This window comes from Streptomyces sp. Alt3 (assembly GCF_030719215.1).
Taxonomy (GTDB): Bacteria; Actinomycetota; Actinomycetes; order Streptomycetales; family Streptomycetaceae; genus Streptomyces; species Streptomyces glycanivorans.
In genome coordinates this window covers 5,661,706-5,717,538 of the sequence record NZ_CP120983.1, presented here as the reverse complement: position 1 = coordinate 5,717,538, position 55,833 = coordinate 5,661,706, and the positions used below count along the sequence as shown (strand labels likewise).

61 protein-coding genes (1 of these 61 only partly in view) are annotated in these 55,833 nt (G+C 67.7%); 40 read left to right on the top strand and 21 right to left on the bottom strand.

Annotated elements, in window-relative coordinates; genetic code table 11:
- Nucleotides 1–50: 50 nt before the first annotated feature.
- Nucleotides 51–308: a SpoIIE family protein phosphatase gene (locus tag P8A20_RS25150; protein WP_371934442.1), complete on the bottom strand. Its 258-nt coding sequence runs from the start codon at nucleotides 306–308 to the stop codon at nucleotides 51–53.
- A 307-nt stretch (nucleotides 309–615) separates the two neighbouring features.
- Nucleotides 616–1,053, bottom strand: coding sequence for a TIGR03618 family F420-dependent PPOX class oxidoreductase (locus tag P8A20_RS25145; RefSeq protein WP_109879061.1), 438 nt, complete (start codon nucleotides 1,051–1,053; stop codon nucleotides 616–618).
- Between the two features lie 678 nt (nucleotides 1,054–1,731).
- On the opposite strand from P8A20_RS25145, the gene P8A20_RS25140 reads away from it, so the two are divergent.
- The 4 genes from P8A20_RS25140 to P8A20_RS25125 all read left to right on the top strand — a co-directional run bounded on the left by P8A20_RS25140 (nucleotide 1,732) and on the right by P8A20_RS25125 (nucleotide 5,315).
- Nucleotides 1,732–2,310 carry a hypothetical protein gene (locus tag P8A20_RS25140; protein ID WP_109879060.1) on the top strand — a complete coding sequence of 193 codons (579 nt, stop codon included), beginning with the start codon at nucleotides 1,732–1,734 and terminating at the stop codon, nucleotides 2,308–2,310.
- Between the two features lie 3 nt (nucleotides 2,311–2,313).
- On the top strand, nucleotides 2,314–3,429 hold the full coding sequence (locus P8A20_RS25135; protein WP_109879059.1) for an MAB_1171c family putative transporter: 1,116 nt from the start codon (nucleotides 2,314–2,316) through the stop codon (nucleotides 3,427–3,429).
- A 23-nt stretch (nucleotides 3,430–3,452) separates the two neighbouring features.
- Nucleotides 3,453–4,640, top strand: coding sequence for an amidohydrolase family protein (locus P8A20_RS25130; RefSeq protein WP_109879058.1), 1,188 nt, complete (start codon nucleotides 3,453–3,455; stop codon nucleotides 4,638–4,640).
- A 120-nt stretch (nucleotides 4,641–4,760) separates the two neighbouring features.
- Nucleotides 4,761–5,315, top strand: coding sequence for a hypothetical protein (locus tag P8A20_RS25125; protein ID WP_109879057.1), 555 nt, complete (start codon nucleotides 4,761–4,763; stop codon nucleotides 5,313–5,315).
- Nucleotides 5,316–5,355: 40 nt separating this feature from the next.
- On the opposite strand, the gene P8A20_RS25120 is transcribed toward P8A20_RS25125, so the two are convergent.
- The gene (locus P8A20_RS25120; protein WP_258310502.1) at nucleotides 5,356–6,192 is read right to left on the bottom strand and encodes a helix-turn-helix transcriptional regulator; all 837 of its coding nucleotides are present in this window, start codon (nucleotides 6,190–6,192) and stop codon (nucleotides 5,356–5,358) included.
- Nucleotides 6,193–6,566: 374 nt separating this feature from the next.
- Here P8A20_RS25120 and P8A20_RS25115 point away from each other — a divergent pair, with 374 nt between their 5' ends.
- The 22 genes from P8A20_RS25115 (at nucleotide 6,567) to P8A20_RS25010 (ending at nucleotide 23,810) form a co-directional block, all read left to right on the top strand.
- Nucleotides 6,567–6,881, top strand: a complete 315-nt coding sequence (locus P8A20_RS25115; protein WP_236054990.1) for a transcriptional regulator — start codon at nucleotides 6,567–6,569, stop codon at nucleotides 6,879–6,881.
- Complete coding sequence (locus P8A20_RS25110) at nucleotides 6,881–7,255, top strand: helix-turn-helix domain-containing protein (RefSeq protein ID WP_236054992.1); 375 nt, start codon at nucleotides 6,881–6,883, stop codon at nucleotides 7,253–7,255. Before P8A20_RS25115 ends, P8A20_RS25110 begins: the two co-directional genes overlap by 1 nt.
- Nucleotides 7,256–7,311: 56 nt before the next feature.
- The gene (locus P8A20_RS25105; RefSeq protein WP_109879055.1) at nucleotides 7,312–7,893 is read left to right on the top strand and encodes a WhiB family transcriptional regulator; all 582 of its coding nucleotides are present in this window, start codon (nucleotides 7,312–7,314) and stop codon (nucleotides 7,891–7,893) included.
- A 61-nt stretch (nucleotides 7,894–7,954) separates the two neighbouring features.
- Nucleotides 7,955–8,314 (top strand): hypothetical protein, encoded by a 360-nt coding sequence (locus P8A20_RS25100; RefSeq protein ID WP_146224080.1) that lies wholly within the window; start codon nucleotides 7,955–7,957, stop codon nucleotides 8,312–8,314.
- A 65-nt stretch (nucleotides 8,315–8,379) separates the two neighbouring features.
- Complete coding sequence (locus P8A20_RS25095; RefSeq protein WP_146224079.1) at nucleotides 8,380–9,174, top strand: hypothetical protein; 795 nt, start codon at nucleotides 8,380–8,382, stop codon at nucleotides 9,172–9,174.
- Nucleotides 9,175–9,176: 2 nt separating this feature from the next.
- The gene (locus P8A20_RS25090) at nucleotides 9,177–9,905 is read left to right on the top strand and encodes an ATP-binding protein (protein WP_306104288.1); all 729 of its coding nucleotides are present in this window, start codon (nucleotides 9,177–9,179) and stop codon (nucleotides 9,903–9,905) included.
- Nucleotides 9,905–10,252, top strand: coding sequence for a DUF4326 domain-containing protein (locus P8A20_RS25085; RefSeq protein WP_109879053.1), 348 nt, complete (start codon nucleotides 9,905–9,907; stop codon nucleotides 10,250–10,252). The genes P8A20_RS25090 and P8A20_RS25085 overlap by 1 nt, the downstream gene beginning before the upstream one ends.
- The gene (locus tag P8A20_RS25080; protein ID WP_109879052.1) at nucleotides 10,252–10,671 is read left to right on the top strand and encodes a DUF6195 family protein; all 420 of its coding nucleotides are present in this window, start codon (nucleotides 10,252–10,254) and stop codon (nucleotides 10,669–10,671) included. Before P8A20_RS25085 ends, P8A20_RS25080 begins: the two co-directional genes overlap by 1 nt.
- Nucleotides 10,671–11,789: a DUF2637 domain-containing protein gene (locus P8A20_RS25075; protein ID WP_236054993.1), complete on the top strand. Its 1,119-nt coding sequence runs from the start codon at nucleotides 10,671–10,673 to the stop codon at nucleotides 11,787–11,789. The genes P8A20_RS25080 and P8A20_RS25075 overlap by 1 nt, the downstream gene beginning before the upstream one ends.
- A gap of 29 nt (nucleotides 11,790–11,818) precedes the next feature.
- Complete coding sequence (locus P8A20_RS25070) at nucleotides 11,819–12,424, top strand: hypothetical protein (protein WP_109879067.1); 606 nt, start codon at nucleotides 11,819–11,821, stop codon at nucleotides 12,422–12,424.
- Between the two features lie 484 nt (nucleotides 12,425–12,908).
- Entirely contained in the window at nucleotides 12,909–13,472 is a 564-nt protein-coding gene (locus tag P8A20_RS25065) for a hypothetical protein (RefSeq protein ID WP_109879051.1), read from the top strand.
- Nucleotides 13,473–13,482: 10 nt separating this feature from the next.
- Nucleotides 13,483–14,460: a C40 family peptidase gene (locus tag P8A20_RS25060; RefSeq protein WP_109879050.1), complete on the top strand. Its 978-nt coding sequence runs from the start codon at nucleotides 13,483–13,485 to the stop codon at nucleotides 14,458–14,460.
- Between the two features lie 50 nt (nucleotides 14,461–14,510).
- A complete protein-coding gene (locus P8A20_RS25055) occupies nucleotides 14,511–14,849 on the top strand; it encodes a DUF8827 family protein (protein ID WP_007447287.1) in 339 nt (112 codons plus the stop codon).
- A 3-nt stretch (nucleotides 14,850–14,852) separates the two neighbouring features.
- Nucleotides 14,853–16,163 carry a hypothetical protein gene (locus P8A20_RS25050; protein ID WP_236054995.1) on the top strand — a complete coding sequence of 437 codons (1,311 nt, stop codon included), beginning with the start codon at nucleotides 14,853–14,855 and terminating at the stop codon, nucleotides 16,161–16,163.
- Nucleotides 16,144–17,775, top strand: coding sequence for a brain acid soluble protein 1 (locus tag P8A20_RS25045; protein WP_236054996.1), 1,632 nt, complete (start codon nucleotides 16,144–16,146; stop codon nucleotides 17,773–17,775). Before P8A20_RS25050 ends, P8A20_RS25045 begins: the two co-directional genes overlap by 20 nt.
- A 6-nt stretch (nucleotides 17,776–17,781) precedes the next feature.
- Nucleotides 17,782–19,308, top strand: coding sequence for an SCO6880 family protein (locus tag P8A20_RS25040; RefSeq protein WP_109879049.1), 1,527 nt, complete (start codon nucleotides 17,782–17,784; stop codon nucleotides 19,306–19,308).
- Nucleotides 19,305–20,741 (top strand): putative type IV secretion/conjugal transfer ATPase, encoded by a 1,437-nt coding sequence (locus P8A20_RS25035; protein WP_109879048.1) that lies wholly within the window; start codon nucleotides 19,305–19,307, stop codon nucleotides 20,739–20,741. Before P8A20_RS25040 ends, P8A20_RS25035 begins: the two co-directional genes overlap by 4 nt.
- 62 nt (nucleotides 20,742–20,803) lie before the next feature.
- Nucleotides 20,804–21,124 carry a DUF6238 family protein gene (locus P8A20_RS25030; RefSeq protein WP_236054997.1) on the top strand — a complete coding sequence of 107 codons (321 nt, stop codon included), beginning with the start codon at nucleotides 20,804–20,806 and terminating at the stop codon, nucleotides 21,122–21,124.
- Nucleotides 21,124–21,387 (top strand): hypothetical protein, encoded by a 264-nt coding sequence (locus P8A20_RS25025; protein ID WP_109879046.1) that lies wholly within the window; start codon nucleotides 21,124–21,126, stop codon nucleotides 21,385–21,387. The genes P8A20_RS25030 and P8A20_RS25025 overlap by 1 nt, the downstream gene beginning before the upstream one ends.
- A 43-nt stretch (nucleotides 21,388–21,430) precedes the next feature.
- A complete protein-coding gene (locus P8A20_RS25020; RefSeq protein WP_109879045.1) occupies nucleotides 21,431–22,879 on the top strand; it encodes a type IV secretory system conjugative DNA transfer family protein in 1,449 nt (482 codons plus the stop codon).
- A complete protein-coding gene (locus P8A20_RS25015; RefSeq protein WP_109879044.1) occupies nucleotides 22,876–23,379 on the top strand; it encodes a hypothetical protein in 504 nt (167 codons plus the stop codon). The genes P8A20_RS25020 and P8A20_RS25015 overlap by 4 nt, the downstream gene beginning before the upstream one ends.
- Complete coding sequence (locus P8A20_RS25010; RefSeq protein ID WP_181396646.1) at nucleotides 23,376–23,810, top strand: hypothetical protein; 435 nt, start codon at nucleotides 23,376–23,378, stop codon at nucleotides 23,808–23,810. Before P8A20_RS25015 ends, P8A20_RS25010 begins: the two co-directional genes overlap by 4 nt.
- 55 nt (nucleotides 23,811–23,865) lie before the next feature.
- Here the strand turns inward: P8A20_RS25010 and P8A20_RS25005 are convergent, their stop codons facing one another.
- The 4 genes from P8A20_RS25005 to P8A20_RS24990 all read right to left on the bottom strand — a co-directional run bounded on the left by P8A20_RS25005 (nucleotide 23,866) and on the right by P8A20_RS24990 (nucleotide 27,707).
- Entirely contained in the window at nucleotides 23,866–24,339 is a 474-nt protein-coding gene (locus P8A20_RS25005) for a TrmO family methyltransferase domain-containing protein (RefSeq protein WP_109879043.1), read from the bottom strand.
- Between the two features lie 40 nt (nucleotides 24,340–24,379).
- Nucleotides 24,380–25,771, bottom strand: coding sequence for an NsdA family TPR-like regulatory protein (locus tag P8A20_RS25000; RefSeq protein WP_109879042.1), 1,392 nt, complete (start codon nucleotides 25,769–25,771; stop codon nucleotides 24,380–24,382).
- A 158-nt stretch (nucleotides 25,772–25,929) separates the two neighbouring features.
- Nucleotides 25,930–26,457 (bottom strand): GNAT family N-acetyltransferase, encoded by a 528-nt coding sequence (locus P8A20_RS24995; protein WP_109879041.1) that lies wholly within the window; start codon nucleotides 26,455–26,457, stop codon nucleotides 25,930–25,932.
- A complete protein-coding gene (locus tag P8A20_RS24990; protein ID WP_109879040.1) occupies nucleotides 26,454–27,707 on the bottom strand; it encodes a helix-turn-helix domain-containing protein in 1,254 nt (417 codons plus the stop codon). The genes P8A20_RS24995 and P8A20_RS24990 overlap by 4 nt, the downstream gene beginning before the upstream one ends.
- A gap of 410 nt (nucleotides 27,708–28,117) precedes the next feature.
- Here P8A20_RS24990 and P8A20_RS24985 point away from each other — a divergent pair, with 410 nt between their 5' ends.
- The 14 genes from P8A20_RS24985 (at nucleotide 28,118) to P8A20_RS24920 (ending at nucleotide 42,430) form a co-directional block, all read left to right on the top strand.
- Nucleotides 28,118–28,849, top strand: coding sequence for a hypothetical protein (locus P8A20_RS24985; protein WP_109879039.1), 732 nt, complete (start codon nucleotides 28,118–28,120; stop codon nucleotides 28,847–28,849).
- A gap of 41 nt (nucleotides 28,850–28,890) precedes the next feature.
- Nucleotides 28,891–29,286, top strand: coding sequence for an ATP-binding protein (locus P8A20_RS24980; RefSeq protein WP_109879038.1), 396 nt, complete (start codon nucleotides 28,891–28,893; stop codon nucleotides 29,284–29,286).
- The gene (locus P8A20_RS24975; RefSeq protein ID WP_109879037.1) at nucleotides 29,286–29,705 is read left to right on the top strand and encodes a DUF6415 family natural product biosynthesis protein; all 420 of its coding nucleotides are present in this window, start codon (nucleotides 29,286–29,288) and stop codon (nucleotides 29,703–29,705) included. Before P8A20_RS24980 ends, P8A20_RS24975 begins: the two co-directional genes overlap by 1 nt.
- 298 nt (nucleotides 29,706–30,003) lie before the next feature.
- Complete coding sequence (locus P8A20_RS24970) at nucleotides 30,004–30,465, top strand: helix-turn-helix domain-containing protein (RefSeq protein WP_109879036.1); 462 nt, start codon at nucleotides 30,004–30,006, stop codon at nucleotides 30,463–30,465.
- A gap of 209 nt (nucleotides 30,466–30,674) precedes the next feature.
- Entirely contained in the window at nucleotides 30,675–31,022 is a 348-nt protein-coding gene (locus P8A20_RS24965; protein WP_181396644.1) for a hypothetical protein, read from the top strand.
- A 446-nt stretch (nucleotides 31,023–31,468) separates the two neighbouring features.
- Nucleotides 31,469–32,674 carry a methyltransferase, FxLD system gene (gene fxlM, locus P8A20_RS24960; RefSeq protein ID WP_109879035.1) on the top strand — a complete coding sequence of 402 codons (1,206 nt, stop codon included), beginning with the start codon at nucleotides 31,469–31,471 and terminating at the stop codon, nucleotides 32,672–32,674.
- Nucleotides 32,675–32,737: 63 nt separating this feature from the next.
- Entirely contained in the window at nucleotides 32,738–32,929 is a 192-nt protein-coding gene (locus P8A20_RS24955; protein WP_109879034.1) for an FxLD family lanthipeptide, read from the top strand.
- A gap of 80 nt (nucleotides 32,930–33,009) precedes the next feature.
- On the top strand, nucleotides 33,010–35,910 hold the full coding sequence (locus P8A20_RS24950) for a lantibiotic dehydratase (RefSeq protein WP_109879033.1): 2,901 nt from the start codon (nucleotides 33,010–33,012) through the stop codon (nucleotides 35,908–35,910).
- The gene (locus P8A20_RS24945) at nucleotides 35,907–37,151 is read left to right on the top strand and encodes a lanthionine synthetase C family protein (RefSeq protein WP_109879032.1); all 1,245 of its coding nucleotides are present in this window, start codon (nucleotides 35,907–35,909) and stop codon (nucleotides 37,149–37,151) included. Before P8A20_RS24950 ends, P8A20_RS24945 begins: the two co-directional genes overlap by 4 nt.
- A 19-nt stretch (nucleotides 37,152–37,170) precedes the next feature.
- Nucleotides 37,171–38,001 (top strand): thiopeptide-type bacteriocin biosynthesis protein, encoded by an 831-nt coding sequence (locus P8A20_RS24940; RefSeq protein WP_109879031.1) that lies wholly within the window; start codon nucleotides 37,171–37,173, stop codon nucleotides 37,999–38,001.
- A gap of 151 nt (nucleotides 38,002–38,152) precedes the next feature.
- On the top strand, nucleotides 38,153–39,106 hold the full coding sequence (locus P8A20_RS24935; protein ID WP_236054999.1) for a hypothetical protein: 954 nt from the start codon (nucleotides 38,153–38,155) through the stop codon (nucleotides 39,104–39,106).
- A gap of 358 nt (nucleotides 39,107–39,464) precedes the next feature.
- The gene (locus P8A20_RS24930; RefSeq protein WP_109879064.1) at nucleotides 39,465–41,348 is read left to right on the top strand and encodes an ABC transporter ATP-binding protein; all 1,884 of its coding nucleotides are present in this window, start codon (nucleotides 39,465–39,467) and stop codon (nucleotides 41,346–41,348) included.
- A 65-nt stretch (nucleotides 41,349–41,413) separates the two neighbouring features.
- On the top strand, nucleotides 41,414–41,773 hold the full coding sequence (locus tag P8A20_RS24925) for a MazG-like family protein (RefSeq protein ID WP_109879029.1): 360 nt from the start codon (nucleotides 41,414–41,416) through the stop codon (nucleotides 41,771–41,773).
- Nucleotides 41,774–41,821: 48 nt separating this feature from the next.
- The gene (locus P8A20_RS24920; protein WP_146224078.1) at nucleotides 41,822–42,430 is read left to right on the top strand and encodes a DUF5753 domain-containing protein; all 609 of its coding nucleotides are present in this window, start codon (nucleotides 41,822–41,824) and stop codon (nucleotides 42,428–42,430) included.
- Nucleotides 42,431–42,471: 41 nt separating this feature from the next.
- Here P8A20_RS24920 and mobF read toward each other — a convergent pair whose 3' ends face one another.
- The 14 genes from mobF to P8A20_RS24850 form a co-directional block, all read right to left on the bottom strand.
- Nucleotides 42,472–46,902 carry a MobF family relaxase gene (gene mobF / locus P8A20_RS24915; protein ID WP_258310500.1) on the bottom strand — a complete coding sequence of 1,477 codons (4,431 nt, stop codon included), beginning with the start codon at nucleotides 46,900–46,902 and terminating at the stop codon, nucleotides 42,472–42,474.
- Between the two features lie 645 nt (nucleotides 46,903–47,547).
- Nucleotides 47,548–47,724, bottom strand: coding sequence for a hypothetical protein (locus P8A20_RS24910; protein ID WP_181396643.1), 177 nt, complete (start codon nucleotides 47,722–47,724; stop codon nucleotides 47,548–47,550).
- Nucleotides 47,725–47,727: 3 nt separating this feature from the next.
- On the bottom strand, nucleotides 47,728–48,381 hold the full coding sequence (locus tag P8A20_RS24905; protein ID WP_230883019.1) for a hypothetical protein: 654 nt from the start codon (nucleotides 48,379–48,381) through the stop codon (nucleotides 47,728–47,730).
- Between the two features lie 44 nt (nucleotides 48,382–48,425).
- Nucleotides 48,426–48,704 carry a DUF6211 family protein gene (locus P8A20_RS24900; RefSeq protein ID WP_109879027.1) on the bottom strand — a complete coding sequence of 93 codons (279 nt, stop codon included), beginning with the start codon at nucleotides 48,702–48,704 and terminating at the stop codon, nucleotides 48,426–48,428.
- 198 nt (nucleotides 48,705–48,902) lie between these two features.
- Nucleotides 48,903–49,511, bottom strand: a complete 609-nt coding sequence (locus P8A20_RS24895; protein WP_109879026.1) for a DUF6349 family protein — start codon at nucleotides 49,509–49,511, stop codon at nucleotides 48,903–48,905.
- Complete coding sequence (locus P8A20_RS24890) at nucleotides 49,508–49,906, bottom strand: DUF6181 family protein (protein ID WP_109879025.1); 399 nt, start codon at nucleotides 49,904–49,906, stop codon at nucleotides 49,508–49,510. The genes P8A20_RS24895 and P8A20_RS24890 overlap by 4 nt, the downstream gene beginning before the upstream one ends.
- A 44-nt stretch (nucleotides 49,907–49,950) precedes the next feature.
- Entirely contained in the window at nucleotides 49,951–50,379 is a 429-nt protein-coding gene (locus P8A20_RS24885; RefSeq protein ID WP_109879024.1) for a DUF6197 family protein, read from the bottom strand.
- A 62-nt stretch (nucleotides 50,380–50,441) separates the two neighbouring features.
- A complete protein-coding gene (locus P8A20_RS24880; RefSeq protein ID WP_055643613.1) occupies nucleotides 50,442–51,092 on the bottom strand; it encodes a hypothetical protein in 651 nt (216 codons plus the stop codon).
- 72 nt (nucleotides 51,093–51,164) lie between these two features.
- Complete coding sequence (locus P8A20_RS24875; protein WP_109878234.1) at nucleotides 51,165–52,565, bottom strand: DUF3560 domain-containing protein; 1,401 nt, start codon at nucleotides 52,563–52,565, stop codon at nucleotides 51,165–51,167.
- A 330-nt stretch (nucleotides 52,566–52,895) separates the two neighbouring features.
- Entirely contained in the window at nucleotides 52,896–53,318 is a 423-nt protein-coding gene (locus P8A20_RS24870; RefSeq protein WP_181396810.1) for a DUF6409 family protein, read from the bottom strand.
- A gap of 119 nt (nucleotides 53,319–53,437) precedes the next feature.
- The gene (locus tag P8A20_RS24865) at nucleotides 53,438–54,328 is read right to left on the bottom strand and encodes a hypothetical protein (RefSeq protein ID WP_109881131.1); all 891 of its coding nucleotides are present in this window, start codon (nucleotides 54,326–54,328) and stop codon (nucleotides 53,438–53,440) included.
- A gap of 121 nt (nucleotides 54,329–54,449) precedes the next feature.
- Nucleotides 54,450–54,809 (bottom strand): hypothetical protein, encoded by a 360-nt coding sequence (locus P8A20_RS24860; protein ID WP_055643609.1) that lies wholly within the window; start codon nucleotides 54,807–54,809, stop codon nucleotides 54,450–54,452.
- A 71-nt stretch (nucleotides 54,810–54,880) separates the two neighbouring features.
- On the bottom strand, nucleotides 54,881–55,513 hold the full coding sequence (locus P8A20_RS24855) for a hypothetical protein (RefSeq protein ID WP_109881132.1): 633 nt from the start codon (nucleotides 55,511–55,513) through the stop codon (nucleotides 54,881–54,883).
- 239 nt (nucleotides 55,514–55,752) lie between these two features.
- A protein-coding gene (locus P8A20_RS24850; protein WP_306103739.1) for a class I SAM-dependent methyltransferase crosses the window boundary here: on the bottom strand, nucleotides 55,753–55,833 show its end. Its footprint extends 645 nt past the window's final position; the window shows 81 of its 726 coding nt (coding positions 646–726); its start codon lies off the right edge, out of view; it ends in the stop codon at nucleotides 55,753–55,755.

Here is a 55,833-nt window from a genome sequence, read left to right as displayed (position 1 = left end):
GAGATCCATCGAGCAGGTCTTGGCTCACCCCGAGTGGGTGGTGGGGATTTTCAAGGAGCCCCATCAAAGGCGCGCGGGCCGTGCCATTCGCAGACATGGACGGTGGCGTCGTCCTCCAGTCGTCCCTGGTGGTAGTCCATGACGGCGTCCTTGAGACAGCGCAGCGTCTCGTCCACGGGGAGGTTGTCGGTGTGGTGTCGGATGATGAAGTCGATGAAGGGCTCCACGCTGAACGCGCGGGCTTCGGTGATGCCGTCGGTGAACAGCAGCCGGTCGCCGAGCTCCAACTGCTCGGTACTTTGTTGGATCGGCAGATTGAATGCACTGCCGTAGCGGTCGCCGTAGCATCATCGGTCCCAGAGCCGACCTCGGGCGAACGAGGAAGCGATCCCGATGGGCGCCCGGTCAGGACACCGGCCAGCGATTCAGGCAACATGCCCAGCACGGTGTCCGTGGCGAAAAAGAGATTCGTCTCCTTGACCAAGTGCCGTGGGTTACCCATGCAAGTCGCTGAGCGCGCACAGGAGATGGTGCCAGCCCAAGCCGCTGAGCCCGGTGCCCTGAAGACTCGGCGGCACAGGGTGTGCATATGCCTATGTCGTGGATCGCTCGACGCTACGCAGCGGCCTGGGCTGGCTGGGGTCGGGCGCCCAAGGTCTGGCCCAACACCCGTTCGACCGAGACCAGGATGACGACCCGCTCCGGGTCCGGAGCCGGCGTACGGCCATATCGCTTTCCGTAACGGGCAACCGCGTCTTCGACCACATCGTCGTCGGTACACACCTCCGCCACCCCTTCGAGGGTGGCCCACCGGCCTCCGTCGACCTGACACAGGGCCACGCGGGCTTCGCCCCCACCCGCGAGAATGTTGGCCACTTTACGACTCGATTTGCGGGTGATAACCCGGGCCATTCCAGCGTCGACATCCACCGTCACACCGACGGGCACGACATGCGGTCGCCCATTGGGCCGCAGCGTGGTCAATGTGCACAGATGGTACTCATTCCAGAACTCCAGGTAACTATCCGGCTGGGTGGATATCGCGTTCGACATGGCTGAAAGCGTAAACGCCTCAGTTGCCCGAACTGCCCCAGAGTGACCGCCGCCACACCCCTTCCCGTCAGCCATTTTGTCCACTTCGCCGCCGTTTGCGCGCCCCCTCGCCTGACCTAAAGTCTCAGCTTGATAACGGAGTCGCCCATCGACTCGCAAAAGTTGATCCGTTCACGCCAGACATTAAAAACGCAGTTCAGAGGCTCGTACGGGATTGAACAAGGTTGTTTTACGTCACTTTGACCGGTCGAAATTACCTGCCGTCTACACGAATCGATCATGTTCTTCAGGCCATGTCTTGCCTGAAGCGTCACGTACTGTCCAAAGAGGTTCCCGGGAGCTCCACGGGGCAGCCCCGCTCGGGATGTCAGCGCGTATTCGCATACGTGACATCCGAGAGCGGCGGGAAGCCCTGGATGCCCTGGCATCCCTTCCCCTGCGAGGGGGTCTGGTGGGGCGCAGGAGCACCGACCGCGGTCGGTTCCGGCGCCGGGAGCCGGTCGTCATCGACATGGGCGCGGTGTCGCCCGGCTCGGGGGAGCCATCAGAGCCGGTTGGAGGTATTACTCAGTGTGGTTGGATAAGAGTGGTCGAGACACGTCGGAGCCCAAGGTTCCCGCTCAGGACGGAGTCAACCGCCGTCGCCTTGGGCGCTGGCGTACAGCCACAGCCCGGACGGTGGAGAAGGATCTGCACCGTCTGATTCGGCGGGAGCTGCAAGACCTCGGGGTGACTCCCCCGCTCGACGTTCACGACCTTTGCGAGAAGCTGAGCCGACGGCGCGGGCGCCCGCTGTTTCTGCGTGCAGCTCCGCTGCCCAAGCCCGGCCCCTCGGGCATGTGGGCGGAGTACGACACCTACGACGTGATCCTCTACCAGCAGGAGACGACCGAGCTGCACCAGGATGGGATCATCCTGCACGAGGTCGGACACATCCTCGTGGCGGAGAACGAGAGGGCAGCCGAGGACTCCGCCCGCGAGGTGGAGACGGATACGCCAGATACCGCCCCTGACGAAGACGCGGCGGCCGTCGACGTGGAGGGGTGGGCCACCCTGCTGCCGGTCTTCGGGACCGAGGCGATCAAGCGTGTCGCCCAGCGTTGCTCGTACGACGACGGCGAGGAGTGCTCCGTCGAACTCGTGGCGACGATCATCCTGGAGTGGTCGGCCCTGCTCGCAAACGCCACTCCTCCGGCTGACGACCCCGCCCTGCGTCGGGTCGAGGCGGCTTTTGGCGACCGGCGAGGATGGCTGTAACTCGTGGAACTCCTGCTCCTGGGGCTCCTGACCGCACTGGTCTGGAAGCTCTACCAGTGGAAGCGAAGCCCGCATGACGCACCTCTTCGCGCGGTCACCCTCTGCCTGCTCTGCGCTGCGCTCTCGTATCCCGTAGCGATGCCCGGCGGTGCGTCCGGAGTCGACACCGTCGCCGGCCACGGCACGGCGAAGCTGATCCAGAACGTGCTGCTGCTCCTGACGGTCTACTTCCTCATGTGCTTCTACCTCTACTCCGCCGCTGACGAAGAAGCGGGACGTCGGCGGGCACGCAAGGAAGCCGTACTCGTCGGAATCGTCGCAGTCGCGATCACCGTGGCTGCGGTATCGGTGCCACACGAGGTCTTCGCCGGCAGCTTCAGCACAGCCGACATGACGATTCCCCAGATCGCCTTCTTCTACGGCGGCGCTGGCCTCTACCTCATGTACGCCCTCGGCATGGCGTTCCGGTGGACTCGCCAATACGCCCGCATGTCCCGACGCCCGCACTCCACCGGGCTCTGGATGACCGCCGTCGGCCTGGGAGCGATGGCCGTAGCGTGCGCGATTCGAGCCGTCATCGTCGCCGTCCGCTCAGCAGATGTGGACGTGCCACACCCCCTTATGGTGGCCGTGGCCTTCCTCTTGGTCGCATCAATCCTGCTGTTCGCCGCAGGTGTCACCTACTCCGGAGCCCGAGCGCGAATCTCCTCCCTACGACTCTGGCTTCGACACCGGCGTGATCATCGTCGCCTCTCGCCTCTGTGGGAGCTGCTGGCGGAGGCATATCCGGACAACGTGCTGAGGCCGGCATCCCCTGCTCCACTGGACCGATGGCGGGCCCGTGGCGTGCACCGGCGCTACCACCGCCGCATCATGGAGTGCCGCGACGGCCTGGTGGACATCAGCCCGTACCTGCTGGACGAGGGTGACGACAGCACAGTCCTCAACCTCGACTCCGCCGAGCTTGCCGCCCGTCTCCGCCGGGCCTCCGCTCGGATCGAGAAGGGAGTCCCCGCGCCCCGCCGCGCGGTCCCACTCGCGATGGCGCTGGGGAGCGACCGCGAGTCGGATGTGAAACAACTGATTGCGGTATCCGACGAACTGCGCGCAGCCGCATGACCTCGCAAGATCAAGGAGTCACGATGCTGATTACCGGTGGACGAGTGCTCGTCGACTCGGGGACCTATCTGGAAGACGGTGCCGTTCTCATCGAGGGCGACTCGATCTCTGCCGTCGGGCCGCGCAAGGAGATCGAGGAGCGGGCCGGGGCCGACGTGCCTCGATTCGAGTTCGGCGGAACCGTGCTGCCGGGGCTCATCGACGCTCACGTTCACCTGGCCTTCGATGGCGGGCCGGACCCTGTGTCCACCCTCCAGGGCTCGACGGATGAAGCCCTGTTCGAGGACATGCGGCGGCGCAGCGAACAGCTCCTGCGCAGTGGCGTTACCACCGTCCGCGATCTCGGCGACCGCGGCGGACTGGCGCTTCGTCTGGCTGCGGAGATCAGCGATCGGCGCACACCAGGACCGAGGATCGTCTCCGCGGGCACCCCGGCCACCACCGTGGGCGGACACTGCCACTTCCTCGGCGGCGAAGTCTCCGGCGAAACCGAGATCCGCGAGCTCGTACGGCGCAACCTCGCGGCCGGGGCAGGCGTCATCAAGGCAATGGTCACCGGCGGCGGTCTCACGAAGGACGGCCCCAGGAGCCATCAGTCACAGTTCACGGCGGAGGAACTGGCCGCCCTTGTGGAGGAAGCCCACAAAGCGGGCGTCCCTGTCGCGGCCCACGCGCACGGTGCCGACGGCATCGCCTCAGCCGTAGAGGCCGGCGTCGACACCATCGAGCACTGCACTTGGATGTCGAGCGATGGCCTGGACTTCCGGCCCGACGTGGTTCAGCAGATCATCGCGAAGGACATCACCGTCTGCCCTGCCGTAAGCCCGCACTGGCAGATGCTCCCGCGCTTCTTCGGCGAGGAGCGCGCCAACGCGATGTTCGACCTGGTGCGGCAGATGGCCGACGCCGGAGTCCGCCTGATCGCGGGGACAGATGCAGGCGTACAGCGTGCCGGCTTCGACGGGCTTGCTCAGGCCCTGTCGTTCTACTCGCACCTGGGGCTGTCGAACGCCTCGATCATCGACATGGCGACGTCGCAAGCGGCTGCTGCCCTGGGCCTGGGCGAGATCACGGGGAAGGTCGCTCCCGGCTTCCGAGCGGATCTCCTCCTGGTGGACGGTGACCCGCTCGCGGATCTCTCCGCACTGAGCGGAGTCCAAACCGTGTTCGCCTCCGGTGTGCGCCACGAACCGAACAGCACGGGACAGTAAGAACCTCACCCTGGTGCCCTGTTTCCTGACCCTCGCGGGTCCGGGGAACAGGGCACCAGTGCCACTCCAGGAACAATTGGCGATTAGATGCGTATTAGGTCGGCTTGTACGGTAGACGGCATGTCTGTGGATATCCGTACTGTATTGCGTAAGCAGGAGGATGAGCTGCGGCGCTTTCGCCGGAACCTGTTCTCTACGGAGCCGGCTGATAGCGGCCTGGCCTCTGTACTGCCCAAAGACGTGCTGGAGCAGTTGCGGGCGGAGGGAAAGACGGTGCCGCACCGCTTCGGACCGGTGCGCTCGGTGATCGACCGGCATGCCGTCCTCACCATCGTCGGGGACATCATCGACCAGGCCGTACTCCTGGACCGTCCTGGCCGGGAAGGGGCTGTGCTGACACTGTCGGTCGCCGCGCGGCACAAGCAGCTCGGCACTCGCCAGGAAGTCGACCCGGGGGAGGCGCGGGCCTGGGTGGAAGCGATCGTGGGCCCCAAGTGGCTGCCGCACTTCTACTCTGCTGGGGCCCTGAGCGGCTCCGCTGCGGGCGAGACTTCGCGGTCGAGGCCGTTGACGACGCAGTACTTCTATCTGTTCCTCGGCGCGGACGGTGTCCCGCACGGTGAGCCAGAACATCAGCTCGGCGTGCAGTTGACCCTGCTCACCTATACGCCCTGACGATCACCAGATCCCAGGGCGAACGTCGCCTGGTGCGGCACTAGTTGTTGGTGCTTGGGCCGGCCTTCTTGTCCAGCTCGCTGGCGAGGTCGTTCAGGATCGAGAGGACATCGGCCGGCAGGCCCTCGGCGCTCAGTCCGCGGGCCCGGACTCGGCCCACCTTGCCCTGCTTGGCCGCCGACATGAGGCGGAGTCCTTCATAGACCTGCCGGGCGACGGACTCGTTCGGCTCGAAGTACAGCTTGGAGACATCGAAGAAGTTGGCCAGACCTTCGAGGACCACGGGCACCGGTGCGTCATCTCCACCCGTCCGCAGGGCCTCGATGTCCTCGGCCGATGTGACCTGGGAGCCCGCGTAGGCGTTCACCGAGTCCGCGATCTCCTGATCCCCCGGAGCGCTTCTGCCCGGATAGGAGCGCTCCAGCAGGAGAGTGATCTTCTCTGCCAGCGTCTCCGGCACCTTCTCGGCCTCGGCGGCGTCCTCGTCAGCCTCTCCGAAAGACCGGTCCTGGGCGCGCTTCAGCTCGTCCTCGGTCACCCCATATGCAGCCGCCAGGAGAGGGACGTACCGGTCCTTGAGCCGTCGTACGCCCTGCTCAGCTCCAGCCACCGGCCCATCGCTCTTGGTTCCGATGACCGCCCGCGTCTCGTACCGGTAGAGGCCAGCGTCGCACCGTAGGTCGGTCAGATCGGGCAAGCCCTCGCGCGGGAACAGGTCGTCCAGACCCCGGTTCAGCACCCTGGCGAGAGCAGGCAACTTCTCCTGATCGGGTGTCGTCGCTCCCGACTCCCACCCCGCCACGGTCGAGTCCGCAGCACCGAGGGCGGACGCCACGTCGGCCTGCGAGACGTCGGCGGCTCGACGTACCGCACGCACACGTTCTCTGTCGAAACGGCGAGCTGGCATCGGACCTCGTTTTTTGGGTGACCCGAGGAATCCTCGGACTGTTGACTTTTGATGCGAACCAAGATAGTTTCATCTTAGCGAAAAACGAGGGGGTTCGCACCCCTCTCAGCCTTCGCACACCTGCGGTTCGCATCGTGGACCGACTTGGTGGAGAGGGGCTACCGCGCATCACTCGGGCGCGGTTCCTCCCTCAAAACGCCATCGGCGTCCGAGAGTTCGCACCTCTCGGACGCCAGACAGCTCGTGATCCGCGGCCCCCGACAAGGGCGCTGGTCACTCGCACGGCCACTCCGTGTCCTTTCGCACGGCACGACGGAGCGGCGTACCACATAAAGGAGTGTCGCATGTCCCCTACTACGGGCTGCAACCCGAAGGTGGAGATCCCTTCGGGCCCGGCCGAACGGCTGGCGGCGCAACTGTCGTCCATGCTGCCGGAAGCCGCTGTCGTACAAGTTCGACTTCAGGGGCCTCGAACCCTGTGGCCCCACCTCGGGCTGACCGCCGTGAACGCCCGTGGACGAACCCTTCGTGTCCCTCGGGCGAAGGCGCTGACCATCGCCCGGTGGATCATTCGCTCGTTCCCCCAGGCCGGATGGGCGGCCTCCGGCGGGCATGCCTTCGACCTGCGGACCGCCGAACTGCGCGGGCTGGAGGCGTGATGGCGGCCGTGGCACCGGCGAACGCGGGCCCGGCCGTGGACTTGCAGGGACTCGCGGCCATGGTCGGTCTCTTGGCTCAGGCCGGCGGCCTGGACGCCTTGTTGGGCAGTCAGGCTACGGAGTCCCGCGACAAGCGTCTGCACATCGGGTACAGCGAAGCCGCTGAACGGTTGAACATTCCCGAGAAGTGGCTTCGTGAGCGTATATCGACGCTCCCGCACCGGAAGTTCGGGAAATTCGTGCAGTTCACGGAGGACGACCTCCACGCGATTTCCGATATGCACTTCGTCAGCCCTGGCGCAAGGACCCAGAGGGATGACGAGTCGGTACTGATGGCGCTTCAGCCGTCCAAGCGCTCTCGTAAGCGTTCCTGATCTCCTCTCGCGCCCGATGGAACAATTCGCGGCGCTGCGAACATCGCGAGACACAAATGAGCACTGACATATCCAGCCTTATCAAGGCTGTGCACCAGGGAAACTGGCTGCCCCTCCTGGAGGAGTCGAAGAGAGCTCCGGGTAAGCACTGGGCCGAATCTGCCCGATGCGCCAACCAGGACATCAACATGTTCGTCCCTCTCGCAGACGGCCCGCGGGAAGACCCCGACGTGGTGAAAGCCAAGTTGGGAATCTCCCTCAATCGTCCTCGCAATTTCTGCGCGTCATGCCCTGTGGCCGTCGCTGCCCGGTGCCTGGTGGAATCCCTCAAGGATGACGACGAGTACGGCATTCGGGGCGGCCTTCTGGCTTCGGAGCGCTCAGAGTTGCGGCGTGCTTGGCAAGACCGGGACACCGAGAAAGCCGTAGAAGGCGCCCTTAGAGGGTGCACCTCACCTCTGACAAAGCCCGCCCGGGACGCGGTGATTGCGCGGTTCGCCACTGATCCCTCACTGGACGCTGCCGCCGTCGCCCGCGGGCTTGGCGTGACGCACGAGTATCTGCTGAAACTCGCCCGTCGCTACCGAAAGTCTCAGGCCGGGCAGGGCACGCCCCTGCTCCACGTCGTAGCTGCCTGACTCCGCTCCCGAAGATACGATTTTTCCGCACGGCGGACCCTGCGCTTACGGGAGTTCTCCCATGCTTCAGAACAGCCCCTACGGATTTCGCCGTACGAACATCGGTGCTGAGATCCGAGGAATTGCACCTACGGCCGTCCTCGTGCGGGTCTTTCCCGTACGTCGGTCTGTTACCCACCTCTTCGAATCGGATTTTTACCGCATGCTCATCGACCGCAGGACCGAAGAGGAAGTGGCGCGAATGGTCAGGCGCGGTTTCGGCAGAGCAGCCGACTGGCGTCGCGCCCACGATTTCTACCTCCCCACCGAAACGCTGTATCTCACCCCGGAGCCGCATCAAAACGGCTACGTCCCGGAAGACGACCAGTCTTTTGGTCTTTCCCTCAGCCGTCGCATATTCATAGGCTGCGGTGAACGCTGATGAGCGACATAGCGACCGAACTAGTCTGGTCACAGTCAAAGTCGTGCCGGGGTTCGCGCCTCGTCATGCTGGCGCTGGCCCGTGAGGCGAGCGACGACGGCAAGGCGACGCTGACCCTGGAAGAGATATCGACGCTTACCCGTCTTACTCCCCGTTCGATAACAAAGTGCCTCGGAGAGCTGGCGAAGCTCGGAGAACTGAGCCACGAGCGGGGAGGGGGTGCTTCCAACCCGAATGCCTACTCGATACTGCTGTGCAGCAATGGCGTTGGCCATGTCGGTTCAGAGAAAGAACTTCCTACTCCCAACCCTGAAGATTCAGAAGAGGGAACTAGGTTCCAGGAACTTCCCTCCCAATACTCCGCTCCGGAAGCCGGAAGTGGGAAGTTTCACCACGCAGATTTGGAAGTTTCTTCCTCGCGCGTGCGTGGTGGTAATACTCCCTACGGGAGTATTACCACCACCAAAGAGCAAGCTAGCTTGCTGGGGTCGTACCGAGAGAACAGCACCGTCAAGCAGGACTCGGTGAAGGTTCCGGACGGAGCCAAGGACCTGGTAACAGCCATAACAAGCGCTGGAATGCTCGTCGGCTGGCGACTGACCGAATCGGAATGGGATCGGGTAACAGCTCTCGCAGCACGTTGGGGAAATGAACGGCTGGTCGAGATGGTGGCGCGGCGATGGAACGCCGACCGCCCGCCACAGTCCGCCCGCTATCTGCTGCGTATCTGGGCTGATCTGCCCTCGCACGCTCCCGCAGCAGCCTCCCCGGGGAATGTCGTGCCGTTGCGTCGGCAGTCCGGAGGCTGGATTCCCTTTCAGAACACCGCTGCCCCCAGCGCTTACCAGAACGGATTTTGATCATGGCAGAGCCGGAACGCGCGGGCAGCGCCAGGTCGATGCGCGCAATGGAACGAATACTCGCTGCGAAAGGACTTCAGGCCGTGCCGGACGTCAACCCCGCCGACGAGGCACCGGAAGAGAACCCGGGAGACCGCGAGTGGCACTGCCGGGCTCGGGCCGACTACGCCGTGAGCCGCTGGCAGCGGGCAACCCCTCCCCGCTTCCGTGATGCTGAGGCCACGCTGCCGGAGGTCGTCAGCTGGGCGGACCGGGCACTCACGGACAACGCTGCCGCTGGCGCTCTGCTCCTCACCGGTCTCACGGGGACGGGCAAGACGCACCAGGCGTACGGGGCCTTGCGGAGGATCGCGGCCGGCGGACCGGACCGGTTCGAGCTGATCGCCGTGAACTCAGCGGACATGTACGGCAACCTGCGCCCGTCACAGGTCATGGGGGCAGCAGAACACGAGCTGCAACGGCTCAGCCGGGTTCAGTACCTGCTCCTCGATGACCTCGGCACGGCGAAGACCTCGGAATGGACCGAAGAGGTCACGTACCGGCTGATCAACTTCAGGTACAACCACTGCTTGCCAACGATCATCACGTCCAACCTTCCGGCCCGTGATGAGAACGGCCCGGACCTGAGCGACTTCGTCGGGGCCCGCGTAGCGAGCCGTCTGGCCGAGATGGTCACGACCCTCGTGCCGATGATCGGCGCCGATCGGCGCCGTGGTGGGAGGGCGGCGTAATGCCCGTCCGCCTCCGCGGAGCCTCCCGCGACGCCGCAGCGCTGTCCACAGCCTGTGCATACGTCGGTCCTCGCAGCCGGTACGCGAACCCGTTCACAGCCGGGGTGCGGTCCCCGCTCGGTCCTCCGATGGACGCTGCGGAGTCGGTGGACCTCTTCGCCGCCACGCTCCGGGGCCCGGTCGGACGTCACTACGCCGCCCGCTTCGCCCGAGTCCTGCGCGGGCTCGACTTGATGTGCACATGCCCCCTTGACGCTCCGTGCCACGCGGACGTTCTCCTCCGCCTCGCCAATGAGCCCGGCGGCAGCACCGCACCCTGCACTACCGATCTTCTGGAAGGCCCCTGATGAGTCACCCGATCATGCTTGCTGCGGCCAAGCACCTCACCACCGCAAAGGAGCGGCGCAAGACCGCTCGGGAGGCCGCGTTCCGCACCTGGGGTCCGAGGTCGATCACCGCAGCGTCCAAGTACGCACGCACCCTCCTGGGGGACGCCGCAGTCACGCTCGACTGGGAGGTACTGGGGCTTCTCAGCTTCGAGGAACACCTGCAAGCCTTCGCGTCGCTCGACACGACCGGGGGCCAGCACCTGGAGCTGTACTACACCGATCAGGGCGGCGCGGAACGAATCTCGCTGCGGGTGTCGTGCGTGAGCTGCCCGAGTCAGCACGTGCACGAGGTCACGTCTTTGGAACAGCTCGGACAGCTCCTCTCGCAGACCCCTGCCTGGCAGGACATCAGCCCGCGCGACGGGGGCAACCTCTGATGTCACACGCGCACATAGACACGGCGGCGGGAACCGAACAGCAGGAGGGCTACAGCCTGCGCGGAATGACGGCCTGGGACCGCAGTGCGATCATCCTGCTCGGCGCGGCCGGCTTCGCCTTCTCGTACGACGCACTGCGTCAGATCGCCCTCGCGATCCACGCCAGGGAGACCTTGTCCTACCTCTTCCCGGTGTTCATCGACGGGTTCATTGCCTACGGCGTGCGGGCGATCGTGCTCCTTCGGCACCAGCGGTTCGCCGCACGGCTCTACGCCTGGTTCTTGTTTCTCGCGGCGACCGGGGCGAGCCTCGGCGCGAACGCTCTGCACGCCATCACGTTGAACGATTCTCCGCAGGCCGGACGGTCCGCGCTGCACCTTACGGACAGCGTCGTCGGTGTGCTGTCGATGCTCGCGCCCCTCGCACTGGCCGGATCGGTCCACCTCTACATCCTGATGGCGCGGACGGCTGAGCGGGCGGTCCCGGACCGGGCTGACACTGGTCCCGGACCGGTCCGCGAGGAGTCTCCGACGCTCGAACGCGTCACGGTCCAGCAGGGTCCTCGTCCGCTGGAAGCACCGGCACCGATGCCTCTGCGGCGGTTGACGAGCGGTCCGTCCGCGCCGCAGGATGCCGCCGCAGTAACCGTTGACCTGCGGAAAGCCGAGCCCCTGCCCGACGTGGAACCACGTACGGAGGACGCTGCGGCTCACCCGTCTGCGGGAGCGGACGGAGAGGAGACGGAGGGTAGGAGCGCGGACGGACCGGGCGGCGGACCTGCGGACCACGCGCCGGCCACAGCAGTGCCGGAGAGCACGAAATCCTCCGGCCCCACGGCGGTCCGGACCCCTACGGACGGCGAAAAGCCGTCCGTCCCGGACGACTCGGAGTGCCCCCAGGACCGGGAGGCGGACGACGACTGGTTGGCAGAGTTGCTGCCGATCGCGCGGGCCGCTACCGAGCGGGCCGGACGGACCAGTCGCGAGGTTGTCGGGGACGCCGTCCGCAAGCACCAGGCGATCAGCAACGACCGTCTTGGTGTGCTGCTGGCCCGGCTGAAGGAAGAGGACGACGAGGCTACGAGGACACCCGCCGCTGCCTCCACCGCCCTCTGGTGATCTCATCTCATGACGGGCCCGGGGCCTGCGTGGCTCGCGCCGTGCATGCCCCGGCCGGTCAGCTTGATCAGGAAGGAACGACGATGTGGTCTCGCCGACGCGACCGGGCGGAGGACGCCGTCCGCGCCGATGCCGTACAGGCAGCGTCCGCCCTCACGGTTCACCTCCAGGGCGGCGGCAATCTTGTGCCGGTCCAAGCGGACGGCGTTGCACTTGCGGCCGGTGAAGTCGCCTTCGCGGACGTGGCGTGCTCCGCCGCCCGCTTCTACGGGACAGAGGTCGACTACCCGACCTCGGCCAGCGGGTATTTCGAGGATCACCCGACCTTCGGCCGGCGGTGGGTGAGCAACGGTCGTCTCGATGCCCGTCGGCACCAGGAAGCGGAGGATGCCGCCCTTCCGCAGTGGCGCGATCACACCGCCGCCCGAGTGGTGCTCACCTCAACCGGGGTCCGGCTCCTGCCGCTGAGGGCTCGTGAGTGGATGCCGTTCGAGCACACCCTTCTGACCGGAGTCGCTGCTGAGCCGTCCGCTGTCGTCCTCTCGTACAGCACGTGCGCACCCCTGCTTCTTTCCGGCCCGGCCGCGCCATGGCTCGGCGTGGCGATTGAGCACCTGCGCCACGGGGCCGCATAGGGCCCGCAAAGCCTCCCCCTGAGCGAAAGCCGGAACTTAATTCCTGGAATTAAGTTCCGGCTTTTTTCGTGATTCGAGTTGTCCGCGGACCCCTGCAAGGATTCAGGCACGGCCAACGCCACAAGGCGTTTTCCGGCCGTAGAGATCTGCTCACGATCTCGCCCGAATCACGGAAGGGGCTGATGACCTTGATATGAGTAACGCGCCCGTCAGCTCAACCGTCTCGCAGATGCGAAACAAGATCGAACTCTCTCGCAGATGAGACAGGCAGATAGAGCTATACGCTCCGGCCTGCTTTGCGATTTCCCCGGCATTCGCCGGTAAAGCCCGCAGGAGGAATCCCCCTCCTTCCTGCGAAGGGGCGGCGCGGCCCCCAGCCCCCGCGGGACCGCGCCGCTCGCACTTCCGAAATCTCTTGCACCAAGGTTGTGGTTCCCGCATGCCTCGATCCACCCGTTTCATACCCATATCAGCCGCAATAGGTGTGGCTGGTTCCCTGGCCCTTCTGTCGACCGGCTGCTCCAGCTCGACCAACGACGCCTCCGCGGCCTCGACCGTGTCCGCGCAGCCGCACTCCGTCTCGGCGGGCATCCCCGACACGGCCACGCCGCACAGCAGCGCTACCTCCTCCTCGTCAGCTACCGGACTCCCCAAGGACGTTGAGCGGACGGCGCGGGCCTTCACTACGGCCTACGCGGAGCACGATGCCCGCGACGGTGCCGACAGCTCGTACGCGGATGCCGGCGCTCGGGCAGCCCGGCTCGCCTCGGGGGAACTCGCTGGCGTGCTCGCCCAGAAGCGGCCGAGTCAAGACGCCGCCTGGGCCGCCCTGCGGGCCGAGAAGGCACATCAGACGGCCAAGATCACGTCAGCAGTCGTCCCCGACGGCGCACCTGCGGCAACGGCCTCCTCCGCTCTCGTCCGCGTGAGCTACACCCTCACGACCGCCCCGAAGTCCGGTCACACGCGCAGCAGTAGCGAACAGCTCGCGCTCCGCCTGGAGCACACCTCCATGGGCTGGCGCGTCACCGCCTTGCCCTGGGCGTGACGGGGCCGCGATGAACAAGGGCACGCAAGCTGGCCTGGGACTCGTCACGGCCGGGCTCATCACCGGTGTCGCCATGCTGACCACGTTCGGAGGGGCCGACAGCGCCTCCGCGCAGGAAGCCGGACCGGGTGGCGGCATCACGACGGACGCTCCCGTGCCGGGCTGGGTCCGTGAGCTGATCAACAAGCACGCGGGCGAGTGCCCGCAGGTCACAGCCTCGCTCCTGGCGGCTCAGCTCTACACGGAAAGCCACTTCAACTCCGGCGCGACGTCACCCGTCGGCGCTCTCGGGATCGCCCAGTTCATGCCGGGGACCTGGGCCCAGCACGGCAAGGACGGCGACGGCGACGGGGTCAAGGACGTCCGCAACCCCGCCGACGCCATCGCCGCGCAGGCCGCGTACGACTGCACCTTGGCAAACGAGGTCAAGAAGGTGCCGGGCGACTCGACGGACAACATGCTGGCCGCGTACAACGCGGGCGGCGGAGCGGTGATCAAGTACGGCGGCATCCCCCCGTACCCCGAGACCCGCAACTACGTGCGCAGCATCCGCGCTCTGGCCTCGAAATGGGCCGACGCCGTCAGCCCGGACGCACCGGCCGGCAAGGGCGCCGCCCGCGCGATCTCGGCCGCGAAGACGGCCCTGGGCACTTGGTACCGGTGGGGCGGCAGTTGCGTCATGCCGTACGAGGGTGTGGGCGGCTGCGACTGCTCCTCGCTCACCAAGATGGCCTGGTCAGCGGCGGGAGTGAACCTGCCGCGAACCACGTACGACCAGGTCCACGCAGGGACCGCCGTCAAGGCCGTCTCCCAACTCGTCCCGGGCGACCTGCTGTTCAGCGTCCCGGGCAGCGCCGGCCCTGAGCACGTCGGCATGTACATCGGCGGCGGCCAGGTCATCGACGCACCGCACACCGGGGCTCAGGTGCGGATCAAGCCGCTCAGCTACTGGAAACCGCAGATCATCGCGATGCGGCACGTCGGCTAATCACGCCAAAGCATCCCAAACCATTCCTCACAGCACCAAGGGGCTAAACCATGCACAACCTCCTTTCTGCCGCTGCCGATCCCTCCCTGCACACGACCCTCGCCGCCGGAGCCGATGTTGTGTCCGGCGTGAAGCCGGACTGGGGCCCCTTCGGGAAGCTCGGCGGCACGGCGAAGGTCATCCTGGGTGTCATCGCCGCCGTCGTCCTCGTCGTCGGCGCCGGTGCCTTCCTCGCCGGTGTCGGCAAGTCGAAGGGGTGGTTCGGTGAGGGCCACTCCACGATGGACAGCTCGCGCGGCAAGGGCATGATGGTCGGCGGCCTGACCTGCGTCTTCCTCGTGGCCAGCTTCGGCACCATCTTCGCCATCACGTACGGCATGGGTGTGTAACCCATGCCTATCCGATCCCGGAGGAACGTTTCCTCCTCGAAAGCCAGCGGAGCGCGCCGCTCGTCGGCCAAGCTCTGGGGCATCGCGGCTGGCGGCGCAGCCGTGGTCACCGCGGCCGGGGTGGTCGTCAGCATGACGACGGGCACCCCTCCGGCCACGGCACCCTCCGAGTCGGCACCCGCCCACTCGGCTCCGCAGGCGAGCGGGGAAGGCGTGCGGGAGCTGCACGGCGTCCCCGTCGGCTACCCGCACACTCGATCCGGCGCCAAGGCGGCAGCGGCCAACTACACGACGGTCAGCGGGAGCTCGCAGTTTCTCGCGGACAAGGACGCGCGGCACCGTGCGGTGGCAGTTATGGCGGCCAAGGGCTCGGCTGATGCGGCGGTGAAGAAGGCCGACCACGCTGCCGAGGACGCGGTCGCCTCCCTGCGGGGCGACACCTCCAAGGTCTCCGTGAAGAAGACCGTCGCGCGTACCGGTGTCCTCTCGGCGCATGTCCTGGGCTTCGACGCCCACGGGGCGATGGTGCGGCTGTGGACGACGACGGTTCGCGGCAGCACGGCCGGGCACGCGACACCGAAGACGGGTTTCCAGTCGGTGACGGTCACCCTCACCTGGGAGTCCGACGACTGGAAGCTGAAGGACAGTTCGGCCTCGACGGGACTGGTCGCTCCGATCGACGTGCGGCAGGCATCCAACGTACCGGGCGACTTCTCGGACTACGTTCCGGCCGCTGCAGAAGACCCCGTGCTGAGCGGCGCCGAAGACCGCAGTGGATTCCCGGCACCGTACGGACACAACGAGCGCGGCGCGCGTGCCGCTGCCGTCAGCGCCACCATGCTCTACGGCGACCCTCGGTTCTTCACCGATGAGGACTGGCGGCACCGGATGCTGTCGGCCACGGCCGCGTCGAGCGTGCTGCACTCGGTCACCTCGGACACCGACTCGACGGCTCGTCTGGTCATGGAGAACCGCGGTGTCGGCGCGGACGGGACGACCGTCGACGGCAGCGAGCTGATCACGCGGACGGCGGCGCTCGCCACCCGCTCGATCTCCTACTCCGACCAGGCCGCGAGCGTGGAGCTGTGGACGGCGTCGGTGGGGGGCGTCGCCGGGAAGGACGAGACGCAGCGCCCGCAGGTCGCCTTCCTGCGGATGACCGTGGATCTGGTCTGGGAGGACGGCACCTGGAAGACGACGGCCGTCACGCCGTCCGAACCGCTCGTGCCGTCTCCGCCGGCCATGCAGGAGGCGGCCCCGGCCGACAGCTTCGCGGACGTGGGGGGTGCCAGCAATGCGCCTGCGACTGCGTGACGACGCCCCCGGCCTGCTGACCATCGAGCGGGGAGCGCCGGGTCGCTGGCGCCGCCGCCTCCAGGCGGTGGCGATGGTCAACGTGGTCATCGGGTTCGTGTTCGTGCCCTCGGCGGTGGCCAATCCCTTCTGCTACATCCCGATGGTGTGTGAGGCGAAGGCGGCCATCGACTTCGTCAAGGACCCGCTGGGGTTCCTGCTCCAGAAGCTCACCGAGGCGAACATCTGGTTCCTGCGCAAGATGCTGGAGCTGATCCAGAACACCACGAAGATCGACCTGACGAGCCCCGGCTTCCTGAAGCAGTACGCGATCATCTTCGCGGCCTCCAGCCTGCTCACCGTGGCCCTCTGGTTGATCGCCGTGGCCAAGCGAGCGGTCCGCGGAGTCGCCCTGACCACCGCCGTGTCCGAGGCGATTGGCTTCCTGCTCCTCCAGTTCGTGGTCAACGCCCTGACGCCGGGCGCGATCGCGCTGCTGATGAAGGCCATCGACGAAGTCACGGCCGTCTTCGAGCCGTACGCGACGAGCAACTTCAAACCGTTCCTGGAGAACATCCTCAAGGTCATGGCGGCCAACCCCACGGAGGGTGTGGGACAGCTGCTGGTCGTCAACCTCATCATGATGTGCGGCGCCCTGCTGATGTGGATCGAGCTGCTGATCCGCAGCGCGGCCATCTACGTGGCCGTCGCGCTCGGGCCGATCGTTAACGCCGGGCTGGTCGATCGCGACCTGTGGGGCAAGTCGAAGAAGTGGTTCGGCGCCATCTTCGCCATCGGCCTGAGTAAGCCGATCTTGTTCGCTCTGCTGGGCCTGGGCGGCGCGATCCTCAGCGACACCTCGGGGAGCATGTCCGACGCGGTCTCCAAGACCCTGGTCGGCGCGTTGATCCTCCTGCTCGCCGTCTTCGCGTCCGCCACGCTCTACAAGTGGGTGCCCGCATTCGGCGACGAGATGGCCAGCCTCCACCATGACCGGAAGAGTGCACAGTCCTCCGGCCCGGCCGCCGCGATCGACGGCCCCGCCCAGCACGCCAACAGGGCGATGGGTGCTCGTGTCCAGGACTCCTTGGTGGGCGGCTCCAAGACCGCTGGCGCGAAGACCGCTGGCGCGAAGATGGGCGGCGGAACTGCTGTGGCCGGACCGGTCGCGGCCGGGGCCGCCATTGCCAAGGCCGGCGTCGACATGGCGAAGAACAAGGCCACCAGCTCCCCGGGTGCGCAGGGCACCGACGCCGCAGGCGGCGGCAAGCCCGAACAGCCCGAAAGCCAGCAGGGCGGCGAGGACACCGCCGGAACGTCCGGCGCACCGGCCGCCGCTCGTCCCCAGGGAGCGACCTCCGACCCGGTCGTCAGCTCTTCTCCGGACTGGTCCTCGGCCGGTGGCCACGCCTCGGCCGGACGCGCACCGGAAGCCAGCGGGGCACCGAGCACAGCACAGCTGTCCTTCCCGCCGTCAACCGGCGCGGGAACCTCGGGCCCGCCAGCGCCCGCCTCCCTGTCCCCCGCATCAGGAACCACCTCGGGCTCCGGGCCCTCCGTCACGCCCCCGCCGCCGTCGCGGCCCTCGGGCGGCCAGGCACCCGGACGACCGAACCCCAGCAAGGATCAGTGACCTTCCATGTCGACTCGTACGTATCAGTTCGGAAAGCACCGCCCCACAGGGCTGGTCGGCCGCCGAGACCTCGGCGAACAGGTCGTCCTCGGCGGCGGCGCCGTCACCGGCATCCTCTTCGGCTACCTCTTCAACGGCGTGACGGCCATCGCCGCAACGTGCCTGGTCCTGCCGATCCTGCTCGCCCTGGTCATCGTGTACGCCCCGTACCGGCCCAAGGGCACGTCCCAGCGGCGCACCTTCTACCGCTGGTGGCGGATCAACCGCTACCACCGCAAGGCGCTCCGCCGTACCGGCGGCGTGTGGGTGTCCCCGGCCGTCGAAGCCGGCGTGCGCCGCAACGGCACGCCCCCGGACGCCGCTCTTGTGGAACCGGAAGGCGTCACGGGCATGACGTGGGTTCCTGTCACGGTCCGCGGTCAGCAGGCCGTCGTAGTCCTCCAGCCGGAGGCCGGGTGCGTCACAGCCACTCTGGAGATCGCTTCGCCCGGCCTCGGCGGCAAGGAAGTCGGTGAGCAGATCGTGGCCCTGGAGCGCTGGGGCGAACTCCTCGACGCGTTCGGGAACGTCGAAGAACACCCGGTGAAGCGCATCCAGGTCCTGGCCCGGCAGATGAAGTCGGACCCCTACGCCCACCAGCGTTACATCGCGCAGCGCGACGAGTCGGCCGCGACGACGGACGCCCCGCAGTGGCTGAAGGACTCGTACGACGTACTGGCCAACGCCGTCTCCACCAGCGCCGAGGAACACCGCTACTACATCACCATCCACGCCCGGTTCACCCGCGACCTGGCGGCCGAGGGCGCCGCCCGCGGCACTGGTGACGAAGGGATCGCCGCGGCCATGGCCGCGTACCTGGATGAGCTGTGGTCCCGCGCGGAGGACGCCGACCTCTCCGTGATCGCACCCCTGGACGAAGGCCGGATGACCGCGTTCATCCGCAACTCCTACGACCCTGACCACGCCATCTGGGACACCGACCTCCGACAGGCGCACGCCTTCCCCCGCAACGTCGACGTCCGCGACGGTGCCCACGTTGCCACCCGCGCGGCAGGCTCCACGGACAGCTGGTACCACGCCACGGCCGCCGTCGTCGGATGGCCCACGAGCCCTGTCGGCCCCGACTTCCTCTCGCCTCTGCTGATCGGGATGCCCGACGTCATCCGCACCATCTCCATCACGCAGCAGCTCGAACCTAACGACAAGGCCGTGGAGCGGATGCTCGCGGAGGACACGAACAACCAGGCCGAGATCGACCGCGACCGGAAGCGCGGCAAGAACATCGACCCGCGGGACCAGATCGCCGCCAGCGCTACCGGGTCACGCGGCATGACCCTGGCCTCCTCCGGCGCGGCCGGCTCCGCCGTCGTCGGCTACATCACCATCTCCTCGCGCAGCGCCGAAGAGCTGGAGCGCACCAAGCGCACCACCGCCTCCCGCGCCCGCAACGCGCACCTGCGGATCGAATGGCTTGACCTCGAACACGCCCGTGCCTTCGCCACGACCCTTCCCCTCGCTGGAGGCATCAAGTGACCGACCTCCTCGGCCTCGCCCCGCTGTCGCCGATGTACGAGACGGTGCGCCGTCCCCTCTACACCGAGACGACCACCAGCCAGGCCCTGTACCTGCCGATCGCCCCGCCGACCCTCGGCACGGCGGGCGCGATCATCGGCCGGGAGCTGTACTCGGGCAAGGCGTTCATCTACTGCCCGTTCTCGGCGTTCGGTGACGGTCTGCCCGGCGGCAACATGATCGTCATGGGGGACACGGGCCGGGGCAAGTCGGCCCTGACCAAGACGTACGCGGCCCGGCAGATCCGCCTCGGGCGTCAGGTCGTCGTCCTCGACACCAAGGAGCAGAAGGAGCGCGAGGAAGGCGAGTGGGCCGCGCTCGGCCGCTCGCTGACCGGCAAGGCCCCGGTGAAGTTCGCGCCCGGTGGCGGCCGTGGTGCCTCGTGTATCAACCCGATGGACCCGGCCATCGCGGGCAAGCGGCAAGTCGAGCTGGTGCGGACGATCGTTGAACTCGGTCTCGGCAAGGCCCTGGACGAGTTCGCCGGCTCTGCCCTGCGGATCGCGATCCGCAGGGCCCACCAGCGGGCGGGAGAACTCGGCCGCACCCCGGTCCTGGCCGACGTCTCCGCCGCGCTGCGATCCCCGGAGGAGTCCGACGCGACGGCCAAGAAGCGTACGCGGGACGAACTGCTCGGTGACGGCCTGGAGGCGTCCTACGTCCTGGACCGGCTCTGCGGCAGCGAACAGGACGACACCGGCGACCTGACGGGCATGCTCGACGGCCCGACCAGCCTGGGCGTGGATCTCGACGCCGACATGATCGTTTTTGACCTGACCAAGGTTCCGTCGGGCGGCGTCGCCATGACCATCCTCGTCGCCGTGATCTCGGTCTTCCTCGAAGAGGTCTGGCTGCGCCCGCTGTGCGAATGCGGGACGGAGCCGGGGCAGCACGACCGCGTCGTGGTCGACGCGAACTCCGGGGCCTGGGAGCTGGGGCCGAACCCCGGCTCCGGCTGCCGCCGCTACACGCAGCGCAAGCGCATCCTCGTCTGCGAGGAAGCCTGGCACATCCTCGGGACCCCTCAACTCGCTTCGCTGCTTGAGAAGTTCCTGAAATTCGCGCGGGGATACGGGCTGAGCTGCATCTTCATCGTCCATCACCTGTCCGACATCGACGACAGCCCAGAGACCCAAGCGGCGTTGAAGATGGCCGACACCATCGTGATCTACAGCCAGAAGAAGGCTGAGGCGGAAGCGACGGTGGCCCGGCTGGGTCTGCCGTCCTGGACGGCCGAGCACATCATGCGCCTGCGCCGTGGGATCGCGCTGTGGAAGGTCGGCGAGGTGATCTACCCCGGCGTCCAGCACCTCTTGGTGGAGGCAGAACAGCACCTGTGCTTCTCCTCCGGCTCGATGACCGACCTGACCAGCACCTCCCCGGACGCCGAATGAGCGGATACCACCGCCCCTCGACCGCCGACCCCTTCCACACAGACTCGGAACGAGCCCCCGCCATGACCGCCACCACCGACCACACCACGCTTCCCGCCGACGAGCGCGCGGTGCGACAGGACATCGACCAGCTGCACGCCGAAGCGCTCGACCTCGCACGGCGCATGAAGGAACTGGCCCTCGTCCTGGACCACGGCGACTACTCCGCCGCTGGAGGACGCGTACGTACGGCCGTCGCCCACATCTGGCGAGCCGCCGAGGACCTACACAGCGCCTTCCACACCGCGCCCCCGCGCTGTGCCGGGCCCGACGCGTCGATGTCGCGGCTGTGCGGCCGGCGGATGCGCTACCTGGCGGCCCGCGTCGCCCGGAGGGCCGAGTAATGGACATCATGCCCGGCGGCATCTCCCTTGTCCTGTACGCCGTGACGGCCGTGTGCGCGGTAGCCCTGGTGACGCTCTGGTTCCTGCTGAACCGCGGACGGCGCAACGCCGGATTCGCGAGCAAGGGACAGCTCAAGCGCCAGATGTCGGCCAAAGCAGTCCTGAAGGCCACCGAGATCCGCCCCTCCCTCACCAGCGACGACCGCCACCCCAGCCGCGCAACCGGGGTGAGCTTCGCGAAGGACCGCCCCGCCGGTCGCTGACCCTCTTTCCTTGTCACCCGCCCACCTCCCTCCGGAGTACGTCATGCACCACCCCCTCGATCCTCACGATTTCGGCTACTCGCTGGGCACGTCGCAGCGCCCGAAGGGCGTCGAGCTGTGGTCCCGCGCCGACAAGGCATGCCGGGTCATCGGCCCGATGGGCAGTGGAAAGACTCTGCGGTTCTTCGCCCCGCTCGTCCGCCGCTGGGCCGGGCCGGTCCTGGCCACCTCGACCAAGCCCGATCTGGTCGAACTGACCCTCGACGCGCGGCAGCGGGACGGTCGCCCCGTCGCCGTCTTCGACCCGCAGAACATCGCGCCGAGCCTCCCGCGCTTCCGGTGGACGCCGATCAACGGCGCAGCCGACACGGAGGTGGCGATGATGCGCGGGAAGGCGTTCGTCGCGGGGTCGCGCACCCCCAACGGTGCGGCACAGTCCAGCGAGGGCAGCGCCTTCTACAAGGGGCAGGCGTCCAAGATCCTCGCCGCCTTCTTCCACGCCGCCGCCCTCGACGGCGCCTCACTCGACTGGGTTCTGCGTTGGGCCCGCAAGCTGACCGACCCGGCACCCCTCGGCATCCTCAACGCTCACCCGGGCGCCGGCCCCGGCTGGGCGGACATGCTTCGCACGGCCACCACTGGCGACAGCCGCACCGTCGGCAACACCGCCTCGACCCTCGACGCGGCTCTCGAACCCTTCATGCACCAGTCGGTGATCAATGCCCTTCAGGGAGACGGAGGGGACCCCACGGACTTCGGCGCGTTCCTCGACGCCGGGGGCACCCTCTATCTCCTCGGCAAGGACAGCGAGGTGAACAGCGTCGCGCCGCTGACCACCGCGATAGCCGAAGACCTTCTGGATTTCGCGGAGGCACACGCCCTCGCGTCCCCGGCCGGGCGGCTCGACCCCGCACTGCTCGCGGCCTTGGACGAGGCGCCGAACATCGCGCCTATCCCCTCCCTCCGCCAACGCGTCGCCGACGGTCGGGGCCGAGGCATCACAGTGGTCTACGGCCTCCAGGCGTGGGCGTCGGCTCGTGCCCGTTTCGGCGAGGACACCGCCAAGGAGCTGGCGGCCTTCACCAACAACGTCATCGTCCTGCCCGGGGACAAGGACCCGGACTTCCTGAAGGACATGTCCGACCTGTGTGGTCAGGTCGAGCGAGAGCGCACGACGAAGACCACGTCCGGCGGAGACCGCGGCGGCCACTCGACGGCCACGCACATGGCGCTCGAACCCGTCCTTCGAGGAGACGAGATCAAGGGCCTCCCCGAGGGGCACGCCCTGGTCCTCGCGGACAACCTCCCGCCGATCGTCTCCCGGCTCGACGGCATGTGGACCTGGGATTCCTGGGCCGAGATCGAGGGTCACGTCCGTGACCTTCGAGCCGCCAATGAAGCCGAGCGGACCCGGCGGGCTACGGAGAAGAGGAACCAGGCCAAGGCCCACGCGGTGGCGTGGGCCGGCCGTGAAGGAGCGGCTGCCGCATGATCGAGACCCTGACCCACTTCGAGCCCTTTCCCGAACCGCCCGCACTGATCTTGGAGTACATCGCGGAACGGAGCACGGAGGAGTCCGTGGCCGCCGACGGTCCCGTCCCGTGGGACATCGGCGCCCTGTCAGCAGAGCTGATCAAGCCGATGCCCGCGTGGCTCGATTCCGTGTGCCGCTGGCTGAACCGGACGTACGCCTGGCAGCCGCAGGACGTCATCCCGCCCTGCTGGGCGAAGCACGAGGGCCTGGCATACGAGATCGCGGCCCTGGCCTTCGCCAGGGGAGACGCGTACGCGGAGGCGGGCTCGTCCGTGATCTGGCACGAGCAGTACGACCGCTTCCTCACCCGAATGAACAAGTCGTTGGGCAAAGCAGGCGACGAATGCCGCGTCGGCAGGCACGACGACCGTCCGGCGCGTTTCCAGCTCGCGGCCTGGCCCACGGCCAAGGACGAGAGGGCGGGAGTTTCGGAACGAGTCCAGGAGATGGCCGGATGATGGCGGACCCGAGCATGGTCTTCTCGACCGACCCGCGTTACGGACTGGTGGCGCGAAGCGGCTGGGAGCAGGAGGAGGCTCGAACCGTCCTCCGCGATTTGGGATGGGTCTGGGAGGAGGAACTGCACGCACTCGTTCAGCCGGACAACGTGTCGGCGGTCGAGGCCGGCGTTCAGGCCGTGGAAGAGCTGCACCTACACGGCCACCACACTGGCTATTCGATGGGTCCGTACGGCCCAATGCTGCTGACTCTGGATCGTGCCGAGACTGTCATCACCAAGGAGGTTGGTTGCGACACCCTCGACGGGCCGACGCCTGAAATGGTGACGACGGGCTCGCGCGATGGGTCCCACCTAGCGTCGACCGATGCCGTGGCCCTCCCGCCTCAAGAGCCGGATGTTGCAGATGAGTTCGAAGGGCCCAGTCTGTAGCGCCCCCATGTGGAAGACCACTTGCCAGCCAGCCGAAGCCTCCCGTGCGGCCGATTCAGCTCCTTCTTGCCCAGTAGTCCACCAGCATCTCGCTCGGCCAGACGGGCTCGCGGACTGGGCCGCGCGGCCCCATCTCGCTGAAGAACGGGGACACGTCGTAAATCTTCGTCCCGACCACCGCGTCCAGATCGGTCACTCGGAGCCGAAGGCCGTCGACCTCCAACAAGCGAGGGAAGCTCTGCGCAAGCTGGTTAGGGCGCCGATGGTTGCGGTGCGCGAACGTTCCCGTGGCAGGCCACTGCGCGTTACCGCGCGGGCTCCGGGCGTGGTACTCGACGTCGTCGGGCGACGACTGATCGAAGTGCCACACCACCACCAAGTGGGAGAACTCCTCCAGGCCCTGAACGGAGTCGATGGGGAACTCGTCCTTGTTGAGCTGGATCACGGACTCGACTCCGCCCCAGTAGTCATCGGCCACCTCGCTGCGACCAGCGATGACTTCCCCGATCGGCTGGATCTCCAAGGCCACGGGCCCGTCCCCCTCGACTCGAATGCACAGACGCTGGCGATCAATCTACTTGGGCAAGATACGAGGCAGCTCGGGCATCGAGTACCCCGACCACGGGGATGCCGCGCTTGCGGTAGGGCGACAGCAGGTGTCGCATGTCGATGACTCTCTGCCGCGCGCGGCCGGAGTAGATCCCGTCCTCCATCGCGTCCAGGACGCTGGTCCACGTTGCGCACGCCTCTTCCACGCCGCCCTGGGCGATCTGCGTCGCGCCCATGTACCCGAGGGTGACCGCGTGCGTGCGCCGGAACGCAGCACCGCGTGTACGCACGGAGCGGCGAAATTCTTTCACTGCCCGCCGCTGATCGCCCATGTCCCTTAATGTGCAGGCCGTCTCATGGGCGAGGGACGCCTCTCCGAAGAAGAACGTCCGGTCGGGCTCCTTGATCCCGTCGTGTGCGTTGGAGAGGTCATCTTCGGCTCGCAACAGGGCCTTCGCCGCCCGGTCGTTGTGTCGGTTCGCTGCGAGAGCCCGCGCGTGCACCACGCCCAGGAGCGCTCGCTCTCGCGGGGTGGCGGCTGCGTACCGCTGCCCGTGCACCGAAGCCCGCGCGAGTTGGAGAGCTTCGTGGCGAAACCCCATGTCGAGGGCTTGGTGGGCCATGGCTCTCAGGATGTGCCCGCTCAAGGGTGCGTCGCCGGACCGGGCTGCCAGTTTTACCGCGATGTTGAATCGCTGGAGCGCAATGGCGTGCTCGCTGTTGTCAAAGGCCATCCAGCCCGACACGTAGGCCAGTTCTGCCGAGGCAGAGAACATGGCGCGCCGGGTCCCGTCGTCGGCGAAGCGTCCTCGGAGGAAGCTGTGAACGTCGTTCTTCAGGTACTCGTCGACGGCCCGCCGGCCATGTCCGCCTCCGCGCCGTTGGTCCATGCGCGAGAACGCGAGGGTCAGTTCCCGTACGGTCTCGACGTCCCCGTGGCCGACCCGCTTCCGAGCCGCGGTCTCCTCGACCGGTGGCTCGGCCATGGCCTGCCACCACTCCGCGTCCGGCAAGATCAGAGACGCCGCAGAGTACACGCCGCCTGCCAGCAGTCGACGCCGGTCCGTGTTCACGCCATTCCCCAAGTCGCTCAGCGCGATCAGAGGATCGACGCGCCAGTCCAGCGCCTCCTGCGCTGGCGAGGTGGCGGCTGCGAACCCGATCTCTTGTGGCGTGATCTCACGCTTCAATCGACGGGACAGCGCCTGGCACAAGATAGCGGGAGCGACCCCTGATGCCTGGACGCCTCCCACCCACATGCTCACGTGGGAGCGTCCGATCTTGGAGTTCTCCAGCACTTCGCCGTTCAGCGTTTCGGCGGCGACACGGTTGTATGCGGCGGTGGCCTGAGCCCGTGACCAGCCCGCTTCCAAGAGGAGCGAGGCCAGCCGCTCATTTCTCTCGCGCGCCATTCTGCGCCCCCGAACCAGAAAACGATCTTTGACCACGTTGACCGACCCGCCCCGCCGGGTAGCACGGGGAGGGGCAGACACTCAACGTAGTGCTCAACTAAGCACTGGCGCAGAGAAGATGTCGCAAAGTCACCCGGTCTGAAGCCCGTGCCTCGGCGCTAGGAACGGAGATCCCGAACCATCACGGCATAGACCGGAGAGTCGGCGAACGGCTGCTGCTCACCGGTCTTGCGGTAACCCCACCGTTCGTAGAGGTCCTGCACCTTTGGGTGAGTCACGTCGACCAGGAGTACAGCAAGATCCTCGTTACGCCTGCTCAGCAGCGCCTCGTGCAGTCGATCCGCGATTCCTTGCTTGCGCCACTTCGGCCGCACCATGACCTCGGAGACTGCGTAGGTCGCGGTGTAGCCGTTGTTCGGTTCGAACGCAGTCGAGCGCCACCACTCGCGGCCGACTTGCAGCGGCGCGCCGTACGCGAACCCCGTCGGCTCCTCATCCTCGAAGGCGACGACGCACGTGAAGCCGTCCATGCCGGACCAGTGGTCGACGAACCACGGGAATCGTTGGTTGAACTCGTTGTCCATCGCTTCGGCATAGGAATCGGCGTGCACGTCGATCAGCATCTGCTTGAAGCCCTCGGGGAGGCTTCCATGGTTGTAGTGGCGCAGGTCGATCAGCCTGGTCACACTCGACTCCATTCTTCTCGCATACGGTCTGCCCAGTCCCGTGCGTACGCCGTGGAGGGCGCCAGCCGGAACAGGTCTCGGTGGAAATCCCCGATCAGGGTGCGCATCCGTCCTGGAAGAGGAGCGCCATCCATGGTCTGGAAGACAGTGGCCGCGGTCTCCGTTGCCCGCTCGGGCTCACCTTGGCGGAGCTGCGCGAGGGCGAGTTGGCATGTCGCCAGGGCTCGGTTGCGCTGGAACTCCGCCGGGATCTTGGCGAGGGCTCGATGGGCCATGGCCTCGGCGGGGGCCGCTTCTCCGTTGCGGTTGAGGATGACGGCGGCAAGATGGTTGAGCTCAGCTGGACCGTAGAACGCAGTCCAGCGAGGCCGCTCGTCCGGTGCCGCTTTCCGCAGGGTCTCCTGCGCTGATTCCAGAGCCCGTTTAGCCGCTCTTGGATCGCCGAGTGATGAGTGAGCAAGCGCGAGACGTACCCGCCCCATGGAGCTGAAGAAGGGGTCCCTACGAGCCGCCTTCGAGGCGTTGGCCGCCTGGGCAGCCGCTAGTTGCTCAGGCCAGTTCTTCCGCTGGTAGGCGAGCATCGCAACGTTGATCCACACCCGCATTCCGGTCGCGGAATCCTGGGACAGTCCCGCGAAGGTAGTGGACTCGTGGAGGTGTGCCTGCGCTGTGTCCAGCTCCCTCAGGTCGATGCAGGCCCAGGCCGCGATAGTCGTGTACTCGGCGGCGAGGGCGTACAAGGCGCGGCGCACACTTTCGCTGGCGTTTCGCTGTTGAAGTTCCAGGATCTTGGCCCGGCCGTCGATGGCTGCGGCAGCAAGGGATCGGTGTCCGCCCTGACGGTCGTCCGCTTCGACGAGCTTGTTCATGCCGGCGGAGGCTCGATCCACGTCCGTCATGCTTACCGAACGACGCTGTTTTCCGAGGGGTACAGCGCTGGCCGCCGTTCCTGTGGTGGCAACGATGAAGTCACGACGCCGCACGGGGCCCTCCGGAGGATGTTGCATGGTGCTGGGGGTGTGGAACCCCAGGTCCGCCACGGGGCAGCCGAACACACGCTCAAGTGCAGCGCAAGTACGGCCGATTGGCCGCCGAGTCGTCCCGTTGAGCAGGTTCCGGATCGTGCGCGACGACATGTCCCCAGGCCTGCCTGCGATCTCCAGAAGTGCCTGGTTGCAGCGATCAGCCAACTCGTCCTGGGTTAAGTCGAGTTCATCCATCCGCTTCTTCAGGATGACGTTCACTCCCATGCACTGAAAGTAGTACCGCCACTACCGAGCTGCCCAGAAACTTGGCAATGGGAACGCAAAGTCTTCCGGTCTATAGGGATGCACGAACCTCGGACTATTCCTGTCGCTCGGTCACCGAGAGTCGTTGACTGAGTATCAGCCGTCACACCGCACATCGGCGTAGAAGGCAACTCAGCACGGCGACGTACCAACCTGGTGGTCATTGTTGATCTTTGACCACCTTGACCACCTCCAAGCCCTTGACCCCATTCCGGGCTCAGCGGATTGGCGGTTCGCTCTTGTAGGCCAGCTACCAGACGAGCGGGAGCACTCCACATGAACGCCTCCACTGGCACAACCGACACAGCGAGCGCCGACCGCTTGGCCAGCATCGGCCTGCCGTGGAACCGCTTCACCCTGGGGAGGTCGTAATGCCGCTCGCTCTTGCCGACAGGCTGACGGAGTACCTGGACAGAGCCGCGTATGTCTACCAGTGGCCGCTGTATGCGCCTCCGGAACCGTGGAGCCCGGAGCCCGCCCGACCGCGCAAAGCGCCGGCATGGATGGAAGCCGAGCGTCGGGCCTCTCTGCGGTGGCGCACGGACGAGATCCGCATCACGCCCGATCCGATCGTGAGGCTCGGGGTCGCGCGTCGTGAAGTCCTTGACCACCGTCTCGCGCACCTCGAAGCTCACGGCCGAACCCCCCGTGTCTGCCTGTACTCCTTAAACCCGTTGCGGGAGCGGCCAGCGCCCTCGTTCGCTGCGCCCCGTGCCTATGCCACCGACGAGGGCTGGCGGATCGGCGCCGATCTATGCATTGCGGACCGGCTCCGCAAGACGGACCCGATGCACCGCCCCGGCTGGCGCTGGGTGCTGCATCTGGTGCACGCCGGGCACATTGATGGCGTCGTGGCTCTGGCTCACACGGACATCAGCCCGCACCTGGACGAGTACGAACTCCAGCTCGACCTGATGGCTCACTACGGCGGGTTCGTGGCGCTCGTGACGCCGGAGAGCGCAGGGGCGAAGCGTCGAGTGACACCGCCGGCGAAGGCACCCGAGCTCACGTACGGAGTGCCCGTCGGCGAGGTGCGAAGTGCGCGACGCAACAGCGCTGCACGACACATCCTCTCCCATTGCTCTCAACTGGGAGGAGCATGATGGGCCCCGCAACGTCTGCAGTAGTCGTGACCGCGTGTGAAATGCAGCAGAGCATCGGCTCCGGATTCGCAGTCGCCTTCACCCCGGACGAGTGCCGCGTCTCAGACATGCGCAAGATCACTGCGGCCTACCTAAAACTTTGGCGAGTACCGGAGTCGACCGCCGAGAACGTGATCCTCGCGGTGTCGGAACTCGTGACCAACGGCATCAGGCACGGACACGGCGACGTAGGGCTGAAAGCCGTCTGCGCCGACGGCGGACTCCGGATCGAGGTCACGGACGGCAACCCGAACCCGGCCCAGCTCGCCCAGGCGGAAGACGACGACCTGTCCGGCCGCGGCCTCTTCCTCGTCGCAGTCCTCGCCCACAACTGGGGAGTCAGCGACGACGGCCACACCACGTGGTGCGTCTTCCGCCTCTCCTCGGGGAGGAACTGATGACCGCCCTGATGTACGAAAGCACTGCACCATTACCCGTCGCAGCATTCGCCAACGACGAGGAGACAGCCAGCCGAGTCGACCTCGGCCTGCGCCGCTTCCTCGCCTCCGACGCGGTCACCGTCGCCCTGTACGACGACCTGGAGACCGTCCTCGGCGAGAACGCTGCGCGCCTCTCCCCTGAGGACAGCGCGGTTATCTCGGCCCGGCTGAGGGACGTGGCCCCGACGCTCAATGATGTGGTGGCGCGCCTGCTGAAGACCTACCCATCGGAGATGGACGACGTCATGGCCCGAAGCAGCGAGTTCCCCGGCCCGGAGGGTGCCCACGGGCACCTGGTGCGCTTCGCCAGCTCGATCCTCACCGTCCTCGACCTGATGGGCGAACTCGCCGTGCTGAGGGAGGTCGACCCCTCATGACGCATTCCCCCACCCCAGACGTCGGGCTGCTTCCCCCTGCGGCCCGACTCCCCGCCCGGCGCTGGGAAAACACGGCTCCACACGTCCCCCGACGGGAGCCGCAGCGCCCCAGCGCTGGGCGGAACACCCTCCGCATCACCCTCGCTGCGATTCTCTGCGCGCTCATATCCGCTGGACTGCTTCGCTCCCCTCGCCGTCGGCCAGACCCCGCCATACACGACTTGGTAGCCGCTGATGAGGCGCGGTTCGTTGAGCTGTGCCTCCATATCGCTCGTACCCGCCAGAGAGGAGTACAGCAGTGACAACGATCGCGAGGATCACCCTCGCCCCCAGGGAACGACAGATCATCGAGGGTCTGCGCGATGGCAGCACCATCGCTGTCGTCGCCCACGGCCTCAAGATCCGGGAGGGCACGGCAGCCGGCTACCTCAAGTTGGCCAAGCGGAAGCTGCACGGAGTGAGCGATAACGCCACCGCTATTGCCGTCGGCTACGCCACCGAAGCCATCGACCGCCCGGAGCTGCTCGCCCCAGAAGGGCTGTACCTGCCCCTTGCGCAGCGTCAACTCATCCCGTTCATCGCGAGGGGAATGCGCTCCGCGCAGATGGCCACCGAGCTGAAGCGGCCCGTCAACATCGTTCGCCGAGACGGGCGGGACCTGATGACCAACCTCGGATCCAAGAACCCCGCTCACATCGTCACGCGGGCGTGGCAGTGCCAGATCCTCACGGCAGATCAGGTGATCTCATGGCTCCGCTGATTCCACTACGTCATGAGATCCCTCGCAGCACGGGGCGGTGCCAGAGTCTGCGGACCGTAGCACGTAGCGCACAAATCGCTCTGTCCGCCTTGAACCTGCCGTCACCGAGATCTGAAAGTCCGCGGATTTCTGTGGGGTCGGGCCAAGCACATGAGCACACGACTTCACTCACCTCCCCGGTTCCCGACAAGGTCGAGGTCCTGGCCCTCGTGGAAGCAGCGCTGTCCTGGGACGTAGACAGCCCCGCTCTCCCTACGGTCAAGAACGCCCTCGCCATGGCACAGCAGTTCACGGACTTCGGCCGGATCGTCGCCGACGACTTGGAAGCCAAGCTGCTCGGCCTCCCCGCGGACTTCTGCATCGGTGCACGGGCAACTCTTGGCGAGGCCAGCAGGCGCCTCTACCTAAGACCTCTCGCCCAGACCGCTGCCCCACGGTCAGCCGCCCACCGCGCACAGAATCTTGCTCGGCTCGTCCAGGCGCTGAGCCGCGCGTTCGGTGAGGTCTACCGCGAGCAAGTCCGCTCCCGCTCAGTCCAGGCACCACAACGGGAGTGACCCCCAAGGACTGGGGTCTCCTCTCGGTCGCGTGGACCTTCGTGCCCGTGCACGAGGACCCGAGAGCGTCACGAGGAGGCGGCGCCGGGAGAGCGCGCCCCGGTCGCGTTCCGTGGGGGAGCTTACGGCCAGCCCTCTCGACCGCTCGCCAGTCGCAACGACAGGTGAGTGCACGACCCGGCTCCCAGCCTGAAAGGACGGCTCGGTGCCGGAGGAAGCGTGTGGGGAGGAGCCGTCTCCCTGTGGTCCCTCCCCGCACCGAAATGATCAAGAACGAGAGAGAGAAGGGTAATGCCGCCTCATCTGGAACCCATATCGAGCCACTTCACGCGCTATCCGCGCCCGCGGCGCGTAGTCAGCCTCGGAAACCCGAGCCCTGACTAGCGTCCTTGCCGCAGCGCCATGCCGGCACCACGCCCCAGCCCTTCGACGAATCAGGTCATCGCATGACTACCACTGACACCTCCGCCGTCCGCGATCCCGACGCACTGCGTGAGGACATGCTGCGCGCCCTGCATGAGCAAGACGGGATCAAGTCCGAGGCCGTCGCCGCCGCGTTCGCAGCGGTGCCGAGGCATCTGTTCGCCCCCGACGCACCGCCGGAGCTTGCCTACGATCTGCACAAGACCGTGCCGGTCAAGACGGACGAGAACGGTCTGAGCCTCAGCGTCATGTCTACGGCCCACCTCCAGGCCGTCATGCTGGAACAGGCCGAGGTCCGGCCCGGCATGAATGTCCTGGAAGTCGGGTCCGGTGGCGTCAACGCCGCCTATCTGCAGGAGCTTGTCGGGAGTACGGGAAACGTCACCACCGTCGACATCGACAGCGACGTCATCGACCGGGCCCGCAAGTGCCTGGATACCACCGGATACACCCAGGTCAAGACGGTAGTGGCTGATGGAGAGAACGGGGTTCCTGAGGGTGCCCCGTACGACCGGATCATCGTGACCGTCGAAGCCTGGGACATCCCGCCGTCCTGGGTGGGCGGCCTGGCCGAGCAGGGACGGATCGTCGTGCCCCTCAAGGTCCGAGGCACCACTCGCTCGATCGCCTTCGACCGTGAGGGCAACAACCTGGTCAGCCGCTCCTACAGCTTGGCGCACTTCGTGCCCATGCAGGGCGAAGGCGCCGCCGCGGAGCGCAAGGTCATGCTGCGGGAAGGCGTCGCGTTGCAGACGGACGACGACCGTGTGCCCCTGGAGCGCGAAGCGCTCAGCGCGGCCCTGAGCATGCCCCGGCTGGAGCGTTGGTCCGGCGCTGCGTATGACCTGCCCGACGAGCTGGAACTGTTTCTCACCCTGAACCTGCCGAGCCCGGCCCGGCTCCACGCTTCCGAGGACATCGTCGCGAGCGGGCTCGTGGAGGCGTCCGCACTCAAGGGCGTGCCCGCCCTGGTGAGCGGGGACAGCATCGCCTACCGCACCCGCCGCGAGAACAGCGAGACCGACGGGTTCGAGAGCGGCGTGATCGCCCACGGCCCGCAGGCCGAAGCGCTCGCCGAGGTGTACGCGGACCTGCTCCGCCGCTGGGCGCAGAACTACCGCCGGCGGGGAGCTGCGACGTTCCGCTACCTGCCGGGCCCTGCTCCCGCCCCCCTGCCCAAGGGCGCCGCACTGCGACGCCACGGCGTCGTCACGGCGACCTGGGCCTAAGACTCCGGGGCTCTCGGGCCTCGGGACCGTGCACTACCAGTCAACTGCCCAAGGAGGCAACGCATGACCGTACAGATGGAGCGCCCGCTGACGCCCGCGCAGTCGGTCGTCACCCCGAAGTCGTCCGGTGAGACGGCGGACTGGGAGCTCGACATCACCATCGTCGAAGGTGGCCCCGCCGCAGACCAGCTCATCCGCCTGACGGGCGACGGCTGCAACTCGACGTGCGCCACCGCGTGCACGAGCTGCCCGTAAGCAGCACCGACCCCCTTATTACGGTGCCCGGCCACGCCTGCACGGGCGAGGTCGGGCACTGCGCGGCCACAGGAGGGCACATGTACCGGCACGTCGATGCAGCGCTGATCCGAGCCGCTGCAGGAAGCCCTGAACCAGCCGACTGGCCGACCCTGGTCGGCACGAATGCAGGACCCGCATCATGGCGAGCGTGGCTTCACCAGACCTGGCAAAACCTCGAGTTCGCTGCCGCCGTCAACGCTGCCAGCCCGGACCTCGCGCGTCAGGTCGAACAGATCGGCGCCGACCACCCGCTGCCGGACTCCGAAGTACGCCGCACAGTGCTCGCTGTCCTGCGCTACCTGCTGCGCGCCCGCACCCGCGCCACGCCGTTTGGTCTGTTCGCTGGAGTCGCGACCGCGCGAATAGATGCCGTGGGTTCGCTGCGCACCGGTTCCGCGCACCACCACACGGCCAGAGCAGACGCTGAACACAGCACGGCCCTCGTCGAACGCTTCGAGCAGCACCCCGCGCTGCAACCGCATCTGATGCTGCTCACCTCCACCCTCGCCGTCGAACAGGACGGCCACGTGGTGATCGAGCACCGCCCCAGCGGAAAGCGCGACGTCGGCCCAGAGCACGTACGAGTACGACTGACCGGGCCCGTACGTGGAGCCCTGGACGGTGCACGCGCTCCGATCCGGTGGAGCGACCTCGCTGCGAAGCTCGCCACCGACTTCCCCGGCGCCCCCGCCGTGGCCATCAGCAAGCTCCTCGCGGGCTTGGTCGAGCAGCAGGTTCTCCTCACCGACCTGCGCCCGTCGATGACGACGCCTGACCCCCTCGCCGGGCTGACCGAGCACGTGCATCATCTGCCCGTCCACGAGCGGATCGAAGTCCATGCGGCGCCCATGACGGCGCTCGATCTCCGCCTGGACTGGGACCTGGCACTTCCCGAAAGCGTGCCCCACGAAGTGGCTGCGGCAGCGAGGGCGCTGACCCGGCTCGCACCACGAGCTGCGCTGACCGGCTGGACCGAATGGCACGCCCGGTTCCTCGACCGGTACGGGCCGCGCGCAGTCGTCCCCGTTCTGGACGCCATCGACGCCCTCGGGTACCCGCCCGGCTACCTCGGAGCCAACATCAAGCCGGAGTTCTCACCACTGCCCGATCGGGACGCCCGCCTCATCAAGCTCGCCCAGGCCGCCGCCGCGCAGGGCAATGTCGAAGTCACCCTCGATGACGCCGAGCTGGAGGACCTGGCCACCACCGATCCCGGGCGTCCCGTCCAGCCCAGCACCGAGATGACCGTACGCATCGACGCCGAAGACATCTCCGCCCTGCAACGTGGCGAGTTCGCCCTGCACGTCGTGGGAGTGGCCCGGTCGGCGGGAGCGACCGCCGGGCGCTTTCTGCACCTGCTGCCCGCCGAAGACCGCCGTCGCATGTCCGACACGTACGCCGGACTGCCGGCAGTACACCGCGGCGCGCTCGTCGCGCAGATCAGCGCCACCCCCCTGTCCGCGCGAGCCCAGAACGTCGCGCGTGCACCCCGAGTGGCCGACTTCGTGATCTCGCTGGGTGAGTACCAGAGCCAGGACACCACCATCATTCCCGTCACGGACCTGGCCGTCACTGCCGACACCCAACAAATCCACCTCGTCTCGCTCTCCCGGCGCCGGCCGGTACACACCCTGTTGCTGAACGCCGTAGACCTGGGCCTGCACTCTCACCCGCTCACCCGATTCCTGGCCGAGGCGCCCGTGGCACTGACGGTCCCCTGTACCGGATTCCTGTGGGGCACCGCCGCCTCGAACCTGCCGTTCCTGCCCGCGCTGCGCTACGGCCGCACGATCCTGTCCCCGGCCCGCTGGCGCCTCACCCGCGATGACCTTCCCGCCGGGCCGGCGTCATGGCCGCAGTGGGGAGAGGCCCTGGCCCGATGGTGCCGAGACGTTAACCTTCCCGAGCGGGTCTACCTGGCCGAAGCAGACCAGGGCCTGGCCCTAGACCTGACGGAGCCCTCCCACCGGGCGCTCCTGCGGGCTCAGTTAGACCGCGACGGCACGGCGATCCTGCACCCCGCTCCCCGCGCCGTAGACCTGGGCTGGACCGGTGGCCGGGCCCACGAGGCTGTGATCCCGCTGGTCGCGCACCAGAAACGGGCCCCAGTGCGACCGACAGCCCACGTCGTCAACCGTGAGCACGGGCACCTCCCCGGCAGCGGGAACCGTCTCTATCTTCAGCTGCATGGACGCCGTGACCGGCAAGATCCCATCCTGACCCGGCACCTGCCAACGCTGCTCAGCGAGCTGGGTGACCCGCTCTGCTGGTTCATCCGCTATCCCGACCCTGACGAACACCTCCGCCTTCGCCTGACCTGCGCGCCTGGCACCCTGGGCACGGCCTTCGAGCACATCGGCGCTTGGACAGAACAACTTCGTCGCCACGATCTGATCACCCACACCAGCGTGGAGACCTACCACCCGGAGACCGCACGGTTCGGGGGACCCGCGACCCTCGACGCGGCCGAGTCGTACTTCGCCGCCGATTCCGCCGCCGCGCTCGCCCAGCTCACGGCCGAAGGAGCGAAGGGCGCACCGGACGCCCATGCGATGACCGCCGCGAGCATGGTGGACATCGCCACCGGCCTGCTCGGCGACCAGTCCACGGCGATGCACTGGCTCATCGAGCACACCCGCACCGCGCCGGACCCGCCGCCCCGTACCCTCTACCGCCAAGCCGTCGACCTGGTGCACACGCACCCCGCGGGCTTGGACAAGCAGACCGCCGTGGCCTGGTCCAAGCGGCGGAGAGCACTGGCCGACTATGCCCACGTGCTCGCGGACTGCAACGAAGACCCCGGCGGCCTCCTGCCTGACCTGCTGCACCTCCACCACGTACGGATGTGCGGGCCCGGCCTGCCGGAAGAGATCACGCACCTTCACCTGGCCAGGGCCGCCGCCCTGAGCTGGAGGGCACGAGTAGGGAGAACACCGTGACTACGACAGCCCACGCCCCCGTCGCGCTGTCGACCGCCGACAAACTGGCCGACGCATTGGCCGACCCGACCAGCATCTGGCCGGGCGATCGCCCCAGCGGTGGCCGCGCCTGGCCCCAGTCGCTCGCCGGAGGTGCGTCAGGCATCGCCCTGCTGCACATCGAGCGGGCCCGTACCGGACACGGCGACTGGGACACCGCGCACGCCTGGCTGGCTGCGGCTGTGGACGGCGCGATCAGTGCGGCGGCCAACGCGAACCTGTACTTCGGCGCTCCCGCCCTGGCGTTTATCACGCACCGCGCGGCGAGCGCATCAAGCCGCTACCTGCGGCTCCTGGAGCGCCTGGACGCAGCCACCCTCGCCGTCACCCGCTCCCGTCTCAGCGCCGCCCACCAACGCATCGACCGCGGTGAACGTCCTCCGATGGAGGAGTTCGACCTGATCCAGGGTCTTTCCGGGCTTGGCGCTTACCACCTCAGCCGTCACCCTCACCACGAGATCACCCGCGACACCCTCAGCTACCTGGTGCGGCTCACCGAGCCCCTGTCCGAACCGACCGGGCTGCCGCCCTGGTGGATGAACGTCGCGCCCACCGGCGCACCCCATCCCGACTATCCGGGCGGCCACGGCAACTTCGGCCTCGCCCACGGCATCGGCTCAACCCTCGCCGTGCTCTCGCAGGCTCTGCTCTCCGGAGTGCCCGTGCCTGGCATGGCCAACGCTGTCCAGCGAATCTGCGCCTGGACCGACCATTGGCGGCAAGGTGACGACGCCCAGCCCTGGTGGCCCGGCCAGGTCACCGAGCAGCAAGTAGCCGACCGCCGAGTCCACTCCAGTCTTCGCCCGCGGCCCTCCTGGTGCTATGGGGTCAGCGGCACCGCCCGCGCCCAGCAACTAGCCGGACTCGCTCTGGGAGACGCAGATCGGGTGCAGGCCGCCGAGCGCGCGATCCTTTCGGCGCTGCGCGACCCAGTGCAACAGGGCCAACTGCCGGAGATCGGGCTGTGCCATGGGATGGCCGGTCTTCTTCAGGCCGCGTGGCGGATAGGTGCCGACACGGGCAACCCCGAGGTCACCGCCGAACTTCCTTATCTGGCTGCCCGGTTGATCCGCGCACTCGACGACGGACCACATGATCCGGAACTCCTCGACGGAGCCGCCGGTGCAGCGCTGGCCCTGCACACCCTCGGCACAGGCCGCGCACCGGCCCCGTACTGGGACACCTTCCTCGCCCTGGCGTGACCACCCCGGAGGACCTTTCATGAGCACACCTCACTGGTGCCAGGCCAACGTCGCCTTCTCCCACTGGGAACAAGCCGAGGCCACGGCCATATCCCGCATTACCCCACTCCTGCGCGCGGCCGAGCGCGATGGCGCACTCGGCACATGGTTCATCATCCGTAAGCACCCCTGCTGGCGCATCCGCTATCAGAGCACCGCCACCGGACGCGACCACATGAGCACAGTTCTCGACGGCCTGACCGCTGAGGGGCACATCAAGAGCTGGACAGAGATCATCTACGAGCCTGAACACCACGCGTTCGGCGGCGACGAGGCCATGGCCTCCGCCCATCGCTTCTTTCACCGCGACACCCTCGGCCTCGTCGGGTTCCTGGAAAGCGACACCGGCCGACACCGCCGAGAGACCTCCCTGATGCTGTGCGGGCTCATGATGCGCTCCGCCCAACTGGACTGGTACGAGCAGGGCGACGTCTGGGCCCGCGTCGCCGCACACCGGCCGCAGTCTCCTCAGGCCGCCTCACTCCAGGGTGGACAGCTCCACGACGCCGTACACCGTCTGCTGCGCGTCGACCCACAGTACGCGATGCAGCCGGGCGGGCCGCTGGCCCATGCAGCTGAATGGGCTCGCGCATACGTGGAGGTCGGCAGCGAACTGGCCTGCCTCAACGAGACCGGGCACCTCCACCGAGGGCTACGAGATGTGCTGGCTCACCACGTGTTCTTCGCTTGGAACCGACTCGGCCTGCCCTACACCACGCAGGCGACCCTCACGGCCGCCGCGAGAACCGTGATCTTCGGACAGGACCCAGCCATCGAGAGGAGCGCCGCAAACCATGTGGAAGGCTCCTGACACCCTCGCGAGACGATTCCCGCTCGTCGCCCGCCCACGCCCTTCGTGCCTTCCACTACCCCAGCGCATCCATGCGCTGTCCCTCCTCGCCGACTCCGCGACAGCTCACGGCGACCTCAGCACAGCGTCCACCGTCTACAACCAAGCTGCCTTGATCGCCTCCGACGTCGGCGACACGGAGGCGGCCCGTACCTGGTGCCGGCAGCACGCCGCCGTCTACCTGGGCGCCACCCCTCTCGAAGCGGCAGACGCGATCCGGGCCCTGGAACCCGTCGTCAACCTCGTTCGCCTCCAACTCAGGACCGGCAACGCGGACGCGGGACACCAACAGCTCGAATCTCTCTTCAACTCGGTCGCTGCTGACCGGTCCGCCCGCATCGACGGAGTGACCGTTCCCGCAAGCCTCGTGTCCACAGCACAGGACCGCCGCGAAGTCACCACCTGGTTGTGGGCTGTTGTACTGGCCGACGGGACCCGCTCCCTGACCAGTGCCGGCCGCTGGGGCGAAGCACTGTCGCACGTTCAACGGCACCGAGGTCTCGGTCGCCGAATGCTCGACGGGCGCCAAGTAGCGGTCATTGCAGCGCTTTTGAGTGGAGAAACAACGCACGTCAAGTACCTCCTGGCCAACACGGAACCGGGCGACATCTGGGAAGCCGCTGTCACGGACTGCCTGACGGTCCTCTGCCTCCGCAGCAGTGACCTGGGGTGGCGGCGCCCCCTCCACAACCTCGTCGACACCTACCTCGCACTGCCTGAGCCGGAGGGACTGACGTCCTTCCGGTCTCGGCTTGGGTTGGCCGTACTGGATCTGGTCAGCTCACCAGAGGACTCCGCTGCCAGGAAGATCGTGACGGACCTCTGCCGCCGCGCCGCAAGGGCCGAGGACGGCTACGCCGCACGGGATGCGCTCTCCCACCCATGGACCCGCGAGTTGGCCACGGATGACGAGAGGAAGCAGTGCCTTCGGCTTCTCAGCTCCTGCGCTCTCCGAGCTGGCCAGCTACCCGCCCGGGAAGGGGTCCAGCTCACCGAGGCGGTGCGCCAAGGCGATCGAACAATCCGCGCGCGGGTTGGGCAGGCGACGGCATCGGAAGCCATTTGATGACCGAGCACGCACCCGGCGGGCGTCTTGACCGCCGAGGGGCAGGTGATTGCCGCAATCACGATGCCCGGAGGCACCTCCCTCTCTCTAATCCAGCGCGTTTCATGCCCTCGCCCCTCGCGCTGGACAGTCCTCGAAGCCTCATCCGCCACAGGCGTTTCGGGCGTCGGCGATTCGGCCAACTCCCCGATGCCGCGCGCGGCTTCGTAGCGGCACGCACACGCGCACTCCGTTGCTGCATAAGGGCGCCGACGCGTCCGGAATCGAGCGCGTTCGATTCCTCGTCAGCGTCGTTATTCCGTGCACTGCCGGGCCATCCAGGCGCGGCATCAATCCCCACAGGAGGGACCAGGTGACTGTGACTGCCGCCTCGACCGAATCCCCCGAGACGCCGCCCCCTCCACCCCCGGCCACCATCACCTACAACGGCAAGCACGGCCAGAATCCGCTGGCAGACGCCAGTTTCAGCGCTATGTGCCGCCGCCTCCCATCGGTCCTGGGACGCACCGCGCGAATGGCGTGGGCCGTCGACAGAGTGGCCGCCCTACTCCTCCTCGCCTGCCAGTTCCTTACCGGCATCGCGGCCGCTGTCGTCCTCGCGTTCACCGCACAGGCCATGACCCACATCCTCGGAAACGACGAGGTATCCGAACGCCTACACGACGCCTTGCCCGCCCTGATCGTCGTCACGGCCGCTGCCGGCGTCGGCCGTATCAGCGGAGCCCTGTCCTCTTACGCCAACGGCCGGATCACTCCGCGGCTCATGACCGAGGCAGACGTCGCTCTGGTAGCCGCCGTGTGCCGAGTCGAATCTTCCGCCTACGGCCAAGACGGCTTCAAGGACAGGCAGGAAGCCGCAGAGGTCGGTGTAACTCGCACCTCGATGATGGTCCAGGACGCCCAGCGCTTCATGTCCGCGCTGATTCGGATGATCGCTGCCAGTTCCGTCATCACGGCTCTCCACCCCCTGATGCTGCCTCTGCTGCTCCTGGCCGTCATTCCGGCGGGCGCCGGGGCGGTCCTGTCCGCGCGCGTCGACTACGAGACCCACTACCTCAACGTCGGCGACCGTAACGTTCGCGCCCTCATGCGATCGTGGGCCACCTTCTCCCGCCACGGAGACGAAGTCCGGGCCAACGGCATGACCGGCTACCTCATCTACTGGTACCGCGCTCTCTCGGACCGCATCGACCAACGCACGCTCACCACCGCTCCCCGCCTGCTGCGCATCACTCTCGCCACGAGCGCCCTCGGCGGAGTCTTCCTGTGCGGCACATGGGCCACTCTCGCGTGGCTCGCCGCCACCGGTCGCGTGGGACTACCCGTCGCCGCTACCGCCGTCATCGCCGTGCAGACCACCCTCGCCGCCCTCAGCAACTTCGTGATCTACGGAGCCGCGCTGTTCCACACCTCGCTCTACCTGGCCGACATGCGCGCCTTCCTCGACATGGCCGAAGAATTGGCGCCCAAGCGCGGCGAGCTCATGATCCCAGAAGTCATCGAAGAGATCAGGATCGACGAGGCCGTCTATCAGTACCCCGGGAAGGACGAACCCGCTGTTGCAGGGGTGTCCCTCTCCCTGCGCCGCGGCGAAATCCTGGCCGTCGTCGGCGAGAACGGCTCGGGCAAGTCGACTCTGACCAAGCTGATCACCGGCATTCTGCTCCCCGACAAGGGCCGCGTCCTCTGGGACGACGTTGACTTGGCCCAAGCGGACCCCGACGCCGTGTGGAACCGGACGGCGCTCGTCCCGCAGAACTTTGCCTGCTGGCCCCTGCGAGTGCGCGAGAACATCACCCTCGGCCAGCCCCGCACCTTCAACGACGACGCGGTGTGGGACGTCGTCGACGCTGTGGGGATGCGCGACACCGTGCAGAAGCTGCCCCAACAGCTGGACACGCTCCTTACCAGGGAGATGTTCGGTGGCGCTGAACTGTCCGGCGGTCAGTGGCAGCGCCTTGTGTGCGGGCGAGCCCTGTACCGCCAGACGCCGCTCCTGATCTTGGACGAGCCGACATCTCAGATGGACGCGCGGGGGGAGCACGCTCTCTTCCTTGAGATCAAGAGGATCGCTGCCGGCCGCATGACGATCGTCGTCACCCATCAACTCGAAAACACACGTCTCGCCGACCGAGTGCTTGTAATGGACAAAGGCCGCGTCATCGAACACGGGACATATGACGACCTCGTGAGCGGCGGCGGATTGTTCGCTGAACTCGTCGCGCTGGCCAAGGATCGGTGACTCCCTATACCGCATAGGTGCGTCCACGCCCACCCATCACCACAAGCAAAGAGCTACCACCGCCCATGCAGAACGACACGTGGAACATCATTGACGCCTTGGCCGCCCGCTTCACCGCACACGACACGGAGCGGGGCCTGTCGCTGGAGGAGCAGTGGACGCTCCAAGTACTGAAGATTTCCGAGGAGACCGGGGAAGCGGCCCAGGCCGTCATGGGCGCCCGCGGGTTCAATCCACGAAAGGGCAACAGCCACACCTGGCAGGACGCCCAGGATGAAATCGCGGACGTAGTCATCACCGGCATGGTCTCCCTGGCCCGAATGCGGCCCGACGACGCCCTCGGCTTCCTCCACGAGCAACTTGTGGCCAAGGCCGCAAAGTTTCTGCCCGCAGAACAGACTGACCCCGCCCGCGCGTCGTCGTGATGTAGCAGAGTCCCGACTGACCAGCACTCGTCGAAAGGAACCGACCAGGTGACGCCCCCAAGCGATCCCTCGAAACCGTGGGCTGAATGGCATCAGGAAGGCATGGGACCTACTCAGGAAGCCTTCCTTGAACTGGTCCGCCAGACCAAGGACACCAAGCAGTACTGCCAGAACATCGTCTGGGGAAATCTCCAGACTCCGGACTACGCTCGGGCCATCCTGCGCCTGGTGGTCGACTTCCACGGTTTCCCGGACGACATCGAAGACGGTGTGGCCGCCCGCACCGCCCGAGCCTCGCTTATCGGAACGGGAGAGCGCACGTATCACGTACTCCTCGGCGAAGGGGCCCTCAGGCGCAACATCGGAGGTGCCGAAGTCATGCGTGGCCAACTTGCACGGCTACTTGCAGCATTCGCCCTCCCCGGGCTCACGCTGGGCGTGATCCCTGACCGCGCCCAGCTCGACATCTACCCCGGCAACAGCTTCGGGATCTTCGACGGTGCACGCGTCGAGATCGAGAACTTCGCCGACTCTCCAACCACCACCGACCCCGAGCATGTGGCGACCTACGGCAGGGCTTTCGACCTCTTGGCGCGCGGCGCGGTGTACGGAGGGGAGGCCAGCGCCATGGTCCAGAGCGAACTGCGTGCTCTGTAGAGCGCCTACTCAGATGGACTGGAAGACGCACCTAGCGAAGTTCACGGCGTGAGCTCATCTGGCGCATCGTCGCACGTTTGCGGTACATCGTCGTGGTGCAGCTGTGGGGCATAGAGGGCTAGGGTCAGGGGCTCGGATGCAGGTGTGGTCGTCAGTTCGTCGGCGTTGAGCTGAATGCCCATCTGAGCCCTTGAGGCCAACTCATTACGCAGGCCCGTCACCCGGTAGGTAGCGCCGTGAGCAGTGCTTCGAGCTTTGGTCGCCTCGGTCCGAAGGCGCTTGGCTGCTGCGTTGTCCTCCCCCGTGGCACGGTGTAGGAGTACGGCCTTTTCCTGCTGTGACATGTTCGCTTCGGTGAGCACGGGCTCGTGTTCGCCGGTGGGCCCGGCCATCTGGACAGCAGCCTGGAGTCGCGCGTTGATCTTCTCCAGTTTCCGACCGGTCTCTTCGTGGGTACGAAGCAGTCCTTCGCGATCTGCCTCGACCGCAGCTCGATCGTCCCCACGGAGTGTCAGACGCCCGAAGCGCCCCGTCGCGGCCAGCTGCTGTTCGAGACCTTCGATACGGGCCTGTGTGCCGTTCAGTCGGGCGGTGCGTTCAGCAATCGTGCTGTCCAGCGCTCGGAATTCGCGGATGGCTGCGGCCCGTTCGGCAACGTCCTGATGGCGGCGGTGGAGTGCAAGCGAGTTCGGGCCTGATCCGGCAGCAGCCTCCCGTTCGGCACGGTCCGCAGCGGCCTCCGCCTTCTCGGCCGCCGTGCTGGTGGCGCGAGCCGCCGTCGCCGCCTTGCGCACAGCGTCGCGCAGGGCTGAGTTACTGAGGTGGGCGTACGGACGATCAGCCGTCGGCGCCGCTTCAGGAAGAGTAGTCAGCGCCTCCCGCCGCCCGGCCGTGGCCGGGGTAGATCGGACCTCGGGCTCCGCGCCCTCTCGGAGGGCGTCCGCGTCGTGTAGTTCTCCCGCACCGGGGCCGCGCGGGATCGGCAGATCCGCTACCGCCTGGCGAACATGGGCGGGCACCGCGTTCTTGGGGAGTTCGGAGAGGATCATGCGTTCCTCGGTGCCGTTCTCGATCTCGCGGATGAGGCCGGCGACGGCGCGGTCAAGCTGTTCCTGCTCGGTGAGTGCGTCGCCGCTGCGGGCGCGGTCGGCGTCGGTTTCGTAGACGGAGAGCGGCAGGAAGAGGTGGGACTCCTTCTTGTCGCGACTCATCATCGTGTAGAGCGCGTTCGCCTGGGCTCCGGGACCGTAGACCAGGGTCTCTTGCACGCTGAGCCCCTGCGACTTATGGCCGGTGATCGCGTATCCGAGGCTGAGTCCGCCCTGTGCGATGTAGTCGGCCTCGACCCATTCGGCAACGTCACGGTGGCCGTCGGCGGTCTTCTCCCGCCACTCGATCAACACCCGGCGTTCCTCGTCCACGGCCCGCACGATTCCGCGGAGGCCGTTCAGCACGTCTTCGTTCTCGCCTCGGGTCCGCTTGCCCCGGTAGTCGTTGATCCGAAGGAGGACCTGGTCACCGACGGACAGCATCAGCTCACCGCCGCCGGGCAGCGCGTAGGCGTGCTCGGGACCGGTGAGGTCGCCGTTCTCCTTCCGCAGGGCACGAGCCCCGACGTTCAGTTCCTCCACCACCTCGTTGGTGGCGGCGAGCATGAGGAGCTGCTGCACGGCGGTGTGGTCGTCGGTGTGCGCGGCGCGCTTGTCGGCCCAGATGGTGAGCATCGCGGCGAGGGTGGCGTCCTTGTCCGCGAGGGCGTGCACGCGGCCGGTCCCGGCGAAGGTGCGGAGTGCTTCCACGCGGTTGTCGTCGCGCCACAGCTCCAGGGCCCGCCGCTCGATCGCGTCCTTCTGCCGGAAATTCTCGTTGAGACTGAGTCCGCCCACGATGTGGTGCACGGCGGCGAAGGAACCACCGATGCCGGGCGAGTGCAACTGCTTCGGGTCACCGATGCCGACGACCTTCGTGCCGGTCATCGCTGCGTGGCTGAGGAGTTCGGCGATGTCGCGGTCATCGCACATGGCGGCTTCGTCCACGACTAGCACGTCGACGCCGGTGAGGCCGGGGCCGCCGTTGCGGATGCCGGTGAGCCAGGACGCGAGGGTGCGCGACTCGATGCCTGCCTCGGCCTTCAGGTTCGCGGCGGCGACGGCGGCCGTGCTCAAGCCGGCGATGACGAGACCGTGGGCCTCCCATGCCTGCCGGGCGGTGTCCATGATCGTGGTTTTGCCCGCTCCGGCGATGCCCACGACTGCGTCGATTCCGTGCCCGGCCGTGAGCAGCCGTTCGAGGACGGCGCGCTGTTCGCCGGAGAACGCGAAGGTGCCACCGTGCTGGGCCTCGACGGTGGACAAGGTCATGTCGACCGTGTCGCGGCTGACGACGGCGGCCTGCGTGCCGAGCCGGTTCGTTGCCTCGGAGACGATCAGCGCTTCCGCCGCCACGACGTCCGCCGTGGTGTACCGGTCGGCGTGCGTGAAGTGTTGAGCGCCCTTCGGATTCAGCTGAACCACGTATCCGGCGTGACGGAGGACGGAGGTGGTGAGTTGTTCGGCTTCCTCGGCGTTCGCGACTCCGTACGGGAGGACGTCCAGCACGGCGGCGATGGCGGCGGCGTGGGTGAACTCCTTGGAGTGGCTGGTCAGGCCGGTCTTAGGGTCGAAGACCTGGGCGCACAGCTCGTCCAGAGAGGGGTTCTGGTCCGCTCGGTCCCGCTCCATCGCGCTCGCTGCGATGGCGTCGGGGTCGTCACCGACAGCACGCCCCTCGGCCTGCCAGTAGGCGCGAAGGACGTCGTCCCCGACTCCGGCGGCCTCGCCGTTCTTCGCGGCCTTGGATGCGGTGGAGGCGGCGGTACGCTCGCGGGTCGTGGCGCTGTCGTAGTCGATTCCCAGCTTCGTCAGCAGAGCCCGGACCTGGCTGTCGCGCTTGCTGAACAGGCGGATCGTCGCCTCGGGGATCGCTGCGATCTCCCATGCGCCGGTCCTCTCCTCGCGACGGAAGCTGATGCCGAAGTTGTCGGTCAGCTCTCGGCGGATACGGGCGTTCATGAGGGACTGGGTCGCGCGGGTGTGTCGGTGGAGGTCACGGCCTCCGCTGGCCATGGTGGACCACTTGCCGTCGGCGCCCTTGACCATGTTGGCCAGGGTGAAGTGCAGGTGAAAGTGGGGGTCGCCGTACGGGGCACCGTCCACGGGCCGGGCGGCGCGGTGCACCATCATCCAGCCGGAGAACCCGCTCGTCTCCACGGTCTCCGCTTCGTCGCCGTCACCGTGGTGACCACGCATGGCGTAGGCGGTCCACCGTTCGAGGGCGGTGATGGACTCGCGGCCGGCGGAGGTGTAGATGCCCTCGACCTGAGCGGCGATCTCCTCCGGGGCGTAGGCGAGGAACGCGGACTTCGACTTCGCGAGGTCCAAGGTGACGTCGGCGCCGAAGTTGCCGACCTGCACTCGGCCTTCGAGGAGAGCGGCCTTGATCTCCTCGGCGTCCCACACGTCCTCGGGCGAAAGTCCCGCTGCCTTGGCCATGGCGACGGCTTCGCGTACGTCCATCGGCAGATCCCGAAGACGGCGTTCGCCTTCGCCTTCAGTCTGGGTGTACCGCCGCTTCATCGACGCGGCGGTGAACAGGTCGCCGGGCTGTTGTCCGGTCTCGGTGGCGCGGGCCTCGACGGCGCGAAGCAGAGCACGGGCGTCCAGGTGGCCGCCCGCCTCAGCGGCCACGGCCTTCTCCAGCGTGTCTTCGCCGTACAGGTCGACGGCGTCGATGCCGACAGCATCGGCGAGCTTCAGCACGGTGGAGGCTGGGACGCGGTGCGATTCCCCGAACCGCTTGAGCTGGCTCTCCATCCTGCGAAAGGCGTCCTGCTTGCGCTTGGAGTCGAGCAGGGAGACGGGCTTCACGCTGCGTTCGGCGGCGGCGCGGCGGATGGCACGGGCCAGCGGGGCAGCGGGGAGCTTGGCGGCCGGCGCAATGGCGAGCTTGGGTTCTACGAGAGTCTGCCCGTTCCGGGGGTCCTCGCCATGCATGAGGCGTCGGGCGGCCTGGAAGTGCTCGGGGGCGAGGACGCTGCCGGGGGTGATGTCGAATGCGGTGAGGCCGTTTCCGATCCAGACCAGGGGGCGTTCGCTGGCATCGAGGTGGTACTCCACCTGTCCGTCGGTCGGCCGTGGGGGAAGGGCCTGTTCGCCGTAGAGGTCGCGGGCGTCGAGTCCGGCTGCGGCAGCGACTTCGACGGCGTCGAAGCCGGTGAACCGCGCGGTGCCCTTGCTGCGGATGAGTCCGCGGGCGCGGAAGAAGGCGCGCTTGGCCTCGCGGTTGCCGAGCAGGGAGGCGACGGGGGCACCAGCAGCTTCGGCCTTGGCCTCGACGGCGGCGACGAGAGGGGCGGCGTCGACCGCTAGGGACTTCCCACAGCCGTGGCCGCCGGTAAGGCGGTACTCAACCTGCTCGTCGGAGGGGCCGATCATGGTCACCCACCCCATCGGCCCGCTCACCCCCCGTTTTCATCCGGTCAGATTCGGTCGTCTTGGCTGATTGTATCGTCACGAAGTGACGATACCTTGGTCCTCTAAATTCAAGATCATGATCAACGAGAGGGACCTCGGGCACTCGGATCGACCTCGTCGCTCCTGCGGATCAGGCTCCTGGAGCCTGATGTTCTGTTGGACTGTTACCTCTGCGCGAGGTGCATGGTCTGGGGTGCCGTACGCGCTGAGGTGGTGTGACGATCCGATGTCGGTGCGGTACCTACGCGGGGCTGTGTCGTTGGTCCGCGTATGGAGCAGACCCCGAATCCGGCGGCTTCCCGCCGGTTCGCTGAGGTGTTGGGCCCGTACTGGATGGCCTCGGATTCCCCGGCGTACGGGCCCGGCGTGGAGGGCCGATTCGGGCCGGGACGTGGGACTCCGCCGCTGCACCCGGGCGATCGGCCGGAGAGCGGGATCGGGTTCCCGACCGGCGGAGGGCCCGTAGCCGCTGATCCGTCGGCCTGCTGTCGGGGCGAGCGGTCTTGGTTGGGCCCTGCCCGACCCGCCAGCACCTGGTGACATGACGAAGGTCCCCGCTCCGGAGCGGGGACCTTCGCGTTCGCCGTGTGGCCTCTCAACCGACGGCTATGTGGTCAGGGGCCATTCGCCGAAGGGCACCGGCGCCTGACCTTGCGCTTCGCGCACGGCTTCCTCCGTACCGCACGTGGTGCAGATGAAGACCTCGCGGTCGGTGGTCAGCCGGGAACGGGCGGGCCGTTCACCGAGCGGGCCGCCGCAGCGCGGACAGCGGGTGTCGGGCACGGGTCACTCCTCGGGGTGCTCGCGAGCGGACTTGAGGATCAGGTTCCAGGTCGGGCGGGAGTAGGTCTTCTCCGTCTGCCCCTGAAGCTCGGGGATCAGGTCGGCGTTCTTCGCCCCGGGGTTCGCCGCGATGGCCTGCCGGGCAAGGGTCAGCCGCTCATCTCCCTGGTAGGGGTAGGCCAGTCCGCGGCGGCCGGTGGGCCGTCCGCCGGCGTGCCCGCGGCCCTTGCGGTCCGCGAGGTACTGCCACAGCCTCCAGCGCTTCCACTTCGGGCGGCGCCGGGTCGGAAGCTCGTCCCAGTCGTCCGGTGCCGGCCACCCCTCTGGCGGGTTCTTAACGTAGTGGGAGACGGTGGCGGAGTCGGCAAACCCGCAAATCTTCGCCGCCTCGGCCGGGCCCACCATCTCTTCGGGGTCGCCGTCGAGCTTCGGCGGGTTGGTGGTGTTTGCGGCGGCGCGCTGCCGCTGAAGCTCGTGGTGCCACGTCGCCCATGCGTCGCCGTCCCAGTGCATGACGCCGTCGATGGTGTCCGCGACGGGCGGGTGCCCGTTGTTCTCCCGGTCGGTCCAGAGGTTTTGAAGGGTCGGCTCGCTGATGCCGTGGACCTTGCGTAGGTCCGCGCGTGAGTAGAGCGTGCGGCCGGTCTTGGAAGACACGGTCGTCTCCTGTTCTTGGTCGGGGTCGTGCCCGCTCGGCGCGGTCACTGGATGTCGTCCGGGTCCGGGGCCGGCGTCCACGTACGGGTGCCTGCCGGTTCGAGCCGGGTGAGGGTGGCTATGTCGGCCAAGGGAACGGCGGCGGCCCAGTCGGCGCGGCCGGGGTGGTCGACGGGCCGGTTGAGCACGAGGTGTCGGCCGGTCGGAGGGAAGTCCTCGACGATGACGAAGGTGTCGGCCTGATCAGCGCCGATGCTGTTACCCCCCTTGAGCTGGGCGATGTCGCCTGGCTGGGGACAGTCGGGGTGTCGGTCACATAGCATGGTGTGGTCTTTCTGGTGAGAGACACCGACGGCCAGCGCCTTGTTGCCCTTGTGCGCTGGCCGTCATCTGTTGTCTGGGGTGCGTGGCGCCCCGTGGGACGCACGGCCGGTCGGAGGTTGCCCGCTCCGCTGGTAACGAAGTAATTAAACCACCTTTGGATTGAGCGGGTGGGGCCCTGCTCCGGCGGACGGCGGTCATCAGAAGAGGGCCCCCTGATCTGCGGGGCGGTGGCGCCGGCTGCTCGGTGGTCGGGTGACGCGGAGTTCGTAGCGGGGGCGTCTCCCGTGCGGCGGAACGTGCGCTTCACGGCGGTACCGGCTCCACGCCACGACGGGAGCGCCCTGGTCGATCCAGTCCGCCGGGTAGCGGGCGGTGAGCTGAGCCCAGCGGCTCCGGCTCCGCGGCACTGCCCATCGGTCCTCGACCGTGGTGATCGGCGGCAGCGTCCTCCAGCCGGGGAACGCATGGTCGTGCGCCTCCTCCACCGCCTCGTTGTCACCGTCCCCGAACCCGTCGCCGCAGTGCACGGGGCCCTCCCATTGGCACGCGAGACACCCGCCGCGGAACTCCTGCTTCTCCCCCCGGCGGCCGGTCAGCCGGCTCCGGGAGAGCAGGGTCGGGGTGTGGCGCGCGGGCGGGTCCAGTTCGTGGCCGAGATCGCTGTACGCGCCGCCGGGATGTCCGGGCTGGATGTGCCACGCCTGGGCCGCGCTCTCGGGCCGGTGGCGTGTCCGTGCGTTGCGCACTCGCCAGTAGTACGTCTGCCGTGCCCGTGCTCCGATCGGCTCGGCGACGGTGGCGGTCACGACGTCCTGCTTCCGGCGGCCAGCACTTCGCGGAGCGGGTCAGCGAGCACGGCTTGTTCGTCGGGGGCGTCGAGGAACCGCGGCCCGTACGCACGGCGCACGGCGCGGCGGGCGTCCTGGTGGCGGTCGAGCTCCGGGTAGTACGGCGACCGGTCAAGCACGTCATAGCCGTGCTTGGTGAGCACGTCTGCGATGAGCGACCGGACCTGTATGGGGTCGAGGGCGGAGAGGTCAGTTTCCCCGGGGGCCGCGAGGAGTACGCGGATCAGCTCGGTCGCGCTGAGCCGGGGGTGGAGGGGAACGCTGAGTCGGTGGACGCCGTCCCGGCTGGGGGTGGCGGCTCCTCGGCGGCTCGGTGTCCTGGTGGTGCTGCGGTCTTCTGTCGTCTCGTCCATCGCGTGGGCCTTCGGTGGCTCGGGATTCTGGCGGGCGTCGGGGGTCAGAACAGGGCGTACTCGGCGCGAGCGGCGGCGGTACGAAAAGCGCGGGCGGCGTCGGCGGCAGTACGGCCGGGCTCGGCGCTCCACCGGTCGATGACATCGCGGTGCAGGGCCTTGGCGGCGGTGGGGTCGTCGGCGGCGACGGGGTGACCGGCGAGGGTTTCCGCGAGGATGGCGAACGCCTGGTCGCGGGCGCGGTCGATGCGGTCCCAGTCGTACGTCCGGCCGGCGGCTCCCCGCCCGTGGCCGGCGGCGACTTGGAGTGCGCCCCGCGGCCAGCATGGCAACGTGGCCGTACGGCCGGGACCGTCGAAGAGGCGCGGGCCCTGGTGGATGCCGACGTGTTCGACGTGGCGGGCGGCCCATTCCAGGATGGCGGCGGGGGTGTCCGCGATGACGATGCTTTCGGGGGTGTGTCGGGTCGGCACGGTGCTGTCCTTCGGGAAGGGCAGGGGCGGCGGCGTGCTGCCGCCGCCCCTAGGTCGGGCTGCTAGTGGTAGGCGGGGATCAGTCGGCGGACCTTGTCCTCTCCGATGCACCCGCCCTTGTGACGGCGCGCGCTCGGCGGCTCTCCGTTGCGCCCGCGCAGGTGCGACCAGAACTTCGGGCCCTCCCACGGGCACAGTTCACAGCTGAGGAACCAGTGGTTATCGCTGCCGGGAAACCCGGTGAGGACTGCCCGCCAGTGGTGGGCCCGGAGTCCCGCGAACGCGACCTGCGCGCCTTCGATGTTGCGATCGTTGACTGGCATCCGCGGGTGCAGGAGGGGCACCGGCCCGCACAACGGCGTGGGGGCCTCGGCGAGCACCTGTTCCAGGGGCACGGTGCCGATCCGACCGGCGGCGTACTCCTCGGCGAGATGGGCGGCGGCCATGTCGGTGCCGGGGGTCCCCTTGGGCGGGCGGCGGAGGTTGCGTTCGCCTGCGGTGGTGAGGACGAGCCAGTCTCGGTGCCACCGGTAGGCGCGGCCGATGACCTGGTCTTCGCCAACGATCACGGGGTATCGGCACTGGATGTCGGGGGTGCCGACGCGGTACGTCGGGACGGTGGTGGTGCCTGCGGTCGCGGGGACGATGAGCCTGCCCGCTTCGGTGTCGGGGGCGGTGATGGTCGCGGGTCGTTCGAGGAGTTGCGTGGTCATGGTGGTGCCCTGTTCTGGTGAGAGAGGGGCCCGCCCCGGCACGCTCGGCCGCCGGGGCGGGCGGGGGCGTCGTTACGCGGCTTCGGCGGCCGGGGCCTGCGGCGCGGCGATCCACTCGCGGCGCGGCGTGATGCCCAGCTCGTTGAGGACTGGGGCGTGGCTGCCGTTGTCCGGGACCCATTCCCAGTCGGCGCCCTCGGTGCCGGGCCGGTCGGTCCAGGTGAGCATGTAGGAGCGGCCGGAGGTGCGGGGGTCGCCGCACACGGCCTGTGCTTCGCGGCGGGTCATCGCCCACAGGGCACGCCGCTTGCGGGAGCGGCTGGAGCCCTTGGAGGCGATCAGCACAAGTGCCATGCTGTCCTGCCAGTTCGTACCTGCGGCGGGGGCCGCCGCGGGAGTCGGCTTCGCCGCCGGTACCGGTTCCTCGACCGGCGCGGTCTGCTCAGCCTGCTCGTGCTGTTCCGCGGTTTCGGCCTGGGGCGGCTGCTGCATCTCGGCGGCGCTCTTGCGGCCGGACACGTCGTCGTAGGGGGCGGTCCATGTCCAGTCGTCGTGCCGGTTGCCGGTGGCGCGGACGATGCGCTTGCCGGTGCCGTTGTGGATGTGGGGGATGGTCACCGACTTCGGGTTGACCCGCAGGACCTCGTACCAGGTACCGCGGTAAAGAACGAAGTCCCCGCGGGTGAAGTCGGCCTTCGACCACACCTTGAAGCCCTCGGCTTCGGCGTCCTTGATGACCTTCTCCCAGTGGGCGATCTCCTCGGTCAGCTCCTGGTGCTCGATCTCCAGCTCTGGGTCTGCCGGGTTCCGGGAAAACCCCTTGGCGGACTCGCCGCGCTGCCACTTCTCGACCGCGCGGAGGTCGGCCCGCAGCTTGTCGAGACGGCGGAGCGTGCGGCCGGGGTCCTTCTTGAACTGCTGGTAGTTCGCGGCGGCCTGTGCCCGGCCGGTCCAGTGGGCGGCGCGGTCGCTCTCGCCGATGCTCTTGCGCATCGTGTCGTCCATCCGCGCGTGATCGCGGCGGGCGCGACCCTCGGAGTGGTGACCGATGAGGATCGGCTGACCGAAGGCGAACCGCTCGGATATGTCGTGGCTCGTCTTCCACGCGGCCTCGGAGGACTGGGCGGCGCTGGCGGCGTACCCGCCGAACCGATCCGCGCGGCCTTCGGCCTTCTCCTCCCGCTCCTCCTCGGCCTCGCTGAAACTCCGGCGGTCGGCGTTGTCAATGGTCAGCGTGACCTCGAAGCCCGCGTCTCGGAGTCGCTGCGCGAGGAGTTCGAGCGAGGGGGTGTAGGTGGCGTGGTCGCGGCTGTGCGGGAGGTACCAGCAGTCAAGGTTCCGGCTCCAGCGGAAGGGCTGGCGCTGCGTGCGGCCGTACTCGCGAAGTCGCAGGATCTCTGCCGATCCGTCGCCCCGGCTGGTCCCCTCGATCAGGGTTCCTTCTCGGCGGGTGTGGGTGATCTCGATAGTCACTGAACTGGTCTTTTCTGGTGAGAGTTTGTGGTCCGGCCGCAGGGCGGACCGTGCGTTGGCAGCGGCGCTGCACCACCGGCGCGGGCCGTGAGGGACGATCGGCTCGCGGGTCGTCGCGCCTGCGCGACGACAGGGGCTGTCGCGCCCCCGCGGGGCGCGTCCGCTGCGGTCCGGTGCCCGTCGTCGGTCGGCGGAGCCGCCTGCGGCGGAGTCGGCCGGCGGCGGTGAACGCACCGGACCTGTCCTGCCGCCCCGAAGGGGTGTCCGCTGGGGTGCTGGGGGCCTGCCGGTCCGGAGGTGTTGCCCTCCCCCGGACCGGCGGGGCCTTGGTCAGCTGCGGTGGAGCGTGTGCCGGGCGGCCGGGTCGGCGTCGGCCAGTCCGGTCCGCTCGCGCCACGCCTGACGGACGGCGGCGCGGAGCGCGTCCCCGTCGTCGTAGGCGAACCGTCCCCGTCGCAGATTGCGGACGATGTCGCGGAACGTGTCGCCGTGCATCGTGGTCAACGTGTCGTCCAGCGGGGTCAGCTCGTGCGGGAACATCGCCTGGACGCTGTCGCCCGGCTGCGGGGCGCCGAGGGTGAAGAACCAGACCACGGACATGGTGGCCTCGTCGGCGAACTCCGGGCCGCCGAACGGGCCGACGACGACGGCGGGGCGGGTGTCGAGTTGGTGGCCCCGGAACCAGGGTCCGCCGATCACGAGCGTCGCGGTGGGGAAGTCCTGGACGGTGGGCTTCTTGTCGGTGGTGAGCATGTCGTGTCCTATCTGGTGAGAGATTCCGCCGGGGCCGGTCGGCCCCGGCGGGGGTGTCGGTCGGGGGGTTGCCCTCCCCCTTCCGGCACCATTAATTAAACCATGTTCTTAGGTCTGGGTCAACCGGTCACGGCAAGTTCGCGGCGGCGCTCGGCGGCCATCGTGACGGCGCGGGCGATGGCGCGGCCGGTCTCGATGACCCGGACGGCGGACTCGTGCACCGGGGGCTTCTTGTCCTGGGTGATGATGCCCGCGAGCGGCGGCATGACGGCGGGGCCCGGGGCGACGTTCAGGATGAGCGCGGCGACGTGGGCGGCTGAGGCGACTTCGGCCGCGTGCTGGCCGGGAAGGGGGGCATCCTCCTCGGTGATGCGTCGCCACGCGTGGCCGTACAGCAGGATGCGGACGGCGTTGTCGGGGGCGTCCTGGGTGAAGTCGAACCCTCCGGCCCGCTCGGGGTCTTCGTGGTACTGGTCGCGATACTGGTTCACCAGGACATCGCGGATGACCTCGGCGGCGAGCGGGGCGGCGGCGGGCGGCTCGTAGGCGTCGCCGTCGGTCTGGCTGATGTCGAAAACCGGCCCGGCCTTGAAGCCGGACACCTTGCGCGTCTCGCCCTCGGCGGCCTCGCTGGCGGCGTCTCGCTGCCCGCCGTCGGCGGCTGCGGCCGTGGCCTCCTGAGCCCCTTCGGTCCGCCGCTTGATCGGCGTCCAGATGCGGAGGGAGGTGGACCCCTTGGCCGGGAAGCGTCCGACCTTTCGCCAGTCTCCGGAGCTGAGTACGTGGGTGGCGTTGGGGTACTGGGCGGCGATGGCGATGCAGTTGGTGGGGCTGCGGTCGTCGCGGTCCGGGTGGGTCAGGTTCGCGGCCGTGCGCATGACGGCGGCCCAGAATTCTTCACTGCCGACCATCGCGCCGTATGCGCGATCCATGACGGCTTCGAGTTCGCCGCGCATCTTGGCGGAGTAGGCCCGGCGCTCTTCGTCGGTCATCTTCGGCTTACGGGGCATGTCGCGGTCCTCCTGGTGAGAAATCGGCCGGGGCCGGCTGGCCCACGACGTCGGTCGGGGGGTTGCCCTCCCCCTTCCGACACCACTAATTAAACCATGTTCTTGGGTGATTGGCAACCCTCTAAATCCAGTACAACCCTGCTTCGTTACTCACGGCCCGATATGCGGCTATCACCTCATCCTCTATCTGTGTCCAGTGTTCGAGGACATCGGGGGCGGTTTTCTTGTCGCTGGCCGCGCGCTTGGCCCTGCGCCACTCAATGGCGATTTTGAGTGTGCAGAGTTGGGACCGGGTCAATTCCCATCGACCGGAGTCCGGAAGCTGATCGCCGTAAACCATCGCCACGGCGTTGTTGATGTGCTCGGTGCCGGACCACACATTCTGTGTGGCCTGGAGAGCAAGGGCGCGTTTGAGGGTGCACCGGAGGTGCGGGGCCTGAACAATCCATTGCGGCTCGATAATGAATATGTCGGCGCTCATCGTGGTGCCTTTCCGCGTGAGGGGGAGGGCGGCGCGCTGCGGGAGCGCGCCGCCGGGAAGCATGGGGGAGGTTAAAGGGCATATCCATCGACGTATTCGCCGCGCTCACCCTCGGGGGTCTGAACGTGGGGAAGGAATCGACTCACCGCGAATACGACGGCGTCGGCGATGATCCGGGGGGCGTCGTTGAGTACGAGGCTCACAGTGTCGCCGTCGAGTCCAATACGGACCTCTCCCGGCTCAAGATTCATGTAGACAAAGGCGGTTGTGCCGTCGACCCGGGTCCGCGCTCCGGGGAGTCGCGCCGAGAGATCGCGTGCGGCCTCCTCGACGTCTCGGCGCATCTCGGCCTGTGCGCGGTTGTGCTCCTTCACCCGCTCGTGGACGTCACGGTGCACGGGGATGAGGTCGGCGGCAATCCGGGCCGCGATGTCTGCCGGGTCCTCGTTCATGGCGACTCGGACGGTGTCGCGCTCGCCCCTGCGGAACGGGTAGTCGGTGGCAGGAAATGCCCCTCGGATGTGCAGGTGGCCGGGGTCATCGAACCGCTCGGAGAGGTGAAGCTGTCGGCCGTCCATGTGGGTGAAGGTGGCGGCGTGGTCCAGCTCCTGGACGCCGTGGCGCGCGGGCTGCGGTCGCCAGTTTCCGCCGAGTTCGAGAGCGATCGGGTGGGCCAGCTCTGCAACGGTGAGAGGCGTGTTCATCGTTCGTTCTCCTGGTGAGAGAGGTTGTCGGCGGCCGGTCGGCCCGCCGTGTGCCGGTCGGGGGTTGCCCTCCCCTTCCGACATCATTAATTAAACCACGTTCTAGGGGTTGGGTCAACCCGGATACATGCTCTGACCTGCTGTCCGTTCCCAGTGCTTGTGAGGGTTCCCGCTGGATCTGCTCGGCGAAGTGATCGAGTCCCAATCAATCTGCGCGGCGAGGTCTCTCGTGGGCTGAGCTACGGACGTCGCGCGACGAAGACGAACTCCTTGCCCGGCCTGTCGGGCGCGTCGCGTACGTCCTCCACCACGTACCCCTG

Coding starts and splice junctions, on each gene's coding strand:
- P8A20_RS24980 (WP_109879038.1), top strand. CDS start 28,891: ATGCAGCAGAGCATCGGCTCCGGATTCGCAGTCGCCTTCACCCCGGAC.
- P8A20_RS25055 (WP_007447287.1), top strand. CDS start 14,511: ATGCACAACCTCCTTTCTGCCGCTGCCGATCCCTCCCTGCACACGACC.
- P8A20_RS25015 (WP_109879044.1), top strand. CDS start 22,876: ATGATCGAGACCCTGACCCACTTCGAGCCCTTTCCCGAACCGCCCGCA.
- P8A20_RS24865 (WP_109881131.1), bottom strand. CDS start 54,328: ATGCCCCGTAAGCCGAAGATGACCGACGAAGAGCGCCGGGCCTACTCC.
- P8A20_RS25130 (WP_109879058.1), top strand. CDS start 3,453: ATGCTGATTACCGGTGGACGAGTGCTCGTCGACTCGGGGACCTATCTG.
- P8A20_RS24990 (WP_109879040.1), bottom strand. CDS start 27,707: ATGGGAGTGAACGTCATCCTGAAGAAGCGGATGGATGAACTCGACTTA.
- P8A20_RS24870 (WP_181396810.1), bottom strand. CDS start 53,318: ATGCTCACCACCGACAAGAAGCCCACCGTCCAGGACTTCCCCACCGCG.
- P8A20_RS25020 (WP_109879045.1), top strand. CDS start 21,431: ATGCACCACCCCCTCGATCCTCACGATTTCGGCTACTCGCTGGGCACG.
- mobF (WP_258310500.1), bottom strand. CDS start 46,902: ATGATCGGCCCCTCCGACGAGCAGGTTGAGTACCGCCTTACCGGCGGC.
- P8A20_RS25095 (WP_146224079.1), top strand. CDS start 8,380: ATGCTGGCGCTGGCCCGTGAGGCGAGCGACGACGGCAAGGCGACGCTG.
- P8A20_RS25105 (WP_109879055.1), top strand. CDS start 7,312: ATGAGCACTGACATATCCAGCCTTATCAAGGCTGTGCACCAGGGAAAC.
- P8A20_RS25075 (WP_236054993.1), top strand. CDS start 10,671: ATGTCACACGCGCACATAGACACGGCGGCGGGAACCGAACAGCAGGAG.
- P8A20_RS24900 (WP_109879027.1), bottom strand. CDS start 48,704: ATGCTATGTGACCGACACCCCGACTGTCCCCAGCCAGGCGACATCGCC.
- P8A20_RS24940 (WP_109879031.1), top strand. CDS start 37,171: ATGAGCACACCTCACTGGTGCCAGGCCAACGTCGCCTTCTCCCACTGG.
- P8A20_RS24950 (WP_109879033.1), top strand. CDS start 33,010: ATGTACCGGCACGTCGATGCAGCGCTGATCCGAGCCGCTGCAGGAAGC.
- P8A20_RS25030 (WP_236054997.1), top strand. CDS start 20,804: ATGACCGCCACCACCGACCACACCACGCTTCCCGCCGACGAGCGCGCG.
- P8A20_RS24925 (WP_109879029.1), top strand. CDS start 41,414: ATGCAGAACGACACGTGGAACATCATTGACGCCTTGGCCGCCCGCTTC.
- P8A20_RS24975 (WP_109879037.1), top strand. CDS start 29,286: ATGACCGCCCTGATGTACGAAAGCACTGCACCATTACCCGTCGCAGCA.
- P8A20_RS25045 (WP_236054996.1), top strand. CDS start 16,144: ATGCGCCTGCGACTGCGTGACGACGCCCCCGGCCTGCTGACCATCGAG.
- P8A20_RS25000 (WP_109879042.1), bottom strand. CDS start 25,771: ATGGCGCGCGAGAGAAATGAGCGGCTGGCCTCGCTCCTCTTGGAAGCG.
- P8A20_RS24880 (WP_055643613.1), bottom strand. CDS start 51,092: ATGACCACGCAACTCCTCGAACGACCCGCGACCATCACCGCCCCCGAC.
- P8A20_RS25050 (WP_236054995.1), top strand. CDS start 14,853: ATGCCTATCCGATCCCGGAGGAACGTTTCCTCCTCGAAAGCCAGCGGA.
- P8A20_RS25145 (WP_109879061.1), bottom strand. CDS start 1,053: ATGTCGAACGCGATATCCACCCAGCCGGATAGTTACCTGGAGTTCTGG.
- P8A20_RS25110 (WP_236054992.1), top strand. CDS start 6,881: ATGGCGGCCGTGGCACCGGCGAACGCGGGCCCGGCCGTGGACTTGCAG.
- P8A20_RS24955 (WP_109879034.1), top strand. CDS start 32,738: ATGACCGTACAGATGGAGCGCCCGCTGACGCCCGCGCAGTCGGTCGTC.
- P8A20_RS24860 (WP_055643609.1), bottom strand. CDS start 54,809: ATGAGCGCCGACATATTCATTATCGAGCCGCAATGGATTGTTCAGGCC.
- P8A20_RS24985 (WP_109879039.1), top strand. CDS start 28,118: ATGCCGCTCGCTCTTGCCGACAGGCTGACGGAGTACCTGGACAGAGCC.
- P8A20_RS25115 (WP_236054990.1), top strand. CDS start 6,567: ATGTCCCCTACTACGGGCTGCAACCCGAAGGTGGAGATCCCTTCGGGC.
- P8A20_RS25100 (WP_146224080.1), top strand. CDS start 7,955: ATGCTTCAGAACAGCCCCTACGGATTTCGCCGTACGAACATCGGTGCT.
- P8A20_RS25060 (WP_109879050.1), top strand. CDS start 13,483: ATGAACAAGGGCACGCAAGCTGGCCTGGGACTCGTCACGGCCGGGCTC.
- P8A20_RS25010 (WP_181396646.1), top strand. CDS start 23,376: ATGATGGCGGACCCGAGCATGGTCTTCTCGACCGACCCGCGTTACGGA.
- P8A20_RS25125 (WP_109879057.1), top strand. CDS start 4,761: ATGTCTGTGGATATCCGTACTGTATTGCGTAAGCAGGAGGATGAGCTG.
- P8A20_RS25085 (WP_109879053.1), top strand. CDS start 9,905: ATGCCCGTCCGCCTCCGCGGAGCCTCCCGCGACGCCGCAGCGCTGTCC.
- fxlM (WP_109879035.1), top strand. CDS start 31,469: ATGACTACCACTGACACCTCCGCCGTCCGCGATCCCGACGCACTGCGT.
- P8A20_RS24855 (WP_109881132.1), bottom strand. CDS start 55,513: ATGAACACGCCTCTCACCGTTGCAGAGCTGGCCCACCCGATCGCTCTC.
- P8A20_RS25090 (WP_306104288.1), top strand. CDS start 9,177: ATGGCAGAGCCGGAACGCGCGGGCAGCGCCAGGTCGATGCGCGCAATG.
- P8A20_RS25040 (WP_109879049.1), top strand. CDS start 17,782: ATGTCGACTCGTACGTATCAGTTCGGAAAGCACCGCCCCACAGGGCTG.
- P8A20_RS25080 (WP_109879052.1), top strand. CDS start 10,252: ATGAGTCACCCGATCATGCTTGCTGCGGCCAAGCACCTCACCACCGCA.
- P8A20_RS24890 (WP_109879025.1), bottom strand. CDS start 49,906: ATGGACGAGACGACAGAAGACCGCAGCACCACCAGGACACCGAGCCGC.
- P8A20_RS25025 (WP_109879046.1), top strand. CDS start 21,124: ATGGACATCATGCCCGGCGGCATCTCCCTTGTCCTGTACGCCGTGACG.